The organism is Marinobacter persicus, assembly GCF_900114155.1.
Taxonomy (GTDB): Bacteria; Pseudomonadota; Gammaproteobacteria; order Pseudomonadales; family Oleiphilaceae; genus Marinobacter; species Marinobacter persicus.
In genome coordinates, this window is record NZ_FOSC01000011.1 from 115,343 (window position 1) to 166,380 (window position 51,038).

Genomic DNA, 51,038 nt, shown 5'->3' on the forward strand with positions numbered 1-51,038 from the left:
ACCGGTACGACCTGGAGCTGGACGATCTGATCTGGGCGGATATTGTCAGCGCGCTGGTGCGCCACGGGATTGGCACTGCACTGGCCTACATTGATCACGACGACGAAGTGGTCTGCCATCCAGACACCAACAAGGAAGTGGAAGGCAAGGGGCTGATTGTGCTGGTACGTTCGGCCGACACACCGGATGTGTCGGTGGTGGAAGAGGCGCTGGAGCGCTACCGGGAATTTCTGGCCCAGTGGCGTGTTATGCATGAGCAGAATGAGGCATCGCGGCAGGCGCCGACGGATGGGGTTAAGCCTTAAAAAGGCTGGGGAGAGCGCTTATTACTACTCGCCCAGCAACGCAGTGAGGCTGTCTGCGGACAGAATTTGCATAACCCACTCGTCCAGCTGGTCATCCGTCGCATTTTTCAGGCGCTGGTCGGCCCAATCAGGCAGTTCGCCGAACTTCAGGTTGATTTGCTTGCGAAGCATGGCCTCAACGCCTTCGTGGCGACCGCGTTGTTGCTCTTGCTTCGCCCAACTTTCCAGATTTTCTGCCAACATGTCTTTTTCCTCCAACAAGCTATTCAAACGGCCCAGATCAACGTCAGCACCAAGTCGCTGCAAATGCCGCTTAAGCCAGCGGGTGACGATTTTGTCTATCCGATGCTTATGGGGATCAGCCTGGATAATAGCAACGATTCGATCGACAGCTTTCTGAAAGCCTTCATGCTTTTTTGAGGCCTTTTCAATACCGAACACCCCACTCAATGGGCTCTGGACCAATCCCAGTTGCTCGTCAGTATAGCGTGCTTCATCCACCAAATAATAACGGAGATGCGGCTGATACGACCGCAAGAATTCCGGTGGCTCCGGCGCGATCATCTCGTAGATATCCTGCCTGGCACGCCACGGCTTTGCGCCATTGTACAGAACAACCGGAAAGATCGGTGGCAGACCCTGCCCGGGATGAGCCTGCTTTGTTTTCAGCAGGTGATCATAAAAGCAGGCCACGTAATGCATCAGCCGGATGGGCATGGTGTGGTCTACGGTGGACTGAAACTCCAGCAGAATATACAAGAAGATCCGCTGGGTGGCACCATTACAGGTCACTTCCACTGACCAGACGACATCCTCGAATTTTTCTTCAAACAACGGCGTGATGTAGTTGCCGCTGTGATTCTTGAGGGTGCTGAAGTCCATCAACCCGGAAATTTCCGGCGGGGTAAAGCCCTCAAGCAGTTGCTGAACAAACTCCGGGTGGCTGAACAGCTCTTTGTAGCCGGTGTCGTGGTGATTGGTGCTGGGCATGGCTGCGCTCCTTGCTTGATGACGACACGTCCTGTGCCCTTTTTCTTACTCTCTCAGCTTTGGCCTGCCAATGCCAGCTGCAAGCGCCCTAACCCTGGGAGCAGCTCGATTAAGACAGCCGTGCTGACGCCCTTTCGCAGTTGATTGCGGAGCTCTTGCCAGCATTCACCCATCGCCGCCTTCTCTGCCGCGCTTGTAATATTGACCACCGCAGATTCGGGCAACTGAATCGACTTCCCAGTCAGCCAGCTGACGCCCAACAAATGCAAAAATGCCGTAACTGAGAGCGGCTCTTCCGGTGTTTTTGGTTCGGGCTGGTAGATACCCGCCAGGTAATAACCCTGTTCCGCCTTGCTGACGAGGTTCAGAAATACCGGCACTTGCTCCGCCAGCTTTGAAGCTTGCTGCATCAGGCACTCTGCATCACCGGCCTTCAGCTCAAACTCCACCTCGTGCAGGGGCATAGCTTTTCCGCCACCGAGGATCTGGCCGGCATCAACGGCCACTTCAATTTCGTTATCGCCATCCTTGAGGATAATTTCCTGCCGCTGGAAGTTGGTTTCAAACGCCAGTTGAAGATCGCTCAAGTCCACCTGGTTGTGCAGCGGGGTTTGTTCCAGCAGCGACAAATCCAGTTCCGGACCGGTCAGATCCCACTCCCATTCCTGGCGGTTATGGGCACCGTTCACAAACTCGCCACGGGTTTTCAGCGTCTGGATATAACGGTCACCCGCCTGGCGCACCCGTAACGCGGCTTTGGCCTGATTCAGCAAGGCGTTGGGCGTGTCGTAATAACGGTTTACCAGGGTTTTCCGGGCACCCTTTTGCGCTTCTGGCAGCGCCAGCAGCCAGTCCTGTGCCTGACGTTGAGCCGGTTCCGAGAGAGTGAGTTTGATTTCAAGCTCTGTCGCCATGGGAGACCTCCTGAGCAGAAAGGAGTGAACTATAAACGACAAAAGCCGGTGACCTGAGTCACCGGCTTTTGTTACTACAATACTACGTGATTAGCCGATTGGCTGATCAGAAGTAGTATACGGCGCCAACGGCTGCGACAGTTTGCTCGTCTGAGTAATCTGTGGCGTTTGCGGCACCCTTATACTCGTACACATCATCACCACCACCGAAGTAGCCTTCGGCGTAGATGTACATGTTGTCAGACAGGTTATGAAGCGCCTGCAGAGTAACGGTATCCCGATCAAGATCGCCTTCGCCTTGACGGGTGAATTCTTTATCGTACTGAGCCAGCTCGTAGGATATAGCAAACTGGTTCTTGCCCAGAGTGTAACCAGCGAACAGGCCGAACTGATCTACAACATCTTTACGGGTCTGGTACTGACCGGTAAGGCGCAGATCGCCCAGAGTATAGCTGGCACGCAGGCCGTAGGTGTTCTCATTGTTAAAGCTGGGCTTATCATCGTCCTTGGAATATTGAGTGTCTCCGTCATTGGAATCCATGGCAACAGCCAGCTCAAGCGCGTCTACACTGTAGGTAGCGGCCAGCTGGTAAGGGTAGGATTTTTCACTTTGGACGGTGTCACCGGTGTCATTTTCCCATTCTTCACCGTCACCATTAAATTGAACCGCAGCGTGCAGCTGGAAGCCACCAAAGCCGGGAGTCGAGTACTGAATCAGATCACCTTCGCCAGTGTCGTATGAACCGGCAATGTTCGGAGAACCCAGCTCATAGTAGTTGTAAATTTCATCAATGACACGCTCGTAAGTTGAATCGTCTGAACCAACCCAAATCGTACCGAAGCGATCGCTCCTTACACCAATATAGGCTTCATCAAACTGGTCCAGGCCATTGTTGTTACTTTTGTCATCGGCGTCAAACTCCAGCTCAGCTTTGAAGAAGCCGCTCAGGCCCGGAGCAATCTCGTGGTCGTGCTTTACGCCGAGGGTGGAACCATTGTCCGCATGCTCAACGTCAGAGGGACCGCCATCGATGTCGGAATGAGTAATTACATACTGAATGTTACCGTAAACAGTCGGCAGGTTGCTTTCCTGGGCAAAAGCAGCGCCAGAGAAGGATGCAGCTGCGATAGCAGAAGCAAGAATTGTCTTTTTCATGTTGCGTCTTCCTATTTGTGTTAACTCAGATTTTCGACGGGCTCAGATCCCGATTTTTCATGGCAGCTCCAGCATTGCTGGCCCTGCCGGATTGCTCGATCGGCATGGCTTGCCGTAACAAGGCCGACATTTCTTGTTGTTCTTGTCCGACTGGGCATTGCCGAGTCTTTTCTCTCAACCACCTACAACGCCTTCTTAAAGCGCTGTATGATTGTCCCGTTTTAATACATTACCTGTGCATTTGCAAATATTTAATGGCGATTTTTTAGCCTTCCTTGCACGGTCACAGGTCTGATTTATGCCAGCCAAACCTTGCAGTTTTATGACAGTGCCGACACTTCCTGGCACCTAAACCAACAAGTTCGGGGCCAACGCAAAAAAAGTCGCTTTTATTCAAACACCTGCGCCGTTAGGCACAGCTGGATATCCATAAAAGCCACTGACCAGCGCTGAATATACGCACTCTTATAAGGCAGCGAAGCCACCTGTGTCACTTTTTCGCGCATCAACTGCGCTTCCCGCCCGTGTCCAGCATGAAGGTGACCGGCCCATCATTGAGTAACGAGACTTTCATGTCGGCACCGAACTCACCCTCGCCCATACGGCCTGCGCCCAGCGTGGCTCTCGCTTCTGCAACAAAATCCAGATACAGCTGTTTTGCCTTGTCAGGCGCAGCGGCCAGGGAAAACCCCGGACGAGTGCCGGAACTGGTATCTGCAGCGAGGGTGAACTGGGGAACAACCAGCAATGAGCCGCCGGCGTCCTGAACATTAACGTTCATTCGGCCCTGCTCATCAGGGAATACGCGATAGGTGAGAATCTTTTGGCACAGTTCCTTTGCCTCTTTGACGGTATCGTTTTTTTCGACACCCAACAGCAACAGCAGCCCAGGGCCAATAGCGGAAATCTGCTGGCCATCTACCGCCACACTGGCGTGAATTACGCGCTGGATCAGTCCTTTCATCTGGCTCCGGAGGGATTAATACCGGGTTGCACATAATTAACCGCGGGAGAGTGTATAACCAGTGGTTGTAGGGCGCAACCAGTTATAGGGACATTTACTTCCCCCTCTCCCCCGGCCCCTCTCCCGCAAGTGGAGAGGGGAGGCAGCAGCTTTTAACCTTTCTTCGCGCGCTTGCGCTCGTTTTCGGTCAGCAGCTTCTTGCGCAGGCGGATGGATTTCGGCGTTACTTCCACCAGCTCGTCGTCGTCGATGAACTCAAGCGCCTGCTCCAGGGTGTGCTTGATCGGCGGAACCAGACCAATCACCTCGTCCTTGCCGGACGCACGCATGTTATCCAGCTTCTTGGCCTTGGTGGGGTTGATCACGATGTCGCTGTCGCGGCTGTGAATGCCACACAGCTGGCCTTCGTAAATCTCGTCACCCGGCGCCAGGAACAGCTTGCCACGGCTCTGCAGGGTTTCCAGCGAGTAGGTCATCGCGGTGCCCTTGGCCATGGAAATCAGCACGCCGTTCTGGCGGCTGCCCATGGCACCTTCTTTGACCGGACCGTAATGGCTGAAGGTGGACGTCAGGATACCAGTGCCTGAGGTCATGGTCAGGAAGGTGTTACGGAAACCAATCAGACCACGGGCCGGAATGGTGTAGTCCAGGCGAATACGGCCTTTGCCATCCGGGATCATGTTGGTCATGTCGCCCTTGCGCAGACCCAGTTGCTCCATAACGGGGCCCTGGTGCTGCTCTTCGATGTCGACGATCACATTTTCGTACGGCTCCTGCTTCACGCCGTCGATTTCGCGAATCACCACTTCCGGGCGACCAACCGCCAGCTCGAAGTTTTCACGGCGCATATTTTCGATCAGAACGGACAGATGCAGCTCACCACGGCCGGAGACCTTGAACTTGTCAGCGGACTCGCCCTGCTCCACACGCAGTGCCACGTTGTGCAGCAGTTCCTTCTCCAGACGCTCCTTGATGTTGCGGCTGGTCACGTACTTGCCTTCCTTGCCGGCAAACGGGGAATCGTTTACCTGGAAGGTCATGGATACGGTAGGCTCGTCGACAGTCAGTGCCGGCAGGGCTTCCACATTATTGGGATCGCACAGGGTATCGGAGATGAATAGCTCGTCCAGGCCGCTGATACAGACAATGTCGCCGGCCTGGGCTTCGTCCACTTCCACCCGCTGAAGGCCGGAATGGCCCATGATTTTCAGAATACGGCCGTTGCGCTTTTTGCCTTCGGTATCAATAGCAGTGATCGGCGTATTGGTCTTCACCTTGCCGCGCATGATCCGGCCGATGCCGATTACACCCAGGAAGCTGTTGTAGTCCAGCTGGGAGATCTGCATCTGGAACGGGCCGTCCGGGTCTACGTCCGGGGCCGGCACGTGGTCGACAATTGCCTGGAAGACGGCATCCATGTTGTCGTCCATTTCTTCGTGTTCCATGCCGGCGATACCGTTCAGGGCGCTGGCGTAGACAATCGGGAAATCCAACTGCTCATCGGTGGCGCCAAGGTTATCGAACAGGTCAAACACCTGATCCACCACCCAGTCCGGGCGGGCACCCGGGCGGTCAATCTTGTTCACAACCACGATCGGGCGCAGGCCGGCGTCGAAGGCTTTCTGGGTGACAAAACGAGTCTGCGGCATGGGGCCATCAATGGAATCGACCACCAGCAGCACACTGTCAACCATGCTCATCACCCGCTCCACTTCGCCGCCGAAATCTGCGTGGCCCGGGGTGTCAACAATATTGATGTCGTAGTCTTTCCATTTCAGGGCCGTATTTTTGGCCAGGATGGTGATGCCACGTTCTTTTTCCTGGTCGTTGGAGTCCATCACCCGCTCGTTTTCGAGCTCTTTGCGATCAAGGGTACCGGACTGGCGCAACAACTGGTCAACCAGGGTCGTTTTACCATGGTCTACGTGCGCGATAATGGCTACGTTTCTGAGCTTGCTGATATCATTCGACATATAAGAGAGTTCACTTCATTAAAAATAGAGCTTTGTACAAATGCGGGTACACAACTCAAAATGTGCTGTCGGCCTGAAGGCCTTGGCATGAAAATAAGGGGTGCGAGATTGTACACGGTTTAATCTGTCAGTTATATGACTTTCTCGTGTCGGGGACGCAAGCCGCACAATCCAGGGCCTCCCGCACTGTTATCAGGCAGCCAGCCGGAAAATGCACCAAGTTAGTGCGCCATTCTGGTGCAAAAGGATAGCGAAATACACATTAATACGAACCGCTCACGCACCAAACCCTTGCAGTTGCGCCCTTCTGGCGCAGTTAACCAAAACTGGCAAGGGGCTTGCAGCATCATTTACAGCTGTATTTGAAAGGTAAGGGCAAACCGCTTCTGGTAAGCTGCCTTTACCTGCAAAAGATCGAGCCACCAGCGCAACGATCCGGCACAACGAACACGCAAATAAAACGGAGCATGCACAATGTCCAAGACTATTGATCTGATCAACGAACACGAAGTGAAATGGGTTGATATGCGCTTTACCGACAGTCGCGGTAAAGAGCAGCACGTGACTCTGCCCGCCAGCGAAGTAGACGAGGATTTCTTCGCCGACGGCAAGATGTTCGACGGTTCTTCCATTGCCGGCTGGAAAGGCATTAACGAATCCGACATGATCCTGATGCCGATCGACGAGACTTCCGTGCTGGACCCGTTCACCGAAGAAACCACCGTCAACATCACTTGCGACATTGTCGAGCCGACCACCATGCAGGGTTACGAGCGTGACCCGCGCTCCGTGGCTAAGCGTGCCGAGGAATACCTGAAGTCTACCGGCATCGCCAACGGCGCTCTGTTCGGCCCGGAACCGGAATTCTTCGTGTTCGATTCCGTGAAATGGAACGTCGACATGCAGGGTGCGATGTACCACATCCACTCCGAGGAAGCCGCCTGGGTTTCCGGTGAAGACTTCGACCGCAACAACATCGGCCACCGTCCGGGTGTTAAAGGCGGTTACTTCCCGGTTCCGCCGGTAGACAGCCTGCATGACCTGCGTGGCGCCATGTGCGCCGCCATGGAATCCATGGGTCTGGAAATCGAAGTACACCACCACGAAGTGGGTACCGCCGGCCAGTGTGAAATCGGCGTAGGCGCCAACACCCTGACCCGCAAGGCTGACGAAGTTCAGATCCTGAAATACTGTGTGCACAACGTGGCTCACGCCTACGGCAAGACCGCCACTTTCATGCCCAAGCCTGTGGTTGGCGATAACGGTTCCGGCATGCACGTACACATGTCCCTGAACAAAGACGGCAACAACCTGTTCGCTGGCGACGGCTATGCTGGCCTGAGCGAAATGGCCCTGTACTACATTGGCGGCATCATCAAGCACGCCAAGGCGATCAACGCCTTCACCAACGCCTCCACCAACAGCTACAAGCGACTGGTTCCGGGCTTTGAAGCACCGGTTATGCTGGCCTACTCCGCCCGTAACCGCTCCGCTTCCATCCGCATCCCGTACGTGAACAGCCCGAAGGCCCGCCGCGTGGAAGTTCGTTTCCCGGATGCCTCCGCCAACCCGTACCTGGCATTCGCGGCACTGATGATGGCCGGCCTTGACGGTATCCAGAACAAGATCCACCCGGGCGATGCCATGGACAAGGATCTGTATGACCTGCCGAAGGAAGAAGCGCTGAACATCCCGCAAGTGGCCACCACCCTGCAGGAAGCACTGGAAGCTCTGAAAGAAGACCACGAGTTCCTGACCCGCGGCGGCGTGTTCACCGAAGACATGATTGCCGGTTACATCGAGCTGAAACAGGGCGAAGTAGAGAAACTGAACATGACCACTCACCCGGTCGAGTTCGATCTGTACTACTCCTGCTGATCGACCCGAAGCCAGGCACCGCCAGCCGGTGCCGCTTCCCTCAAGCCCCGCCAGGTGCGGGGCTTTTTTTGGTTAACCAGCTGTAACCTGCCCGTTTTCCCCACACGTTGCATTGGCAGCGAGGCCCGTCGATAATCCGGTTTTAAAGGACTGAAAACAGGTTATCGGAATGAAAGCACCCCTTGTACATGCAACGGCACTTGCAGCCGGCGTTCTACTACTTGCCACCACCGTCCAGGCGGAGGTTTACAGACATGTGGACGAACATGGCAACGTAACCTTCTCGGACGAGCCGATGGATGGCGGCGAAACCGTGGATGTGAAACCGGTAACCACCATTACCCTGCCCAAACCCGAAGCCGTTCAGGAGCCCGACACCCTGCGCAAACAGGTGGAGGAAATAGGCGCGGCCTACGAAAGCGTAGCCCTCACCTATCCGGAAAATAACCAGGCATTTCATAGCGGCAACGGCAACGTGACCTTTGAAATCAGCAGCTCACCGGGCTTGCAGGACGGTCACCAATACGAGGTAACCCTGGACGGCCAGCCGGTGGGGCAAACCACCACCAGCCAACTGACGGTTGAAAACATTTTCCGTGGCACCCACGAGGCCGGTGTACACATTGTTGATGAGAACGGCGTTCAGGTGAAAACCGGTGCTCCCGTGACGTTTACTGTGCACCGGCCGACGGTGAATAACTAAACCGCACCACTTTAGTGCATTCGCACCAGCATAAGGCCATACTCTGGGCAGCGAAGGGGCAAATGCCCGGCTGCCTGTAGCGCCCCAATATCCCCTGCACCAACCTACAGCGCCGTCCTGCCCCGCCAGGCGGCGTTTGCCCGTCTGTGATTCACGGCTCTTCCACTTTTCGCCAAAACTGGTTCGCTTCTTGCAGAACCAGAACAGCGCAGGAACGACCCATGCATTCAAAACGGACGCCACCTATGTCGCCCCAAAAACCAGCACTCACAGACCACGGCTACAAAAGCATTCTGGATGGCCTGACCACCGCCGTGCTGGTGTTGGGCGAAGACCTGAGCATTCGTTACCTGAACCCGGCGGCCGAAAGCCTGTTCAAAACCAGCCTGGCTCGCAGCCAGGGACTGCCACTGAACGATGTGCTGATCGACTCAGAAGGCGCCCTGCAAATCCTGCATGACGCCGCGCGGGACGGCCGCACCTATACCCGGCGCGAGGCTGAATTCTTCGTGCTGTTCGGTTCACGCCTGGTGGTGGACTACTCGGTCACACCGCTTTCCAGCGCCCCCACAGAGCTTCTGATGGAAATCCAGCCCCGGGAACGGCTGATGCGCATCACCCGGGAGGAAGACATTATCTCCCAGCAAGAAGCCAGCCGCATTCTGGTGCGTGGCATGGCCCACGAGATCAAGAACCCGCTGGGCGGCATTCGCGGCGCCGCGCAGCTGCTGGATCGGGAACTGACCGACGACAACCAGCGCGAATATACAAGAGTTATTATCAACGAGGCCGACCGCCTGCGCAGCCTCGTGGACCGCATGCTGGGCCCACGCAAGGCCCTGAACAAGGCGCCAACGAACATCCACGAAGTGCTGGAGCGTGTGCGCACCCTGATCGAAGCTGAAAGCAAAGGCCGCATCCAGCTCAAGCGCGATTACGACCCCAGCATTCCCGAATTTTCCGGCGACAAGGAGCAACTGATTCAGGCCTTCCTGAACATTGCACGCAACGCCATGGAAGCCGCCTTCGAGCAGAACACCAACCAGCCGGCCACGCTCTGCTTCCGAACCCGAACCCTGCGCCAGTTCACCGTGGGCCATCGCCGCCACCGGCTGGTGTGCCGGGTGGACATTATCGACAACGGCCCGGGCATTCCCCCAGACCTGCTGCAGAACATCTTCTACCCGATGATCAGCGGTCGGGCTTCCGGCACCGGCCTGGGCCTTTCCATTACCCAAAGCATCATCGGCCAGCATCATGGCCTGGTGGAATGCGAGAGTGAGCCGGGAAGAACTGATTTCATCATCTTCCTGCCCCTGGAGGACTACCAATGAGCCAACCGGCAAACGTCTGGATTATTGACGACGACCAAAGCATTCGCTGGGTGCTCGAACGCGCCCTGAACCAGGCCGGCATGCACACCCGCGTATTCGAAAGCGGCGAAACCATCATGGCACGCCTGGAACGGGAACGGCCGGATGCCATCATCAGCGACATCCGCATGCCCGGCGTGGATGGCATCACCCTGCTTTCCCAGGTGGTGGAGAAGTACACCGATGTGCCGGTGATCATCATGACCGCCCATTCCGATCTGGACAGCGCAGTCACCAGCTACCAGACCGGTGCCTTCGAATACCTGCCCAAGCCCTTCGATGTGGACGAAGCCGTGGCCCTGGCCAAGCGCGCCGTGGCCCACGCCCATGAAAAACGCGCCACCAGCGAACCGGCAGCCGAAAACGCCCAGCGCAACGCCGAAATCATCGGCGAGGCACCGGCCATGCAGGAAGTGTTTCGCGCCATTGGCCGGCTGTCCCACTCCAACATCACCGTTTTGATTAACGGCGAGAGCGGCACCGGCAAGGAACTGGTGGCCCAGGCGTTGCACAACCACAGCCCCCGGGCCCGCAACCCGTTCATTGCCCTGAACATGGCGGCGATTCCCAAAGATTTGATTGAATCAGAACTGTTTGGCCACGAGAAAGGCGCCTTCACTGGCGCCGCCGCTGCCCGCCAGGGCCGGTTTGAACAGGCCAACGGCGGCACCCTGTTCCTGGACGAAATCGGCGACATGCCCGGCGACACCCAGACCCGCCTGCTGCGGGTACTGGCCGACGGGGAGTTTTATCGTGTCGGCGGCACCACCCCGATCCGCGTGGACGTGCGCATCATTGCTGCCACGCACCAGAACCTGGAAAAGCTGGTGGACGACGGCAAGTTCCGTGAAGACCTGTTCCACCGCCTGAACGTGATTCGTATACACCTGCCAAAACTGGCCGAACGCCGGGAAGACATCCCGCGCCTGATGCAGCACTTCCTGAAACGCGCCGCCAAGGAACTGGCCGTAGAGCCCAAAACCCTGCGTCCGGAAGCCGAAGAATACCTGACCACCCTGCCCTGGCCCGGTAACGTCCGCCAGCTGGAAAATACCTGCCGGTGGTTAACGGTGATGGCCAGCGGCCGAGAAATCCTGGTGGACGACCTGCCCCCGGAACTGATGCACCAGGCCGAAACCGAGACCAGCGCCATCGGCCGCACCTGGCAGGAAGGATTGAGAAGCTGGGCGGAGCAGGAGCTGAAGCGGGGCAAGAAAGGCATCCTGGACACCGCCGTGCCCGAATTCGAGCGCATCATGATCGAAACTGCACTGAAACACACCGGCGGCCGCCGGCGCGATGCTTCCATACTGCTGGGCTGGGGGCGGAATACGCTGACGCGGAAGATTAATGAGTTGGGGTTGGACCATCCTGAGGGGGAGGAGGACTAATCCGTGCTCTCCCTCCAGTAGATAATCCTGTCGTGCCCCCGGTAAACACCGAAAGTGGCTGTGGCGGTCGGGTCGTCGAGGGTACCGTCGCCGTCCAGATCGTCTTTCTTCCAGTCTGGGACTCCGCCCCAGACAAGGGTGTCTACTCCCTCTGAGCCGTTTGCTTTCAGCACCAGCGGTCCACCCAGACCATTATCGAAGGTACCATTTGCGGGTATCAGGTTGTGATGATTGTCGGTATTACTGGTGATGTTGGCAGTACTCCAGCCTGTACAGCCGGGAATGTCCTCGCTCAGAATAAAACGGTCGCCGTTCCAGTACTCCATCTGCAGAGGCATCGTCAGCTCTTCAATATTTTCCGGGCCATAAACGTTCTGGGGAGAGAGGCGGCCGTAGCGGACCTCGAACGCGGCAATCGGATCGATCGGCTCCCCGGCAGGATCGATGCCGGTGACGGGCACATCATCCAGATCGCTCATAGGCTGGAGCAGGAAGGTCAGATCCGGCAGGAATGGCTCAATTCTGCTGGAAGCGGACAACTTCGGATAAATAAATTTATCGTCGTCATCGAAACGATAACGGACGACACCGTCGGTTATGCTATCCCGGTCACCGATACTCAGCAACAGGGCATCCGGCTCGCTTCGGAAGGGCACCGGAGTGGCTGCAGCATCATTCAGAGTTTCAACGTTATCAGCATCCGGGACCGACACTTCGAATCGATCTGCCGGCAACCGTGCTATGACATCCTCGTGGGTGTAATTCACCGTGCGCTGGGGCGGAGTCTGTCCATTCAGGGCTTCAATGTGAAGTTCCGGGAGGTTAGACGCGTCCCACTGGAACTTCTCACCGGTGTATACAAAACCATTGCATTCCGGACTCAGCTCACCGTCATTTGCCACCGTCAGAACCAGTTGATCCGGGACCATGCGGGCGGTCATAGCCATATCGGAAGCTGGCACGTCCCGCCCCAGATAACCCCCGGCAACCGCTTCAGTGTTAATGGAAAACACACCCACCTCTGTAAGTGTCAGAGACTGCTCACCATCCCCATAGTCCAGCGTTGTTTCTAGCAAGTCATCATCTGCACCGCCATCGGGGAACAATAGCTGATGGGATACCGGCACATTGCCAACCGCAAAAGAAGGCGCAGACGGTTTATCGGCGCAACTCATATCGGACACGCCCGGTGCATCACGATAGGCCCTGGGAGTCACACTGAACGGCAGGCCGGCTGGCAATGTATTGCTGCAGCTCAGGTCAGCAGCGGTACACTGCTGCTCCGGAATCAGGCACAGCCCCAGGGGTACGGACACGTATTCCCCTGTCCCCTCGATCAGTAACGTGCCACTATCCGGCTGATTATCATCCACATAGCGGGCCAGCAGGCTCTTTCTACCGGCATCGTTGTAGCGGATGGGAATGTCCCGGGCCACGCCGTCACCGTCAAAGGAAATCGCAATCCCGGTCTGTGCAACGCCATCCGTGGCAACCTGGTTGCCATTGACCCAGGTGGGGAACGATGCCTCTCTGTCTGCCGGTCCGGGATTGAGGTAGCTGGTGCCGAACTCAATGGTTCTGGTTTCTCCGGCAAACAAGGCGGTGCACTGACCGGTGTTTTCGTCCGTTTCCAGCGCCGACATGGAGAAGGTCTTGTTTTCTTCTCCGGCAACCAGATCCGGCATATCAAATACAAAGGCCACGTCCCGGAAGGTCATGTCACAGCTGCCCGACCCATCAGGTGCGATACACACCGTGCCGTTATCCGGAGCCGGCAACGCGTTGCTGACACCCAGGGTGACCGTTTCTTTGACGGAACGCCGGAATTGCAGATTGGCGGCCCCGGTCACCGTCACATTCTGCGCAGGCAACCAGCCCACAGGCCGTAAGGTCAGATCCACCGGATCCGGATACAGGCTCTCGCAACCCGGATCCGCACAAGCCAGCACCTGCAGATCCGAGGCTTGGCAGGTCAGCCCAATGCCAGGGTGGACAATGCGGATATGATCCAGCACCACGGAGGGTTCATCAGGGATACAGGCACCACCAAAATCGACGTTTCCAGCGGCCGAATCATCATAGGTGAACTCGCTTTTACCTCCTCCAATATCAATACTGCCCTCAGCCGCCAGCACACCAACGATCACCGAGTTATTCTTAAAATCGATATTGCCAGTGACATAAACCACTGCATTGATCTCTGCATTATTTTTGAATGTTAGATCTCCATCGACGATCAAAAGCAAATCCCTTGCGTTACCTTCTTTATTCATTGTGAAGTTTTGACCATCGATGGTCAGATCTCCATCAACGAGCACGCGGGCCTGCCCATCTACAGAGTAATCAATGTTGTTGCTGTCAAATGTTTCTCCCTCAAATACATTTGCGCCAGCAGGAATAGTGTTGTCGCCGGGCCAAGGCTGAGGGTTACGGGGATCGAAAACACTCAGGTCCAGTTGCTCAGTTGCCTGCACATTTTCATTGATACCATCGTTTGCATCGAAGACAGCGGAACATTGAGGGGCTACTCGGTAGATAATACGGACTTGGCCATCACCACCATAGCCGCCGCTTCCGCCGCCAAAGAGACCGGAACCGGCACCACCACCACCGCCGCCAGGTTGCCCCCCTGGTTCACCGCTACCGCCAAAAATAAAAATCGTCCCCCCCCCAGCACCACCATCGCCTCCTTCGAAAGGTGCTGATCCAGCATTACTGCCATTAGCTGACTGGCCATCAGCTGCACTGCCAGCCGATGAGCCACCCCCACCACCAGTTAACCAAGAATCAGTACCATCACCATCACCACCTGTATAAAAACCCAAGTCGCTTCCGCTAGCTCCCTGCCTAGTTCCACTGTTTCGTGCACTATTACCACCTCCTGCAGAAAGAGCACTTGGTGAACCAAACCAGCTTGCTTCACCGGGAACTTGACTTTCCGATTCGGCTCCATTGCCTACGTAGTAGCTCAGCGAGTCCCCAGGAGCCACATTCAATACGCCAACACTATAGGCTCCGCCGCCACCGCCTCCTCGGCCAACCGAGCCGCCGGCGCCACCCCCCCCCCAAACCTCAACCTCAATGCTGTTGACATTCTCCGGCACCGTAAATGTACCCTCACCCGGCTCAGTAAAAATCTGAACCGTTTGCGCTTCCAAAGTTACAGGCATGACAGTTAGTACTAGACAAAGAACCTGACAAAACCTCAAACACACACTCTGCCCGCTCATCGCACCCTCACTTCAATATCCCGTTCTGCTTCATCCGGTCCAGTACCACAACTGCCAGTGCTGAAAATGGTATAGATCGTATCCCCCCCCGGTCCGCTGATCTGCCCATCAACAGACTCACAACCCAGGCTAGCGCTGCAGCCCGCCAATCCGCCAGCGCTGAAGTTTAACGGGCTAGCTGAAAGCACCGCAGGGCAACCGCTGTCCAGAGCCTTGCGGACGGCGGCCTGGGCACCACTTTCGGCTGCAAAAAATGCCCGCTGCGACTGGACTTGCAAGCTCAGGGCCTGACCTGTTCCCTGCTGCAACTGGGACATACCCAGCACCAACAGAGAAAGTACAGTGATAACAAACAGCGCTATTGGCAGGCCTGCGCCGTACTGCGGGGTAATGGATCGGTCAGGGTACATTGCGGATCTGCACCTCCTGACTCAGGTTGGTGGTTTCGCGAGTGCCGGTATCTTCCAGCACCATACGGAAGGAAACAACAGCCCCGCGCTGCAGCGACTGGGGCTCCACGTCGAACTGCAGTGTGTTTTCTCGTAAATTAGCCGCCAGTACCTCGCGGTCAGGCATGGACACCGGCAGGTTGCTTGCTGGAGTGGCGTTGATACCGTAATCCTTGTATCTGTAAAGGAAACGTCCCTGCTGACAGAAGGTCCGGGGGTTGTCCACAATATAGAAGCGCTTCTCGGGCGACTGAGCGGAAAAACGGTGGATTGCGCCGTTATCGAACGTGACAGCAACCGGGGCTGTGCCCGACGGCATTGTGGCAAGGGGCGAAATCGGGCCAGGGTTGGTAAGGTCGTACACATTGCTCCCATAACCGTAGACAACCACGCGACCACTCGCTGAGCGCTCATCAGGCAAAGGCAATGCTACAAAGGAATTCGGGGTATTGCCCACCGGCAGCCCCTGATAGGTCGAAGCTGCAATAATCGGCATCCACTCGATACAACTCTGATCAGTGTTGGTGCGAATGGACGTAGGAAGTGCCGCCCGCAATGAACGGCTGATCTGCTCACTGATGACCACGCTGGACAGGGCCCGCTGTTGCCGTGAGCCGACGTCAATCGCACCCTGGGTGGAGAGTGCCACAAACTGTACGGAGATGGTGGCCACAATGCTCAGCAGCACAATCACCATCACCAGTTCCACCAGTGTAAAGCCCGTCGCCCTACGCATCAGAAATTAGCCTTGTAGGCTGTAAAACTGAACGTCTGATCCCCCGGAGCGGTAATGGTCAGATCAATCCGCTTGGCCTGCCCCGCCAGCAGATCCACACCGTCGGCATCACAATTGACCTCTACTTCCACCGTGAAGCTGTTGTAACCATCCAACGTCCCCCGGGCATCCGCCGGGGGTGAGTCTTCAAGGCCGTCATAATCATCGACATCGTTGAACAGTGCCCGGTTACCGGCTCCCTCCTCGGTGGCAATATTGCAGTCACCGTTGTAACGGGGAACGCCCCCTTGGGGCGCATCGTGATCGTATTTACGAGTGATGATCTCATCCATATACAACTGAGCCAGCTCCACCGCACGGGTATGGTTCAGGGGATCGGCACTTCGGCCGACGATCAGAGAAAAAGCACCCACCACACCGGCTATGGCAACACTTATGATGACGATGGTCATGACGAGCTCGACCAGCGTGGCACCTTGTTCTTGCTTTGGGGACCAAGAGAGTTTAGCCATTACAGCTTCCTGAAGCGGGCCGTTGGTAAACAGCGCCCAAAGAGCTGATACAGAATTTGAAGCTGCTGGTGTCGCCCGTCACACCAATAGTTCGGGATAATTTATCGTCAATACCGCCTAAGTTATCAAAATAAATCCGCCCATTAGCTTCAGGATCTGGAGTTACGCTAACATCAAAATCATCTCGTTTTAGTGAGAAACTTTGAATAACACAGGCGTCATCTTTTTCTTCACATGACTCGCCGGGCTCTCTTTTCTCATACTGAGCCCAGAACGTATCACCCTGGATTGCCACAAATGGCTTGTACTTACCCGCCAACGCTGCCTGTTGGGCAAGCAGCGTGGCGGATTGGAGTTGCTGGGTGGCCAGCAGGGGGGAGAAGGCGGAGCTTCTGGCAAACAGCCCGATGCCGAGTGCGGAGAGCACGCCGATCAGGATGATGACCATGATCAGCTCAATAATTGTGAAGCCTCCGCAACGTCGGATCACGTCTCCCCCTTGCGACTACCCTAACTTTCAAGCGCTTATAACCTTAAGAACAGGTTACAGCAGAAATCTCAGGTGGCACATTGTCACCCTCACCGTTCGTAGTGGCTTCAGTATAAGTAAAGCTACAATTGTCGCTCGCAACTTCAAGCTCATTGTCATCTGAAGTATAAGTCAGCGTAAAATCATCACTGGATAGTTGAGCAGCTTCAACAATACCAACTGCGTCAGCAGTGCCTCCATCAGCATCACCACTATCGGCAGCTGGATAACCATTCGTCATAGTGATATCAACGCCTTCAAGTGTCACTGTCGCTCCTTGGCCATTTGCCAACCAAGCAGAGTGAGCTATACTAGATGCCGACTTAACAGCACCACGTGCACCTTGCAGCGCAGCCTCTTCAGCATCACCACTCAAATCCGCAAACCGCGGCAAGGCAAACGCTGCCAGGATGCCCAGAATCACAATCACCATGACCAGTTCGATCAGGGTGAAGCCTTTTTCTTTTTTCGTTTGAATTGCATTCATCATGCTATATCCCTCTTGATTAACGCTTAATTGTTTAGATTATATTAATTAATGGTTGTTTCAACGGAGCCGTCAGCCGTGTCGTAGACGATGGTGCTACCTTGGTTGTCTGACTGATATTCATAAGTACACTCCGAACCGTCGGCGGACGCCCAGTATTCAACGGTATCGTCGCTGTTAGAAGCTTGTGAAACGCTGGGAGCGTTGGACTGCAACAAGCCTTCCCAAATTTGTACACAGCGGTTTTCATTGGGATCGCTCGTGATACCGTTTGTGGAAGTCGCCCAACCATTATCATTGACAGCTATGCCCTCACCATTCGCGAAGTCAAAATCGCCAAAACCATCGACATAGCTTTCTGCCGTAGTGGAACCATTCGTCACCCACTGAGCTTTCGCCAAAGCCACCCCAGCACTCAGAGCACCGGCAGTACCTTTAATACTCGCCTCATGCGCCTGCTCCGAAAGCTGCGCAAACCGTGGCAAGGCAAACGCCGCCAGAATGGCCAGGATGGCGATCACCACCACCAGTTCAATCAGGGTGAAACCCCGGTTTTTTCTTTGTACGTTCATTACAGCTCCTTCAGTTCGCTCATCTGTGAATTGTGTCACAACTTTCGGGTTAATCCCTACCTTCATTGCGGTTAATTTGACCAGATTTTACACGGGTCAATTTCAGGCCCACGGCTCTGGGTGTTTTGCCGTTGGCCCGGGTGGTGTATTCGGGCTCTACCTGCCAGGCCAGCGAGCCGTTGCCGGCGCTATTCTCCGGTGATTCGCCGGTTATTCGCACCCGGGCCTCGGCAGAACGTGGGGTGTACACCACCCAGTGTTTTTCGGTGTGGAAGCACCAGCTTCCTTTTTCTGTGTCCGTTCCCTGGCAGTCACCTCCCCAGTTCAGTGGTTGTGTGTCCAATAGTTCGGCGGGGTTCAGGCCCCGCAGTTGTTCCAGGTCTTCGTTTGCCAGCATGGCTTCGGCGCCCTTCACCACCAGCGCGCTGCGAAACTGGTTGAGCATCAGGCGCACACCCTGCTCTTCGGCTTGCACCGTTACCCGTCCCACCGCATTGAACAGGTAGGTCAGGGCAAAACCCAGCAGGCACACCGCCAGCGCCAGTTGAAAGCGGTTTCGGTTTTCCGCACCAATGTGGCCGATGGGATTGGCCGCCATGGGGTCACCCCCGGCCCATGGCGGCGGCGCCCAGGTCCCAGATGGGCAGGAACACGCCCAGTGCAAGGATCAGCACCAGAATACCCATGGCGACGATCAGTATCGGTTCAATGGATTCGGCCAGGCGTTTGAGGCCATAATCCACGTCTTCATCGTAGAAATCGGCGACATTGTTGAGCATGTCGTCCACCGAGCCGGTTTCTTCGCCCACGGCGATCATCTGCAGGATCAGCGGGGTGAACATGCCGCTGTTGCGGGCGGTGCGCAGCAGGCTTTCACCGCGCTCGATGCCCTGGCGCATTTCCTTGATGTGGTCACCGATCCAGGCGTTGTCGGTGGCATCCGCCGTTACACTCAATGCGCTGGTTACCGGCATGCCGGCGCTGAGCATGGTGGCAAAGTTGCGGGCGAAACGGCTCAGGGTGATCAGTTCCAGCAACGGGCCGATGATGGGGATTTTCAGCTTGTAACGGTCCCACTGCAGCCGGCCTTTGTCGGTCTCCTTCCACTGGCGGATGAGCACCGCACTGGCGGCAATGGCAAACAGCATTATGTGCCAGTAACCCAGGAGGAAGTTGGACGTTCCCACCAGAACCTGGGTAAGAAACGGCAGATCGGCACCGAGTTTGTCGAATACCGAGGCAAAGCGGGGAATCACCAGGAAGTTCACCACCATCAGGGCGGCGAACAGGGCGACAATCACAAAAATGGGGTAACGCAGGGCCTGTTTTACCCGGCGCTTGGTGTCCCGCTCCAGCTCCAGGATTTCCGACAGGCGTTTGAAGGCATCGTCCAGCATACCGGTGTTCTCGCCCACGTGGATCATGGCGATGAACAAATCGGAGAACACCTTCGGGTGCGCCTGCATGGCCGTGGCCATGGTGGTACCGCCTTCCAGCCGGCTGGTAATATCTTCCAGCACCTCAGCCAGCACAGGAGAGCGGGTGGTTTCCGCCAGCCCTCGCATGGTTCGGATCAGCGGTATGCCGGCCTTGGCCAGGGCGTGCATTTGCCGGCAGAAGACGATCAGCTCATCCAGGCTGACGTTTTTGCGAAACAGCGGCAGGCCATTCAGTTTGTCGGTGACCGATTGCTGCTTGCGCTCTTCCTTGATGGTGAGCGGCGTGATACCACGGCGCATGAGTTCACCGGCCGCCGCTTCCTGGTTGGCGGCTTTCAGTGACCCCTGCTGTACAGCACCCCGGCTGTCTTTGCCACGGTATCGGAATTCCATCAGCTATCCACTCCAATGGCGTCTGATGTTTGCTCTTCTTCGAGCGACAAGCCGGTTTCTGCGGTGGCGGCCACACGGGCCACTTCCTGCAAAGAGGTCACCCCCTGCAAGGCGTAATCCATGGCGCACTGGCCCAGCGGGCGGAACAGGTCGCTCTTGCGGGCGGAGCGGGTGAAGTCGGAGACATCCTTGCGGCGCAGGGCATCGAGCATGTCTTCGTTCATTTCCAGCATTTCGTAAACACCCACCCGGCCCTTATAGCCGGTGTTGCTGCACTGGTAGCAGCCCCGGCCGTGGACAAAACCGGCCTCGATATCCAGTGGGTCCAGGTCGAACGAACGCAGCCAGATCAGCTCCTGATCGGTCGGTTCGTAGGTTTCCTTGCAGTTATCGCACACCCGGCGCACCAGGCGTTGGGCCACCACGCCCAGCAACGAGCTGGCCACCAGGAAAGGTTCGGCACCCATGTCGATCAGGCGCATGGCACTGCTGATGGAATCGTTGGTGTGCAGGGTGGAGAGCACCAGGTGACCGGTCATGGCCGCGCGCAGGCCGATTTCCACGGTTTCGTGGTCCCGCATCTCGCCCACCAGGATGATGTCCGGGTCCTGGCGCAACGCCGAACGCAACACCCCGGCGAACTCCAGGCCTATTTTCGGGTTTACCTGCACCTGGGTAATACGCGGCAGGCGATACTCCACCGGGTCTTCGGCGGTGATGATTTTCACTTCCGGCTTGTTCAGCTCGGTCAGCGCGCCGTAAAGGGTGGTGGTTTTACCGCTACCGGTGGGGCCGGTGACCAGGATCATGCCGTGGGGCCGTTTGATCAGTTTGCGGAAACGCTCCAGCAATTGCCTGGGCATGCCGGTACCTTCCAGGTCCAGCGTGCCCTGGCTCTGGTCGAGCAGGCGCATCACCACCGACTCGCCGTGTTGCACCGGCATGGTGGACACCCGCACATCAATACTGCGGCCTTTCACCCGGATGTTGAAACGGCCGTCTTGCGGCAGGCGTTTTTCCGAGATGTTCAGCCCGGCCATCAGTTTCAGGCGAAGCACCAGCGCGGAGTTCACGCGCTTTTCTTTCATCACCTGTTCCTGCAGCACACCGTCGATGCGCTGGCGAATGCGAACGACGGTCTCGTCAGGCTCTATATGGATATCGGAACTGCGGGCCTGCACGGCATCTTCAAACAGGGTCTGCAGAAGTTTGACCACCGGCGCGTCGGCGCTTTCGGATTCGGCGGAAAGACTGGCCAGGTCGAAGGCATCGTCGTCCAGTTCATCCTCGAGTTCTTCGGCCAGCGAGGCGATTTCATCGGTGCGGCGGTATACCAGATCCAGCGTGCCAAGCAGCTCGCTTTCACGGACTACCGCCTGCTTGACCGGCTGTTTGAGTACGCGCACCAGCTCGTCATAAGCCACCAGATCCAGTGGGTCGGCCATGCCCACGAGCAGTTCTTCGCCTTGCTGGGCCAGCACAATGGCGCGAAAACGCCGGGCCATGGCTTCCGGCAGTTTTTTTACCAACTCGCTGTTGAACTGGTAGTGGCGCAGCTGGACAAAGGGAACATTGAGCTGGCGCGACAGGATATTGAGCAGGGTGTCTTCTTCAACATAGCCCAGCTCCACCAGGGTGCGGCCGAGTTTGCGGCCGGTACTTTTCTGCTCCCGGAGCGCGGTTTTCAGCTGGCTTTCGGTGATGACATCGTTCTGGACCAGCAGGTCACCGATCCGGATTTTCTTCTTCGGTTCCGTGCTCATTGTCCTGCCTGTAATGCTTGCAAGCGTTGTTGGGCGAATTCGGCCAGGTTGTCCGCCAGCTCCGGCATGGTGGCCGCCTGGGTATAGGCCCGTATGGCACTGTTGGTTCGCCCGCCCTCTTCCAGAGCCATGGCCAGCCCCAGCCACCAGGTGGGCTGGTCGTTATCAAAGGCGATCAGTTCGGACCAGTGGCCGGCGGATTCTTCCGCCTGTCCGGCCTGCTGCAACAGGGTGGCCAGGGTGACCCGGTATTCAGGGCTGGCATCCACCGGCGGCACCCGGCTTTCCAGTGTGGCAATGGCCGTTTGCAGGCTGCCCTGCTCCAGCTGGGCCCGGGCACGCAAGAGTCGCAGGCTGGCGTGTTCCCGGGTAAGGCGCTCCGGCAACCACTCCAACGCCCGCCCGGGCATTTGCTGGATCAGCATTTCCCGGGCGAAGGCTTCACGGCTGCGCGGGGCGGGCTGGTTTTGGGCCAATTCCGTTAACTGCTGCTCCGCCTCGGTGGCACGCCCGATGGCCAGCAAGCGTTCCAGTTCACGGGCCGTTTGCCGGTCAATGGCTTCCGGGGTTTGCCGGGTCTGTTTGACCGACGCCCGGTCGCCAGGCGGTTCTGGCTCATCGGCGGTTTCGGGTTCTGCCTCGGGTTCCGGCTCTGGTTCAGTGGTTGGCTCTGGCTCGGCTTCAACCAATTCAGCAATGGGCTGAACAGGCTCGTGGACTGGCTCCGGCTGACGGACCACGGGTTCAACCTCGGGCAGGGTGTCCGGTTTGGGTTCTGGCCCTGAACGCTGTGGCGAAGATTCCTGTGCCACAGGCTCCGCCCGGTCTGTCGTATTGCTGGCGCCCTGCAGCCACCACCAGGCAGCTCCGGCACCAACCATCATCAAGACCAGCAACAGTAAGACCCAGGGCAGCCAGGCCCTGGACTGGGGCGGCACCGAGGCCTGCCCGGTATAGGCGCGGCTGATTTGCGGGCGATTCTGCCGCTGTTCTGCGGCTTTCAGGGCGTCGTTCAACAGACTCATAGTCGTGCCCCCAGAAAACCGACAGAATTGGCACTTTCGGTATCGCGCACCGCCTGCATGGCGTGCTTGCGGGCCACCTGCCCGGCGCCGGCTCCCCAGGCCGCCAGCAATGATTTGTGCGCCAGAATGTTGACCAGGCGCGGAATACCGCCGGATGCTTTCCAGATCACCCTGACCGCCGAAGGCGCAAACAGGTCCGCTCCGTTATAGCCGGCCTGGGTCAGACGGTGACGGATATACTGGCCAACCGATTCTTTATTGAGCGGCGCCAGACGGGTCTGGAAGGTAATACGCTGTCGTAACTGGCGCAGGCTGGCTTTGCCCAAAGAAGCATCCAGCTCAGGCTGGCCAAACAGCACCACCTGCAGCAATCGGGTGCTTTCGGTTTCCAGATTGGTGAGCAGGCGCAGCGCCTCGATGGTCTGCTCCGGCATGGCCTGGGCTTCGTCAATCACCAGCACGGCAGGTTTGCGTTCCATGGCCAGTTCAATCAGGCGCTGGTTTAGAGCCTTGAGGGTCTGGTGGGTATTTTTGCAGTCGGCCACGTTCACCCCCAGCTCTTCGGCCACCGCTTCGTACAGGGTTTGCGGTGGCAGATGAGGGTTGGGGATATAGGCGGTACAGGCCTCTTTATCAAGCTCGTTCAGTAGCAGCCGGCACAGCAGGGTCTTACCCGTGCCCACCTCGCCGGTGACCTTGATAAAACCCTCACGCTGGCGCAGGGCCACCAGCAGCAACTCCAGGGATTCCGAGTGGCTGGGCGCCCGCAGGAAGTAACGGGTATTGGGCGTGAGCGCAAAGGGCGCTTCCTGTAGTCCGAAATGGCTTTCGTACATCAGCGCGGTGCCGTCTCCGGTTGCGGTTTAACGGATTCAGAGCTGTTCAGCAATTCTCGCAACACCCCCATACGCTGGCGACTGGCACGCACATCGTCCTGCATCTGGGCCCGATCGGCCACCATTGGGCGTAACAGAATCACCAACTCGCTCTTGCGGCTTTCAAAGTTGCGCTGCTTGAACAGCTCGCCCACCAGGGGGATGTCACTGAAAAACGGTACGGCAGAGTTGCTGTCTTCGCTGCGGTTCTGGATCAGACCGCCGATGACCACTATCTGGCCGCTCTCGGCCCGGATTACGCTGTCGGTCTCACGCACGGTGCTGCGGGCCAGCGGCAGGGTGACGTCCCGCTCACCAATGGTGATCAGCTTCTCCTGGTCCGCCACCTCACTGACCGCCGGATGCACGTGCAGGGTGATATGCCCCTCTTCCGAAATCTGCGGTGTGACATCCAGGGAAATACCCGAGAAGAACGGCGTGAGCTCCACAGACGTAGAGGTGCTGCCGGAATTGTTCGTGGTGTTATCGTCCTCGTCAAAATCAATATCGGTGACGAAGAACTCGTCCGTGCCAACCTTGATCACCGCCTTCTGGTTGTTGGTGGTGGAGATGCGCGGGCTGGAAAGGATCTGTACGTTGCCCTGTTCACCCAGCAATTCGATCACAGCGGCGAAATTGCCTTCGGTGATGGTCGCGGAGAACAGGCCGCCAATGTCACCGGCACGGATGGCCTGACCCGCCAACTCCGATGCCAGCACTGGATCACCGCTGGAATTGGTTTGAAGATCTGCCCAGTTAATGCCCTGTTGATAACCTTCATTCAGGCCCACTTCCAGGATTTTTGCTTCCAGTACCACCTGGCGCTGCATGATCAGCTCGGTCCGGCGCAGATAGTCTTCCACCATATCCAGCTCGGAACTACTGGCCCTTACCATCACCAGGCCAGCCCCGGCATTCACAACCACCTGCCCGCCACTCTGGCCAACAATCATGTCCAGGGCGCTGCTGATGTCCTGCCAGAAGTCGGATTCGGTCTCGGTGGAGATGGCGGTCCCCACCAGATTGCGGGTTTCTCCGGAGGAACCGCCGGTGTCACCGGCTCCAGAACCGCTGCTACTGCCGGCACTGCTGACCTGACCGGAGCTGACGCGGGTGTCAGAACTGCCCCTGCGCTTGAAGTGCAGGTAATCAATTGGGAACAGGCGGGTCTGCACTTCATTCGACGCCACCCGATACAGGCGACCATTCTTGCGGATGTTCAGGCCGTACAGATCAGCGGCGATGTCCATTACCTCGGGTACCGTGACATCGTTCAGGCGCAGATCAATGGCAGTGTCCACATCCGGGCGGACTACCACGTTGTACCGGGTGCCCTCAACGAGCGCCTCGAAAAAACTGGCGGCGGCAAGGCCATCGGCCCGAACATCAAAACGTTCGTCCTGGGCCTGACCACGGCTGAGCGGCGGCAACAACTGGGAACTGATGTCCGACTGACTGGACTGCCGCCCTGAACGCTCCCGCGCCTGCCTTTCCGCCTGCTTCTCCGCCTCGGCCATCTGCTGATCAATCTGTTCGGCCACCTCATCAGATGTAGCTGCCGTGGATTGCATCATCGGATTATTGGCACAGGCGGTCAGGGCCAGCCCGAGTACTACTGTTACCAGAGATCTGATTGGAGTCATCATGGTCCGTCTATTGGTCATTGGCTTCTCCGCACCTGCGGAAGGGCTTGCGGGTACAGCACTCTGGCCCGCCCCTGATCCAGAATTTCGACTTTGTCACGATAAATACGCCGCACCCGGATGCCGTCGTAGCTGTCACCTTCTTTCAGGGCCACTCCTTCAATGACGGCAACCCGCCTGCCCGCTGACAGCAGGATGGAGCCCAACTCCAGGTTTCGCTCCGGCGCGCTCTGTGCCGACGGTGCCCGGGCATCCGGTGGGCGGGTCGGGTCTTGCAGGCTCCAGGCGCTGTTGCAGCCAAACGCCAGCACCATTCCCAGTACCAGTTGTAAGCTGTGTTTTACCTGCACATCACACTCCCAGCCAGGCGGCTTCCAGACTCAGGGTTCTTACCCTTACGCGGGCTTCGCCCTCGGGCCATGAGCCGGCATCGTATTCGAGTTGCAGCCAGCCCAGGCGTTCATCCAGGGCTTCCAGCTTTTCCAGATAGGCCATCACGTCCAGATACCCGCCGGCGATGGTCAGTTCCACATCGTGGGCGTACAGCAGTGGTTCGGGCTGGCTGTTCTCTGCCTGTTCGGAGCCCTGGGTTGCCGGCTCATCGAATACAGGGGTTGGTGTGCGCAATACCAGGGATTGCAGGGCCAGTTCCTGCTGCTCGGCCAGTATGCGTCTTAGCAGACCGACCATGTCTTTGGGTGCAATCAGTTGTTCGGCGGTTTCACTGATTTGCCGGTTCAGCCTGTCCAGCCGGTCGCGACGCACCTGCAACCTATCCCGCAATTCGGCAGAAGGGTCATTTTCCAGCTGGCTGTCGAGGGTTTGCTGCTCCGCCAGCAGGCTGTCGCGGGTGCTGCCCAGGGTCTGGAGGCGTTCATCCAGTTGTTGTCTTTCCGCCAGCGCCGGCGCCACCAGCAACTCCCAGGCGATGACGAACACCAGCACACAGGCCGTCAGGGCAATCAGGCCCCGTTCGCGCACCGGTCGGTCGTCAAACCAGGCGGCGCCACCATCGTACCACTGCCGGAGTTTATTCATCACTTTCCTCCGCGCCCGGTTCTGTTGCCACCCGGAATTGAACCCAATCGCCGCGCTCTTCGTCCTCGTCGTCCGGCCGGTTCAGCTCGAAATCCTGGAAGGTCTGGCCGGCAAAAATCGGCTCGCTGCCCAGTTGCTCCAGATACAGCGGTACCCTTTCCGGACTGCGGGTGCGGCCGGTCAGGCGCAGGCGCTCGGGTGAGGATTGCAGGGTCAGGCCGGTCAGCCAGAGTTCGCCGGGCACCTGCCGGGCCAGGGCCGCCATACGGCTGGAAAAACCGGAGTGGTTGTTGGTTGCCAGATTTTCCACCTGTTGCAGCAACCGCTGCCGGCGAGAAAGTGTGTCAGTCACCCGTTGCAACGCCTTTTCCAGCTCCGGATCGGGCTTGCGGGCGTCAATCTGCCGGGCCATGGCTTCGTTGGCGTCACGCAGCTGGCTATTCTGGCGTTCAACCTGGGCTACCTGCTGCTCCAGCTTCTGATTCTGCCAGTAGCCCAGACCACGGAAGACTGCGGTGGCCAGCACCACGAGCGCCAGCAGGATCAGGAGGGTTGAAGCCTTCAGCCTCTGTTTCCGGGGGCGCAGTTCGGCGGTGTAGAGGTTGACCTGCTGCTTCATGACGGAGATCTCCCGGCCGCGGGCTCGAGCCCGGCACTCCAGGCCGGCAGGCAACGGGAATCCAGTTCGTTGTGCAATCCGAATCCAGACCAGTCCGGCGCTTCAATGCCCGCGGCCAGGTAGGAGCCCAGCATGGACGTCAGTGGCAGCACCGAATCCTTGGTGACCAGGCGGATAACCGAGGGCGGCGCCTGCCCCAGTTGGCTCTCGAAATAGTCCATGGAGCGTTGCATCTCCAGGGCCAGGGACTGTACGGCCTCTTCCTGGCGGGAGGCATCCTGCATGTCGTCGTAGGACAGCTCCAGGCGGCGGGACAGATACAGGGTGTCACCCCGGCACACGACCATTTGCCCATATGTGTTGCGCAAGTGGACAACGGCAACACCAACGTTGGCGGCATCCAGCGCGGCCGCGAAGTTGCGCAGAGCCAGTTCCGCGATATCGATTTTCTGCAATGCCAGACCGGCATCGTGAACGAGACTGACCAGTTCCAGTACCAGGGACTTGCGCGCGGCCACCAGGTTCACCAGCGCCCCCCGGCCCCGGGTGGCGTCTTCGGGAAAGGGGAAACTGTCGGAAACGGCTTCGGTGGGGCTGAAATCCAGGAAATCTTTGAGCTTCCACTTCAGGGCATCCGCCAGCTCGGAATCCTCCACGCCCTCCGGTCGTTCCACCTGAAAGACCTGGTACTGGTCGATGGGCAAAACCAGGATTGTCGGCGCCCCCTCCCAGCCGTACTCGGACACCAGCTCTTCCAGGGTCTGCTGGCGCTTGGCGGGCAGGCATTCGGCAAAACCGGTTTGCTGGCTGGGCCGACCGGGGGACACCGCCCAGGCAATGCCGTCAGGGCGCACTTCCAGGCACAGGCGGGAGACGGAGGGGCCGCGCCGGAATAAACGTTGTAGCGGTCTGGTACCAGAAAACAGGGCCATGACTTCCTTGGTCTTGTTACAAAGGCTTTGGGAACAAAAAACCGGTTTACAGTGTTTGAAATTCCGCCAATTTTTACATGCGCTTACATGATAGTTTAAAAACTCAACTCAACTCCACGGTTTGTGAGGAATTTCACAGCATTTTGCACTGCTGTTACAAAAAAGCCCGCGCAAGGCACGGGCTTCTTGAGATGAGCAAAACCGTCTTAGAACGGAATATCATCATCAAAATCGTCCACCGGCTCCGGCATGCCACCGGAGGGCTGCTGATTCTGCTGGCCACCGTAGCCACCACCCTGCGGTTGCTGTTGAGCGGGTTGCTGCGGGGGCTGGTTGTAGTTCTGGTTTTGCGGGCGGCCCTGGGGCGGAGCCTGGTTCATGCCACCTTCACTGCCGCCACGGCTGTCAAGCATCTGCATCTGGCCGTTGATGTCCACCACCACTTCGGTGGTATAGCGGTCCTGGCCGTCCTGCCCCTGCCATTTTCGGGTTTGCAGCTTGCCCTCGATGTAGACCTTCGAGCCTTTGCGCAGATACTGGCCGGCCACTTCGGCAATCTTGCCGAACATGACAATGCGATGCCATTCGGTTTTCGGCACCATCTGCCCGGTCTGACGATCCTTGTAGCTTTCATCGGTGGCCAGGTTCAGGTTCACCACTGCGTTGCCATTGGGGGTGTAGCGGGTCTCCGGGTCCTGCCCCAGATTGCCGATGAGAATAACCTTGTTTACGCCTCGTGCCATGGTTTGCTCCTGAAATTTTTGTCTGAATACTTGTCATCCATGCAAGCATTCCGAGTTTAAGTGCTATCGCCTTGCCGCACAAATTCCAGGTGCGCAAGCTGACTTTCATTAAAATGTTTTCGATCAATTTTCAGATAGGCGACGGCGCCATCTTCCACCACGACAACGTCCTGCACGCCCGCCAGATTCCGGAAACGCTGATCGATGTCATCAAAATCCTGCTCCGCAGCTGGCTTTAACGCCACGGTCAGGCTGGTGGTGTAATTCGGAGTGGGCATGGTCAGGGCCACCAGCAGCCAGGCCAGAAGACTTGCCGCCATCAGCCAGAGCACCCCTTCAGTTCCGGCCGACTGCAACAGCCACCCGCCTAGCGCCCCGCCCAGAAATGCCCCGGAGAATTGGGAGGTGGAGTACACCCCCATGGCCGTGCCCTTGCTGGCCGCCGGCGCCTCCTTGCTGATCAGGGACGGCAGACTGGCTTCCAGCAGGTTAAACGCCATGAAGAACAGGAACAGCACACCCCAGGCCGCCCACAGGCTGGCCTGCACAGCGGTCAGCATCATGGTGGCCAGCGCCAGCAGGCCAATGGCGCCGCACAGAACCGGTTTCATCTTGCGTTTTTTCTCGCCAATGATGATAAACGGCACCATGGCGAAGAACGACGTCACCATCACGGTCAGATAGAACCACCAGTGGGAGCCGGCCGCCAGCCCCAGGCTGTTCTGCAACATGGTTGGAAACACCAGAAACAGTGCGGTCAGCACAAAATGCAGGGCAAAAATCCCGAAATCCAGGCGCAGCAAGCGGCCATCTTTCAGGACCTGCCCCAGCATTTCCCGGGCCGGATGGGTGTCCGCACTGGTCTTGTGAGCGTGGGGCGTGGGCACCAACCTGGCAACAATCACCAGCGCCACCACCGACAGCGCGGCGGTGAGATAGAAAATACCCGAAAGGCCCCAAATCGCGCCCAGCATGGGGCCGAGCACCAGTGACACGGAAAACGACAGCCCGATGGAAATGCCCACGGTAGCCATGGCCTTGGTGCGGTGTTCTTCCCGGGTCAGGTCACTGAGCAGGGCCATCAACACACTGGCGATGGCACCGGCCCCTTGAAGAATCCGCCCGGCGATCACTACGTATATAGAGTCGGTTGCGGCGGCCAGCAGACTACCGGCGGCAAACAACACCAGGCCGATATAGATCATCCGCTTGCGGCCGACCCGGTCCGAAAGCAGCCCGAAAGGCACCTGCAACAGCGCCTGGCTGAAGCCGTAAGCACCAATGGCCAGACCGATCAACAGAGGCGTGGCATGCTGCAGGTCATTGCCCAGCAAGACAAAAACCGGCATCACCATGAACAGGCCCAGCATACGCATGGCGTATACCGAAGCCAGAGCCACTACCGAGCGTTTTTCGAGCGCGTTCATTTTTTCCCGTGCCGCAAGATTCAAGTGAAACAGCCGCAGGCTGCAGGCGGCGCATTGTACCAGAAGCCCCGGGCGTTCGGGACTGTCCGGGCCGAACACGATATAATCGACCTTTTACCCAGAAACGAGGTGTTATGGATCATATCCAGATCAAGGGTGCCCGCACCCACAACCTGAAAAACTTCGACCTGGATATGCCGAGGGACAAGCTGATTGTGATTACCGGCCTGTCCGGCTCCGGCAAATCGTCACTCGCGTTCGATACTCTGTACGCGGAGGGGCAGCGGCGTTACGTGGAATCCCTTTCCACCTACGCCCGGCAGTTTCTGTCGATGATGGAAAAGCCGGACGTGGATCATATTGAAGGCCTGTCACCAGCGATTTCCATCGAGCAGAAATCAACCTCCCATAACCCACGCTCGACCGTGGGCACCATTACCGAAATCTACGATTATCTGCGCCTGTTGTTTGCCCGGGCCGGCGAACCCCGCTGTCCGGATCATGATCAGCCACTGGAAGCGCAAACCGTCAGCCAGATGGTGGACCAGGTGCTGGCCATGCCCGAGGGCAGCAAGCTGATGATACTGGCACCGGTCATCCGTGACCGCAAAGGCGAACACCTGCAGGTCATCGACACCATGCGCAGCCAGGGTTTTATCCGTTTGCGGGTGGACGGCACGGTCTACGACATTGACGATATCCCGGCGCTGGACAAGAAGAAAAAACACCAGATTGATGTAGTGGTAGATCGCTTCAAGGTAAAAGAAGGGCTGGAACAACGTCTGGCCGAGAGTTTCGAAACCGCCCTGGAAATGACCGACGGCATTGCCCTGGTCGCTCCCATGAGCGGCGACGGCGAAGAGCAGACCTTTTCCGCCCGTTACGCCTGTACCCAGTGTGGCTATTCCCTGAGCGAACTCGAGCCCAGGCTGTTTTCCTTCAACAACCCGGCCGGCGCATGCCCCACTTGCGATGGTCTGGGCGTCCGCCAGTTCTTCGATCCGGAAAAGATCATCCAGAATCCGGAGGCCACCCTGGCCTCCGGCGCTATCAAAGGCTGGGATCGCCGTGCTGTTTATTACTTCCAGCTGCTCAGCAGCGTGGCCGAACACTACGGGCAGGACCTGGAAACGCCCTGGGAAGACCTGCCTGCAGACTTCCAGAACGTACTGCTACATGGGTCCGGGGATGAAGACATTCCCTTCCGGTACGTAAATTCCCGCGGCCACATCATGGAAAAGGAGCATCCGTTCGAAGGAATCCTGCCCAATCTGGAGCGCCGTTACCGGGAAACCGAATCCCAGAGCATGCGTGAAGAGCTGGCCCGCAACCTGAGCACCCAGCCCTGCAAATCCTGCGGCGGCTCACGTCTGCGCACTGCGGCACGCCATGTTTTTATTGAAGACAAGAACCTCCCGGATGTTGCCCACATGCCGGTTGGCGACGCCCACGACTATTTCAGCGGGCTGACTCTGCCCGGCCGCAAGGGTGAGATCGCCGAAAAGATCCTGAAAGAGGTTCGTCAGCGTCTGCAGTTTCTGGTCAACGTTGGCCTGCAATATCTCACTCTGGAACGCAGTGCCGATACGCTTTCCGGCGGTGAAGCACAGCGAATTCGCCTGGCCAGCCAGATCGGCGCCGGCCTGGTGGGCGTCATGTACATCCTGGACGAGCCATCCATCGGCCTGCACCAGCGCGACAACGACCGCCTGCTGGCTACCCTCACCGACCTGCGGGATCTGGGCAACACCGTGATCGTGGTGGAGCACGACGAAGACGCCATACGTGCGGCAGATTACGTCATCGATATCGGCCCCGGCGCCGGAATCCACGGTGGCGAGATTGTCGCTCGCGGCACACCGGCGGAGATCATCGCCAATAACGATTCCCTGACAGGTCAGTACCTGAGCGGCGCCAAGGAGATCGCAATCCCCGCCACCCGGAACAAAGGCACTGGCAAGCAGCTGGTACTAACCGGCGCCACCGGCAACAACCTGCAGGACGTCACCCTGACACTCCCCCTGGGTATCATGACCTGCATAACCGGTGTGTCCGGCTCTGGCAAATCCACACTGATCAACAGCACTCTGTACCCCGTAGCGGCGGCGAAACTGAACAAGGCCACCAGCCTCAGCCACGCCCCTTACACTTCTCTCAAGGGGCTGGACCACCTGGACAAGGTTATCGACATTGACCAGAGCCCGATCGGCCGTACGCCGCGCTCAAATCCGGCCACCTACACGGGCCTGTTCACACCCATTCGCGAGCTGTTTGCAGGCACGCAGGAAGCCCGTTCCCGGGGTTACAAGCCCGGGCGCTTCTCATTCAACGTGAAAGGCGGACGCTGCGAGGCTTGCCAGGGTGACGGCGTTATCAAAGTCGAAATGCATTTCCTGCCAGACATCTACGTGCCCTGTGACGTCTGCAAGGGCAAACGCTACAACCGGGAAACCCTGGAAGTCCGCTACAAAGGGAAGAATATCCATGAAGTGCTGGAGATGACCGTCGAAGAAGGCCGGGAGTTCTTCGATGCCGTGCCCTTCCTGGCCCGCAAGCTGCAAACCCTGATGGATGTCGGTCTTTCCTATATCCGCCTGGGCCAGAGCGCCGTCACGCTCTCCGGCGGTGAAGCCCAGCGGGTGAAACTGGCGAAGGAGCTTTCCAAACGGGACACCGGTAAAACGCTCTATATTCTGGACGAGCCCACTACCGGCCTGCATTTCTACGATATCCAGCAACTGCTTAATGTACTGCAACGGCTGCGGGACCACGGCAACACCGTCGTGGTCATCGAACACAACCTGGATGTCATCAAAACGGCTGACTGGATTATCGACCTGGGGCCGGAGGGCGGCTCTGGTGGTGGTGAGATTATTGCCGAGGGGACGCCGGAAGGGGTGGCTCAAATTAGTGCATCACACACCGGGCATTACTTGAAATCTATACTGAAATGATTTTTAGCCGCGGAATCCATATATGGTCTCCGTGGCTAAAACACAAAAAAAGCCGGGCACCTTTCGGGGCCCGGCTTTTTCATGAACGCTTCGGAAGATTTTACTCTTCGTCGTCGTCCAGCTCTTCAGCTTCGATATCCACCGGACGGCCGACCAGCTCGACAAATGCCATCGGGGCATTGTCACCGGCACGGAAGCCGCACTTGAGGATACGCAGGTATCCACCCGGACGGTCGCTGTAACGGGGGCCCAGCTCATCAAAAAGCTTGGCTACCGCAGCATCGTTGCGCAGGCGTGAGAACGCCAGACGACGATTTGCTACCGAATCATTCTTGGAGAGCGTGATCAAAGGCTCGGCTACACGACGAAGCTCTTTGGCTTTCGGCAGCGTTGTCTTGATCAGCTCGTGTTCAACCAGTGACGCAGTCATGTTACGGAACATGGCCTTGCGATGCGCACTGGTCCTGCTGAACTTACGACCACTCTTACGATGACGCATTGCTCTGATTCCTTACCTTAAACTAATCGGCGATTAACCGCCCAGAACCCGGTCATCACCACGAAGGCTTGCCGGCGGCCAGTTATCAAGACGCATACCCAGAGACAGACCACGGGACGCCAGAACGTCCTTGATCTCGGTAAGCGACTTCTTGCCAAGATTAGGCGTCTTCAGCAGCTCCACCTCGGTGCGCTGGATCAGATCGCCGATATAGTAAATGTTTTCAGCCTTCAAGCAGTTAGCTGAACGCACAGTCAGTTCCAGATCATCAACCGGACGCAGCAGGATCGGATCGACTTCTTCCTCTTCCTCTACACGCTCGGGCTCTTTTTCATGATCCAGGTCCACGAACACAGCCAGCTGCTGCTGGAGAATGGTTGCCGCCCGGCGAATCGCTTCTTCCGGGTCAATGGTGCCATTGCTTTCCAGATCAATAACCAGCTTGTCCAGGTCTGTACGTTGCTCAACCCGGGCACTTTCCACCGCGTAGGCTACGCGGCGTACCGGGCTGAACGTGGCATCAAGCTGCAAGCGTCCGATGGCACGAGTCTCGTCTTCATCCAGACCGCGCTGGTCTGCCGGCTCATAGCCGCGACCGCGCTCTACCCGCAGGCGCATGTTCACGTCACCGTTCTCACTGAGGTGACAGATTACATGGTCCGGATTGGCGATTTCGACATCGTGGTCCAGCTTGATATCGCCGGCGGTCACAACGCCCGGGCCTTTCTTGCTGAGCGTGAGCTCGGCATCGTCCCGACCGTTCATTTTCACGGCGACGCCCTTGAGATTCAGAAGAATCTCGATGACGTCCTCCTGGACACCCTCAATGGCGCTGTACTCGTGCAGGACACCGTCAATCTGCGCTTCAGTAATGGCGCAGCCTGGCATCGAGGACAAGAGAATCCGGCGCAGGGCGCTGCCCAGGGTGTGACCGAAGCCGCGCTCGAGCGGCTCCAGAACGACCTTGGCGCGATTGGCGCTGGATTCTTTCACGTCAATGGTACGAGGTGTCAATAACTCATGTACTGAACGCTGCATAGACGCCCCTATCTGCTATCGTTGCTAACTGGGCTTTACTTGGAGTAAAGCTCGACGATGAGGTTCTCGTTGATGTCGGCAGGCAGTTCAGTACGCTCAGGAACTGACTTGTAAACGCCGGACATCTTGTTGGCGTCAACCTCTACCCAGCTTACCGGTGCGCGGCTAGCAGCGAGATCCAGAGCGCCTTTAACGCGCAGCTGGTTCTTGGCCTTTTCACGCACGCTCACAACGTCACCCGGCTTAACCTGATAAGAGGCGATGTTCACCGACTTATCATTAACCAGGATCGCCTTGTGAGAGACGAGCTGACGAGCTTCCGCACGGGTAGAACCAAAGCCCATGCGATATACAACGTTATCCAGACGACCTTCCAGAAGCTGCAGCAGGTTTTCACCGGTTGCACCCTTCAGACGGGCCGCTTCTTTGTAGTAGTTGCGGAACTGCTTCTCGAGCACGCCGTAGATACGACGGACTTTCTGTTTTTCACGAAGCTGTACGCCGTACTCGGACAGACGACCGCGACGCGCGCCGTGCATACCCGGCGGAGTCTCGATTTTGCACTTGGAATCGAGCGCGCGTACGCCGCTCTTCAGAAAAAGATCTGTCCCTTCACGACGAGACAGCTTGCACTTCGGGCCTATATAACGAGCCATATTTCACTGTCTCCTGTGTTAGACGCGGCGCTTCTTGGGCGGACGACAGCCGTTGTGGGGAATCGGCGTCACATCTGTGATGTTGGTGATCTTGTAGCCGCACGCGTTCAGCGCACGAACCGCAGATTCACGTCCGGGCCCAGGACCCTTAACCTCTACGTCCAGGTTTTTAAGGCCGTATTCAGCAGCCGCATTACCGGCTCTTTCAGCTGCTACCTGCGCAGCAAAAGGTGTACTCTTACGTGAGCCGCGGAAGCCGGAACCACCAGAAGTGGCCCAGGACAGGACGTTGCCCTGACGGTCCGAAATGGTCACGATAGTGTTGTTGAAGGACGCATGTACGTGTGCGACGCCATCAACAACCGTCTTTTTCACCTTTTTACGGGTACGTGTACCTGGCTTTGCCATGTTTGCCTACCTGTTACTTGCGAATCGGTTTGCGAGGACCTTTCCGGGTGCGGGCGTTGGTCTTGGTGCGCTGGCCACGGACCGGAAGGCCATGACGATGACGCAGACCACGGTGGCATCCGAGATCCTTCAAACGCTTGATGTTCATCTGTACTTCACGACGCAGATCGCCTTCGACAATGAACTTGCCCACTTCGGTACGAAGTGATTCAAGTTGCTCGTCGCTCAGGTCCTTGACCTTGACGTCCGGCTTGACGCCGGTTGCATCGCAAAGCTTCTGGGCTGTTGTCTTGCCAACACCAAAGATGTAGGTCAGCGAGATAACAGCATGTTTGTTGTCGGGTATATTGACACCGGCTATACGTGCCATCCAAATTACTCCGCGTTCAAAGCTTTGCTGTGTGAATTTTCCGCCACAAAAAGGGCGCGAAATAATAGCGCCTGACCCGCTTCCGAGTCAAGCGCTATTAAAACGAACCACTTTTGGCAGTGTCAGGTTGATTCGATGAATCAGCCCTGGCGCTGCTTGTGACGGGGTTCCGTGCAGATGACTCGAACCGAGCCATTGCGACGAATTACTTTGCAGTTACGGCAAATTTTCTTTACCGAAGCGCGTACTTTCATTGTCGACTCCAGTTACTCAGGGAGCGGCCTTGGCCGCCCCGTTCTTAGCCCTTGAGATTGGATTTCTTCATCAGCGATTCATACTGATGCGACATCAGGTGGGATTGAACCTGCGCCATGAAATCCATCACCACGACTACAACAATCAGCAGTGAGGTGCCGCCCAGATAAAAGGGCACATCGCCTGCCACCATCAGGAACTGCGGGAACAGGGATACTGCTGCGATATACATAGCCCCGAACAACGTCAGACGGGTCAGCACACCATCGATGTACTTGGCGGTCTGTTCGCCCGGGCGAATACCGGGAATGAACGCACCGGAGCGCTTGAGGTTATCCGCAACTTCCTTGGGATTATACATCAGCGCTGTGTAGAAGTAGCAGAAGAAGATCACTGCTGCTGCAAACAGGATGATGTACAACGGCTGGCTCGGCGCCAGTGCCTGGGACAGGCTGCTCAGCCATTCCATACCTTCGCCCTGACCAAACCACTGGCCCAGCGAAGCCGGGAACAGCAGGATGGAGGACGCGAAGATCGGCGGAATAACACCCGCCATGTTGACCTTCAACGGCAAATGGCTGGACTGCTGGGCAAACACCCGGCGGCCTTGCTGGCGCTTGGCGTAGTTAATGGTCAAGCGGCGCTGACCGCGCTCCATGAACACAACGAAGCCAATAACTGCAATCGCCAGGATACCGATACCGAGCACAACCAGCAGACTCATCTCACCACTGCGAGCCTGCTCCAGGGTCTGGCCAATAGCGCCGGGCAAGCCGGCAACAATGCCTGCGAAGATCAGGAGAGAGATACCGTTACCAATACCCCTCTCGGTGATCTGCTCACCCAGCCACATCATGAAGACGGCACCTGAAACGAAAGACACTACAGCCACGAAATGGAAGCTGAAGCTATCGTTAAAGGTGACGCCCTGTGAGGCCAGCCCCATGGAAATACCGAAGCCCTGAACCAGGGCCAGGATAACCGTACCATACCGGGTGTACTGACTGATCTTGCGACGACCAGCCTCGCCTTCCTTTTTCAGCTGCTCAAGATGCGGACTGACCGCCGTCATGAGCTGCATGATAATGGAAGCCGAAATGTACGGCATGATACCGAGTGCGAAGATACTCATGCGCTCAAGCGCACCACCGGAAAACATGTTGAACATGCTCAGGATTGTGCCCTGATTCTGCTCAAACAGTGCCGCCAAACGGTCCGGGTTGATGCCTGGAACCGGGATGTGGGCACCGATCCGGTACACCAGCAATGCCAGGAAGACAAACCAGAGCCGCGAACGCAGCTCTGCAAATCCCTTTCCGGCGCCCGCAGGCATTGATGCTGTCTTGGCCATTTAGTCCTCGACTCGCCTTAGTCTTCGACTTTGCCACCCGCGGCAGTGATTGCCTCGCGTGCGCCCTTGGTGACACGAAGGCCCTGAACGGTTACCGCGCGGTCGATTTCACCGGACAGGATAACCTTGGCTTCGCGGATCTCATCGCGAACAACGTCAGCGCGCTTCAGCGCATCGAGGTCCACCACGTCGCCTTCCACTTTCGCCAGTTCGTTCAGGCGGATTTCCGCTACAAAACGCTGCTGACGGGAAGTGAAGCCGTATTTCGGCAGACGACGAGCGATGGGCATTTGGCCGCCCTCGAAGCCGCGAGCTACCGTACCGCCGGAGCGGGACTTCAGACCCTTGTGACCACGGCCACCGGTTTTACCCAGGCCGCTACCGATACCACGACCGACGCGCTTGGCGGACGGACGTGAACCGGGTTCCGGAGCAAGTTCGTTCAGACGCATCTCAGTTCTCCTCAACCCGAACCAGGTAATTCACCCGGTTGATCATGCCGCGAACGGAAGGAGTATCTTCCAGCTCAACGGTATGACCGATTTTACGAAGACCCAAACCCTTCACACACAGCTTGTGCTTGGGCTGACAGCCGATCGGGCTGCGGGTCAGAGTTACTTTGATCGTATTGTTCGCCATGACTTCAACCCAGAATATCTTCGACGGATTTACCGCGCTTGGCTGCAACATCTTCAGGCGCTTTCATGGCCTGCAGACCCTTGATAGTGGAACGTACCACGTTCACCGGGTTGGTAGACCCGTAACACTTGGACAGTACGTTCTCGACACCGGCCACTTCCAGAACGGCACGCATGGCGCCGCCGGCGATGATACCGGTACCTTCGGAAGCCGGCTGCATGTAGACCTTGGAGCCGCCATGCTGGGCTTTAACCGGGTACTGAAGCGTGGTGCCGTCGAGAGCAACGTCTACCATGTTCTTGCGCGCAGCTTCCATGGCCTTCTGGATGGCGACCGGAACTTCCCGGGCCTTGCCACGACCGAAACCAACACGACCCTTACCATCACCCACTACTGTCAGTGCGGTGAAGGCGAAAATTCGGCCACCTTTAACAACCTTGGCGACACGATTGACCTGAACCAGCTTTTCCTGGAGCTCAGGCGCCTTCTGTTCGTTAACGCTCATCTTCTCCACCTCTTAGAATTGCAAGCCAGCTTCACGGGCTGCGTCGGCCAGAGCCTGGACACGGCCGTGATAACGGTAACCGGAGCGGTCGAAAGCGACCTTCTCGATGCCTGCTGCCTTGGCACGTTCAGCGATCAGCTGACCAACCTTTTTGGCAGCATCCACGTTACCGGTTGCACCCTGGCGCAAGTCCTTATCCAACGTGGAGGCAGAAGCCAGCACTTTGCTGCCATCTGCTGTCGTAACCTGGGCGTACATGTGACGCGGCGTGCGATGAACGCACAGACGGTCGGTACCCAGCTCACGGATCTTCATGCGCACTTTGCGTGCGCGACGCAGTCTTTCGTTATTTGCGCTCATAGTCCCGCCTTATTTCTTCTTGGCTTCTTTGCGTCTGACCTGCTCATCCGCATAACGAACGCCCTTGCCTTTGTAAGGCTCCGGCGGACGGAACGCGCGAATCTCAGCAGCGACCTGGCCAACCTGTTGCTTGTCGATACCGCGAACGACTACTTCTGTGTTAGAAGGAGTTTCAGCGGTAACACCCTCGGGCAGCTCATACTCAACCGGGTGGGAAAAACCCAGTGTCAGATTGAGCTTCTTACCTTGCGCCTGCGCACGATAACCTACGCCCGTCAGCTGGAGTTTACGCTCCCAGCCAGTGGACACGCCGGTGACCATGTTGTTAACCAGCGCGCGGGTAGTACCTGCAAGAGCGCGGGACTTTTTGGCGCCATCACGGGCAGCAAAGCGCAGAACGTTCTCTTCCTGCGTTACTTCAACTGCTTGATGGATGGTGAATTGAAGCGCTCCCTTGGAACCCTTCACATCGATTTCCTGTCCGTTCAGCTTAACCTCAACACCGGAAGGCAGCACGACAGGATTATTGGCAACCCTGGACATGTGTATCTCCTAGAATACGGTGCAGATGACTTCGCCACCCACGCCTGCAGCACGTGCAGCGCGGTCTGTCATAACGCCCTTGGACGTTGAGACAATCGCGACCCCAAGACCACCAGCTACCTTCGGCAGCTCACCGGCACCACGGTACTGGCGCAGGCTCGGGCGACTGGCCCGCTGGATCTCTTCAATAACCGGCTTGCCGCCGAAGTATTTCAGAGTGATGGTCAGTTCCGGTTTCGCGTCGGCTGAAACGGAAAAATCCTCAACATAACCTTCGTCCTTCAGGACTTGGGCTACAGAGGCCTTCATCTTGGACGCTGGCATCGTAACGTCTGCTTTCGATGCCATCTGTGCATTACGGATACGGGTAAACATATCCGCAAGCGTGTCTTGCATACTCATTCGTATGAGGCTCCTGATCTTTTTAGTTGTGCAGCGGCGTGCCGCACCGCTTACCAACAGGCACCCGGCCGAAGCCAGGCGACCTATCTTACCAGCTTGACTTGGTCAGGCCAGGCACGTCACCGCGCATGCCGTATTCACGGAGTTTAATCCGTGACAGCTCGAACTTGCGCAGAACACCGTGCGGGCGACCAGTTACCTGGCAACGATTCCGAAGGCGGGAGGGGCTCGCGTTGCGAGGAAGCTGCTGCAGCTTCATCTGCGCGTCCCAACGCTCTTCATCGCTGGTATTCGGGTTCTTGATGATAGCTTTGAGCTCGGCACGCTTGGCGGCATATTTGGCCACCGTTTTCTCGCGCTTGAGCTCGCGCTGTTTCATTGAAACCTTCGCCATGTCACTCGTTCCTTATTTCTTGAACGGAAAGCCAAAGGCTTTCAAGAGTTCACGACCTTCGTCGTCGGAATCAGCAGTGGTAGTGATGGTCACATCCAGACCGCGAACCTTGTCTACCTTGTCGTAGTCAATTTCCGGGAAGATGATCTGCTCACGCACACCCATGCTGTAGTTCCCGCGACCGTCGAAGGATTTCGGGTTCAGACCACGGAAGTCACGAATGCGGGGAACCGCAATGTGAACCAGGCGATCGAAGAAATCCCACATGCGCTCGCCGCGCAGGGTCACTTTACAACCGATTGGCCAACCTTCACGGATCTTGAAACCCGCGACAGATTTGCGAGCCTTGGTGATTACCGGCTTCTGGCCCGCCAGGCGCTCCAGATCGGCTACTGCATTTTCAATCAGCTTTTTATCACCAACAGCTTCACCAACACCCATGTTCAGGGTGATTTTTTCGATACGCGGCACCTGCATCACGTTCTTGTAAGAGAACTCTTTCTGCAGGGCAGGTATCACTTCCTTAGTGTACTGCTCTTTACTGTTAAGCATCGTAACCACCACCACTTACTGGTTATCGACGGCTTCAGACGTGGACTTGAAAATCCGCACCTTGGCGCCGTCTTCCTTTACCTGGAAGCCGACACGATCGGCCTTGCCGGTCTGCGGATTAAAAATGGCCACGTTGGAAACCTGGATAGGTGCTTCTTTTTCGACGATACCACCCGGGGTACCGAGCATCGGGTTCGGCTTCGTGTGCTTCTTCATCATATTGATGCCAGAAACAACCACACGGCCGTCGTCCTGAACTTTCAGAACTTTACCACGTTTGCCCTTGTCTTTCCCGGTGGTGACGATTACTTCGTCATCGCGTTTGATCTTTTTCATAACCGGCCTCTGGTCCTTTAAAGTACTTCGGGTGCCAGTGAGATAATTTTCATGAACTTCTCATTACGCAGTTCACGGGTAACCGGTCCGAAGATACGGGTACCAATCGGTGCGTCCTGAGGGTTCAGAAGTACAGCTGCGTTGCCGTCGAAACGGATCAGCGAGCCGTCCGGGCGACGTACGCCCTTACGGGTACGCACGACAACGGCCTTCAGGACCTGGCCTTTCTTAACTTTGCCGCGGGGAATCGCTTCCTTAACGGTCACTTTGATGATGTCGCCAACGCCTGCATAGCGCCGGTGAGACCCGCCCAGGACCTTGATGCACTGAACCTGCCGTGCACCACTGTTATCCGCGACTTCAAGCATTGTTTGAGTCTGAATCATGGTTGTTCTCCGGGCGAATTACACCTTGGATGCAGTTTCGGTGACTTCCACCAGGGCCCAGCTTTTGGTCTTGGAGACCGGACGGGTTTCCTGGATGGTAACGGTGTCGCCGATATTGCACTGGTTGCTTTCATCGTGCGCATGAATCTTGGAAGAGCGCTTCATGTACTTGCCGTACAGCGGGTGTTTCACCTGACGCTCGACCAGGACCACGATGGACTTGTCCATCTTGTTGCTCACGACCTTGCCGCTCAGAGTTCTGGCAGTTTGGGTAGCTTCGGTCATGTTACTGTCCTGCCTTTTCGTTCAATACTGTTTTCACGCGAGCGATGTCGCGCTTCACCTTGCCGAGAAGGTGAGACTGATTCAGCTGACCTGTCGCCTTGCGCATGCGCAGGTTGAACTGCTCCTTCAGGAGGTCGATCAGCTCTTGGTTCAGCTCCTCGACTGACTTTTCACGCAGCTCTGTTGCTTTCATCACATCACCGTCCTCTTAACAAAGGTGGTCTGTACCGGCAGCTTGGCAGCAGCGAGAGTGAACGCTTCGCGTGCGATATCTTCAGCGACGCCTTCCATCTCGTACAACATGCGGCCCGGCTGAATTTCAGCCACCCAATACTCGACAGAACCTTTACCTTTACCCATCCGAACTTCGAGCGGTTTACTGCTGATCGGCTTGTCCGGGAATACCCGGATCCAGATCTTGCCGCCCCGCTTGATCCGACGGTTCATTGTACGACGAGCCGCCTCAATCTGGCGCGCAGTTATACGCCCACGGGTGGTCGCCTTCAATCCGTATTCACCGAAGCTCACCTTGTTGGCACGGTGAGCAAGACCGGTGTTACGGCCTTTCATTACCTTGCGGAATTTGGTGCGTTTTGGTTGCAGCATAAGAGTGCCCCTTTACTTAGAACCTTTCTTCCCAGAGGCTTTCTTGTCAGCACGGACCTGCTCCATACCACCAAGAATCTCACCTTTGAAGATCCATACCTTCACGCCGATAATGCCGTAGGTGGTCTGCGCTTCGTAGGTTGCGTAATCAATGTCTGCACGCAGTGTGTGCAGCGGAACACGACCTTCGCGATACCACTCGGACCGGGCAATTTCAGCGCCCCCGAGACGACCGCCTACCTGGATCTTGATACCCTTGGCGCCCTGACGCATGGCGTTCTGAACCGCGCGCTTCATGGCACGACGGAACATCACACGGCGCTCGAGCTGACCGGCTACGTTTTGCGCAACCAGTTTGGCGTCCAGATCCGGCTTGCGGACTTCTTCGATGTTGATGTGCACAGGCACACCCATCATCGCGCTTACTTCGCGACGCAGGCGATCAACATCTTCACCCTTCTTCCCGATAACAATACCCGGGCGGGCGGTATGGATCGTGATCCGGGCGTTCTGAGCCGGGCGCTCGATCACGATCTTGCTGACAGACGCCTTTTCCAGACGCTTGTCGAGGAATGCGCGAACTTCGATGTCATTCAGAAGCTTGTTCGCGTAGTCCTTCTTGTCGGCATACCACACTGAGTTGTGCTCTTTGATCACACCCAGGCGAATGCCGGTTGGATTTACTTTATGACCCATCTGAGCATCTCCTACTTGTCGGCGACCTTGACGGTGATATGACAGGTGCGCTTGAAAATACGGTCAGCGCGCCCCTTGGCTCGAGCTTTGATTCGCTTGAGCGTTGGGCCCTCATCCACCATGACGGTGGAAACCCGCAGATCATCTACGTCCAGACCTTCGTTGTGCTCAGCGTTGGCAATGGCAGACTCAAGAGCTTTCTTGATGATTACCGATGCCTTCTTAGGGCTGAATGTCAGAATGTTCAGGGCGTCCTCAACAGCCTTGCCGCGTACCTGGTCAGCGACAAGACGTGCTTTTTGAGCTGAGAGGCGAGCGCCCTTGTACTTGGCTGCTACTTCCATTTCTATTACCTCGAGATCAGCGTTTAGCTTTCTTGTCGGCTGCATGACCACGATAAGTACGCGTTGCCGCGAACTCACCCAGCTTATGTCCAACCATATCTTCGGTGACATAAACCGGCACGTGCTGCTTGCCGTTGTGGACTGCAATGGTCAGGCCTACCATCTCCGGAAAGACTGTCGACCGGCGGGACCAGGTTTTAATGGGCCGCTTGTCGCTTTTTTCCAGAGCTGCCTCGACCTTCTTCAACAGATGCAGGTCTATAAAAGGACCTTTCTTCAAAGAACGTGGCACAGCAAATTACCTCTATGTAGTCGTTTACTTGGCCGAACGACGACGTACTATCATCTTGTCAGTACGCTTGTTCTTACGAGTTTTATGCCCTTTGGTCGGAACACCCCACGGAGTAACCGGGTGACGCCCGCCAGAGGTACGCCCTTCACCACCACCATGTGGGTGGTCAACTGGGTTCATAGCAACACCACGTACTGTTGGCCGTTTGCCGCGCCAACGTGATGCACCCGCTTTACCAAGCTGCTTGAGACTGTGTTCGCTGTTGGAGACTTCGCCCAACGTTGCGCGACAATCAACAAGCACCTTTCGCATTTCACCTGAGCGCAGGCGGATGGTTGCATAAGAACCTTCCCGAGCAACCAGCTGTACGGATGCGCCCGCGGAGCGAGCCAGCTGGGCACCTTTGCCAGGCTTGAGTTCGACGCAGTGGATCACGGAACCGACCGGAATGTTCCGGAGCGGCAAAGTGGAACCCACCTTGATCGGCGCGTCGATACCGGAGCGCACCGGGTCACCGATCTGCATACCCTTGGGAGCGATAATGTAACGACGCTCGCCATCGGCATACTTCAGCAGTGCGATGTGCGCAGAGCGGTTCGGATCGTATTCCATGCGCTCGATTACCGCAGGAATACCATCTTTGGTCCGCTTAAAATCAATTACACGGTAGTGTTTCTTGTGACCACCACCGGTATGACGGGTTGTGATACGGCCTACATTGTTACGACCACCCGTCTTGTTCTTTCTTTCTACCAACGGCTCGTAGGGGCGCCCAGTGTGCAGATCCGGGTTGTAAAGCTTTACAACGTGACGGCGTCCGGCAGATGTTGGTTTGGTTTTGACGATCGGCATATTACGACCCCTTTACCTTATTCCACATCCAGAAAATCGATGTCCTGACCTTCTGCCAGCTTTACATAAGCCTTACGAACGTCATTACGCTTGCCGAATCCGCGGATAGTGCGCTTTTGCTTACCCTTGCGGTTCAGAACCTGAACACCTTCTACGGTGACGTTGAACAGCTGCTCAACGGCTTTTTTGATCTCCGGCTTGGTAGCATCGGCTGCAACACGAAACGCAACCTGGCCACGCTCTGCTGCCAGAGACGCTTTCTCAGATACGAGCGGTCCAAGCAGGACCTGATAAATACGTTCCTGATTCATCCCAGCATCTCCTCGATCTTCTTCAGAGCGGGAACCGTTACCACGACTTTCTCGAAGGCAACCAGGCTTACCGGATCCAGACCGGCAATATCACGCACATCAACGTGCGGGATGTTGCGGGAGGCCAGATGCAGGTTCTGCTCAACACTTTCAGACAGAATCAGGGCATTGGACACGCCCAGGTCGTTCAGCTTGGCAGTGAAAGCCTTGGTCTTCGGGCTGTCTACGTTGATGTCGTCGACAACAACCAGACGCTCCTGGCGTACCAGCTCGGAGAAAATGGACCGCATGGCTGCACGGTACATTTTGCGGTTAACTTTCTGCTCGAAGTCACGGGGCTTGGCGGCAAAGGTAACACCACCGGCACGCCAGATCGGAGAGCGGATGGTACCCGCACGGGCACGACCGGTACCCTTCTGACGCCATGGCTTCTTGCCACCGCCGGAAACTTCGGAACGAGTCTTCTGTGCTTTGGTACCCTGACGGCCCGCTGCCATGTAGGCAGTCACCACCTGGTGCACCAGAGCTTCGTTAAAATCTTTGGCAAACGCAGCGTCGGAAACAGAGATTCCCTTGCCGCTACCAGTAATTGTCAATTCCATCGCACCGCTCCTCAGGCTTTAACTGCAGGCTTGATGACAACATCGCCGCCAGTTGCGCCAGGTACGGCACCACTCACCAGCAGCAGGTTGCGCTCGGCATCGACACGGACAATCTTCAGGTTCTGCACGGTGACCTGTGCGTTACCCATTTGACCGGCCATTTTCTTGCCCTTGAATACCTTACCCGGAGTCTGGTTCTGACCAATGGAACCCGGTGCACGGTGAGACAGGGAGTTACCGTGAGTAGCGTCCTGCATGGAGAAGTTCCAGCGCTTAACGCCGCCCTGGAAGCCCTTACCCTTGGACTGACCAATGGCATCAACCACCTGACCGTCTTCAAACACGGAAACGTTCAGCTCGCCACCAGCAGCCAGCTCTTCGCCTTCGCCTTCTGCCAAACGGAATTCCCAGATACCACGACCAGCCTCTACACCAGCTTTCGCATAGTGTCCGGCTTCTGCCTTGGTTACGCGGGAGGAGCGACGAGAACCTACGGTTACCTGCACTGCGCGGTAGCCGTCGTTTTCGAGAGTCTTCAACTGGGTAATGCGGTTGGGTTCAACCTCGATTACCGTGACAGGCAGCGCCTGCCCTTCGTCCGTAAAAATACGGGTCATACCGGCCTTACGACCGACAACACCAATTGCCATGTTTCACCTCTTAAGTGTACGGGGCTCGCACCCTCTATGGCCTGTGACAGTTACACAGACTAATACCGGGCGGTATTAGCCGAGGCTAATCTGAACGTCTACACCTGCTGCCAGGTCTAGCTTCATCAAAGCATCTACTGTCTTTTCCGTCGGCTCAACGATGTCGAGCAAACGCTTATGCGTACGAATTTCATACTGATCACGCGCGTCTTTATTAACGTGCGGGGAGATCAGAATGGTGTACTTTTCCTTCCGCGTCGGCAGAGGAATCGGGCCACGCACCTGAGCGCCGGTCCGCTTGGCGGTATCGACGATCTCCTGCGTGGACTGGTCGATCAGGCGATAATCAAACGCCTTCAACCGAATTCGAATTTTTTGGCTTTGCATGATGCACCAAACTCCACTCGTAGCAGCTACTGTATTAGCCGACCTTCAAAAAAAGGAGCCGCATTGTATGCATAATACCCAACCGTGTCAACAGCGATGCTGAAGACCCGGTCGGGTGACTTTGCGACTGATACAGAAAAAGGGGCTGAACGCTCAGCCCCTTTTTCCTGATCAAGCGAGTAATTACTCGATGATCTTGGAGACCACGCCGGCACCAACGGTACGGCCGCCTTCGCGAATCGCGAAGCGCAGGCCATCTTCCATGGCGATCGGGGCGATCAGGGTAACAGACATCTTCACGTTGTCACCCGGCATTACCATTTCCACGCCTTCCGGCAGTTCACAGGAACCGGTCACGTCAGTGGTACGGAAGTAGAACTGCGGACGGTAGCCTTTGAAGAACGGAGTGTGACGACCGCCTTCGTCTTTGGCCAGCACGTACACTTCGCACTCGAACTTGGTGTGCGGAGTGATGGAACCCGGCACAGCCAGTACCTGACCACGCTCAACGTCGTCACGCTTGGTGCCGCGCAGCAGCGCGCCGATGTTCTCACCCGCACGACCTTCGTCGAGCAGCTTGCGGAACATCTCAACACCGGTAACAACGGTCTTGACGGTGTCTTTGATACCAACGATTTCAACTTCGTCGCCAGTCTTGACGATACCGCGCTCAACACGGCCGGTTACAACGGTACCACGACCAGAGATGGAGAATACGTCCTCGATCGGCATCAGGAACGGCTGGTCAATCGCACGCTCCGGCTCCGGGATGTACTCGTCCAGAGCTTCTACCAGCTTCTTGACGGCAGTAGTACCCATTTCGTTGTCGTCCTTGCCTTCCAGCGCCATCAGCGCGGAACCGGTCACGATCGGAGTGTCGTCGCCCGGGAACTCGTACTGGCTCAGCAGGTCACGAACTTCCATCTCAACCAGCTCAAGCAGCTCTTCGTCATCGACCATGTCCGCTTTGTTCAGGAACACAACGATGTACGGTACGCCAACCTGACGGGACAGCAGGATGTGCTCACGAGTCTGCGGCATGGGGCCGTCAGCTGCGGAACAAACCAGGATCGCACCGTCCATCTGGGCGGCACCGGTGATCATGTTCTTCACATAGTCAGCGTGGCCCGGGCAGTCAACGTGCGCGTAGTGGCGAGTCGGAGAATCGTACTCTACGTGGGAAGTCGCAATGGTAATACCACGCGCTTTCTCTTCCGGTGCGTTATCGATCTGGTCGAATGCACTGGCGGAACCTGTGCCCCAAACTTCGTGACAAACACGGGTCAGAGCAGCGGTCAGAGTGGTTTTACCATGGTCAACGTGACCGATGGTGCCCACGTTCAAGTGCGGTTTACTACGCTCAAATTTTTCTTTAGACATTCGACCAATCCCCCCAGGCAATCAGGATCGTAACGTTGACCGGACAATAGTGGAGCTCATGGGCGGATTTGAACCGCCGACCTCACCCTTACCAAGGGTGTGCTCTACCAACTGAGCTACATGAGCATAAAACCAAATTGGAGCGGGCAGCGGGAATCGAACCCGCGTCATCAGCTTGGAAGGCTGAGGTAATAGCCACTATACGATGCCCGCAAGCAATAATGGTGGAGGGGGCAGGATTCGAACCTGCGAAGCTTTCGCGTCAGATTTACAGTCTGATCCCTTTGGCCACTCGGGAACCCCTCCCGCGCTTACCCGCCTTGGCGGGCTTGCTAAAACCTTTTGTGGAGCTGGCGGAGGGAGTTGAACCCCCGACCTACTGATTACAAGTCAGTTGCTCTACCAACTGAGCTACGCCAGCTCAATTCGCCTCATCAGCGAGGCCGGTATACTACGGATTTTTGTCAGGGCTTGCAACACCCTTGCAGGCAACTCGCTCGACAAATTCGAACTTTTTGCCAAATTCCGCTTCAACCGCTTGAAGCCCGGGGCTTTTCGCCGTCGGCTCAACCTCAAAAACGAGCGCGTATCCTATACGATTTCGGGGGAACTTGGCCAGTACTACATTGAGATTTTCCCGTTTTTTTTGCTCGACGACGGTGCTTGCCGCCTGCTCGGACTCAAACAACCCCAGAGATATGGCATTCCGGTTCGGGCCTTCTGTCACCATCCACGCCTCCTCTCCGCGTTCCCGCAGCGCTGCAAGCTGCGCCAGTGCCTGTTTTTCGGGCTGCGACGGGATCAGCACCCAGTTCAGAGGCTCGACGGCCCGCTCGATGGATTCAACCCTGTAGGGCAGCCCCCTTTGCTCCCCTTCACTAACGGCAAGCTCCCTGCTTTTGAACCAGCCCACCTGCAAACAGGCCCGGGAGCCAGCAATGGCAACCGAAGGTTTGAGGCTGGCCACTCTTGGCAGTTGCCCTTGGGGTAACGAAGGGTCTGGAGCCGGCGCCGGACCGGAGAGATACCACAACACGGCATTGGCAATCACCAGGAGCATGGCCAACCACTTCATGATTTATGCATTTCCCTGTCAGCCCAGAACAAACCGTCGAGCACCAGACCCGGCCTGTGCACGGCGTTCAAACCCAGCCGATTCCAACGCCAGGCATCACCTCCGGTGACGACAACGCTGTCTATGCCATAACCAGTACAGTCCTGCCGGATTCGACTGGACAAAGCAGAGATAAGCCAGTCACAGCCGTGATTAACGGCATCGGAAGTATTGGTGCCAGGACGCGTATCAACATGCTCTTTGGGTTCGAATATAACCCGGGCGGTATTACCCGAGAGGCTCCGAAGCATCATGGCCAACCCCGGCAAAATGAAGCCACCCAGGTGTTGCCCGCCGGAGTCAATATAATCAACCGTAACCGCACTGCCCGCGTCCACCACAGCAACGCCCCCGGCAAATTCACGCCAGGCCGCGACCATTGCGTGCCAACGATCCGCTCCCATTCGGGTGACATCGGCGTAGGAATTGCGCAAGCCGCCGGCAGTTGCCCGGGGCCAGTGAAAATAAACAGGAGCGGAGGTGTAGGCCTGCAGCAGCCTATCAAGCTCATTGGTGGCCTGATCGGACCCCACCGAGGAAACCGCGACCCGCTGCGGGGCGTCGTCTACACCCAGCTGCGCCAGCGTTGAAGGCATTGAAGCCAGATCAAAACCTTCTTTGACGGAAGCACCGTCCGAGCCTGTCAGGCGCCATTTGGCTCTGGTATTACCTGCATCTACCAAAAGGATCAAGGCGTTATCCTCAAACTGATATCTCCCGCACCCACCGATATCGTGGCATCACCCTGTTGGAGGCGGTAATTACCTTTTTCGTCGATCCCAGCACCAATACCCTGGAGTTCGCCGTCCTTTGCTTTAAGCGGCATGTCGAGAAAGATATCCCGGGCCTGCCAGCTGTCTTTAAAGCTGCCGAAGCCGTCTTGCTCGAAGATCCTGACGGCCCGCTCTATTTCGTTCAACATGGCCGCAGCTATATCAGACCGGCGCCAACGTATTTCGGGCCACGCGTTTGCCAGGCTGACCCAGGGCTGGTCCACGTCCTCGGCATCACTCATGTGAACATTCAGACCAATGCCGGCGATGACCTGCACGCACCCCTCCTGAAGTTCACCCTGGATTTCGACAAGGATACCCCCTAGCTTTCGATTAAAAGCATAGAGATCATTTGGCCACTTCAAGCCTAAGGGATTAGCGCCAAGCGCTTCCAGTGCCCGGGCAACTGCCACACCCAGAACCAGGCTGAGCCCCTCAAGCGCACCGAAACCTCCGGAGAGCGCAAGCCCGACACTGAGATAGATGTTCTCGCCCTTCGGACTGGCCCAGGTCCGGCCGAGGCGACCACGGCCCTGGGTCTGACAATCGGCCATCACCACCGGCAGGGGTTGGCTGACCAGCCCCAGACGACGGGCAACCTCACGGTTGGTTGAATCGACCTCTTCAAGGACGTGAAGATCAACTTTGGAGAGTACCTCCTCGGACAGCTGCCGGAGAACCGCATCCCGGTCAAGATAATCCACCGTGGACAGCAGTTGATACCCACGCCCTTTAATGGTGCGAATTGCCACACCGTCGGCCTGGGCCTTACGGATCTGCTTCCACACCGCAGTACGTGAAATGCCGAGCGCACGGGCAAGATATTCACCGGAATGGACCTGCTGGTCTTCGAGCAGCTTTAATAAAGCGGGAGCTTTCATGTAACTGGCGTCCAAACAAACAAAGGGGGATTAAACAACACAAGGCGTGAAAAAACAAAACGGCATTTTTTCCGGGCAATAAAAAACCCCAGCACCGGAGGATGCTGGGGTTAGGGATAAGAGCCTGACGATGACCTACTCTCGCATGGGCGAACCAC

Annotated in this window: 62 protein-coding genes and 4 tRNA genes (1 of these 66 cut by a window edge); 6 read left to right on the forward strand and 60 right to left on the reverse strand. The window is 57.0% G+C overall.

Annotated elements, in window-relative coordinates:
* Positions 1-305 carry the end of a potassium channel family protein gene (locus BMZ63_RS12830; RefSeq protein ID WP_091706072.1) on the forward strand. It extends 871 nt beyond the left edge of the window, so the window shows 305 of its 1,176 coding nt (coding positions 872-1,176); the start codon falls outside the window, past its left edge; it ends in the stop codon at positions 303-305.
* 24 nt (positions 306-329) lie between these two features.
* On the opposite strand, the gene BMZ63_RS12835 is transcribed toward BMZ63_RS12830, so the two are convergent.
* From BMZ63_RS12835 to typA, 5 genes are all read right to left on the reverse strand, one after another.
* The gene (locus BMZ63_RS12835) at positions 330-1,295 is read right to left on the reverse strand and encodes an Rpn family recombination-promoting nuclease/putative transposase (protein ID WP_091706074.1); all 966 of its coding nucleotides are present in this window, start codon (positions 1,293-1,295) and stop codon (positions 330-332) included.
* Positions 1,296-1,348: 53 nt separating this feature from the next.
* On the reverse strand, positions 1,349-2,209 hold the full coding sequence (locus BMZ63_RS12840) for a CYTH domain-containing protein (RefSeq protein ID WP_091706075.1): 861 nt from the start codon (positions 2,207-2,209) through the stop codon (positions 1,349-1,351).
* A gap of 106 nt (positions 2,210-2,315) precedes the next feature.
* Positions 2,316-3,365, reverse strand: a complete 1,050-nt coding sequence (locus BMZ63_RS12845) for a porin (RefSeq protein WP_091706077.1) — start codon at positions 3,363-3,365, stop codon at positions 2,316-2,318.
* A 505-nt stretch (positions 3,366-3,870) separates the two neighbouring features.
* On the reverse strand, positions 3,871-4,329 hold the full coding sequence (gene dtd / locus BMZ63_RS12850; RefSeq protein WP_091706079.1) for a D-aminoacyl-tRNA deacylase: 459 nt from the start codon (positions 4,327-4,329) through the stop codon (positions 3,871-3,873).
* A gap of 152 nt (positions 4,330-4,481) precedes the next feature.
* Positions 4,482-6,302 (reverse strand): translational GTPase TypA, encoded by a 1,821-nt coding sequence (typA, locus tag BMZ63_RS12855; RefSeq protein ID WP_091706081.1) that lies wholly within the window; start codon positions 6,300-6,302, stop codon positions 4,482-4,484.
* A 474-nt stretch (positions 6,303-6,776) separates the two neighbouring features.
* On the opposite strand from typA, the gene glnA reads away from it, so the two are divergent.
* The 4 genes from glnA (at position 6,777) to ntrC (ending at position 11,647) form a co-directional block, all read left to right on the forward strand.
* A complete protein-coding gene (glnA, locus tag BMZ63_RS12860; protein ID WP_091706083.1) occupies positions 6,777-8,180 on the forward strand; it encodes a glutamate--ammonia ligase in 1,404 nt (467 codons plus the stop codon).
* 169 nt (positions 8,181-8,349) lie between these two features.
* Positions 8,350-8,883 (forward strand): DUF4124 domain-containing protein, encoded by a 534-nt coding sequence (locus BMZ63_RS12865; RefSeq protein ID WP_091706084.1) that lies wholly within the window; start codon positions 8,350-8,352, stop codon positions 8,881-8,883.
* A 221-nt stretch (positions 8,884-9,104) separates the two neighbouring features.
* Complete coding sequence (gene glnL / locus BMZ63_RS12870) at positions 9,105-10,217, forward strand: nitrogen regulation protein NR(II) (RefSeq protein WP_373296708.1); 1,113 nt, start codon at positions 9,105-9,107, stop codon at positions 10,215-10,217.
* A complete protein-coding gene (gene ntrC, locus BMZ63_RS12875; protein ID WP_091706087.1) occupies positions 10,214-11,647 on the forward strand; it encodes a nitrogen regulation protein NR(I) in 1,434 nt (477 codons plus the stop codon). Before glnL ends, ntrC begins: the two co-directional genes overlap by 4 nt.
* On the opposite strand, the gene BMZ63_RS12880 is transcribed toward ntrC, so the two are convergent.
* The 19 genes from BMZ63_RS12880 to BMZ63_RS12970 all read right to left on the reverse strand — a co-directional run bounded on the left by BMZ63_RS12880 (position 11,644) and on the right by BMZ63_RS12970 (position 30,059).
* Positions 11,644-14,877, reverse strand: coding sequence for a DUF6701 domain-containing protein (locus BMZ63_RS12880; protein ID WP_091706089.1), 3,234 nt, complete (start codon positions 14,875-14,877; stop codon positions 11,644-11,646). The genes ntrC and BMZ63_RS12880 overlap by 4 nt on opposite strands.
* Positions 14,874-15,287 carry a hypothetical protein gene (locus BMZ63_RS12885; RefSeq protein ID WP_091706090.1) on the reverse strand — a complete coding sequence of 138 codons (414 nt, stop codon included), beginning with the start codon at positions 15,285-15,287 and terminating at the stop codon, positions 14,874-14,876. The genes BMZ63_RS12880 and BMZ63_RS12885 overlap by 4 nt, the downstream gene beginning before the upstream one ends.
* Positions 15,277-16,062, reverse strand: coding sequence for a PulJ/GspJ family protein (locus BMZ63_RS12890; RefSeq protein ID WP_091706092.1), 786 nt, complete (start codon positions 16,060-16,062; stop codon positions 15,277-15,279). The genes BMZ63_RS12885 and BMZ63_RS12890 overlap by 11 nt, the downstream gene beginning before the upstream one ends.
* Entirely contained in the window at positions 16,062-16,574 is a 513-nt protein-coding gene (locus BMZ63_RS12895; RefSeq protein ID WP_091706093.1) for a type IV pilus modification PilV family protein, read from the reverse strand. The genes BMZ63_RS12890 and BMZ63_RS12895 overlap by 1 nt, the downstream gene beginning before the upstream one ends.
* Positions 16,567-17,064, reverse strand: coding sequence for a pilus assembly FimT family protein (locus tag BMZ63_RS12900; RefSeq protein ID WP_227663592.1), 498 nt, complete (start codon positions 17,062-17,064; stop codon positions 16,567-16,569). The genes BMZ63_RS12895 and BMZ63_RS12900 overlap by 8 nt, the downstream gene beginning before the upstream one ends.
* Before the next feature lie 43 nt (positions 17,065-17,107).
* Entirely contained in the window at positions 17,108-17,590 is a 483-nt protein-coding gene (locus tag BMZ63_RS15230) for a type II secretion system protein (protein WP_091706177.1), read from the reverse strand.
* Positions 17,591-17,634: 44 nt separating this feature from the next.
* On the reverse strand, positions 17,635-18,162 hold the full coding sequence (locus BMZ63_RS12910; RefSeq protein ID WP_091706094.1) for a prepilin-type N-terminal cleavage/methylation domain-containing protein: 528 nt from the start codon (positions 18,160-18,162) through the stop codon (positions 17,635-17,637).
* Positions 18,163-18,211: 49 nt separating this feature from the next.
* Positions 18,212-18,760: a hypothetical protein gene (locus BMZ63_RS12915; protein WP_091706096.1), complete on the reverse strand. Its 549-nt coding sequence runs from the start codon at positions 18,758-18,760 to the stop codon at positions 18,212-18,214.
* Between the two features lie 4 nt (positions 18,761-18,764).
* Positions 18,765-19,994, reverse strand: coding sequence for a type II secretion system F family protein (locus BMZ63_RS12920; RefSeq protein ID WP_091706097.1), 1,230 nt, complete (start codon positions 19,992-19,994; stop codon positions 18,765-18,767).
* The gene (locus BMZ63_RS12925; protein ID WP_091706099.1) at positions 19,994-21,757 is read right to left on the reverse strand and encodes a GspE/PulE family protein; all 1,764 of its coding nucleotides are present in this window, start codon (positions 21,755-21,757) and stop codon (positions 19,994-19,996) included. Before BMZ63_RS12925 ends, BMZ63_RS12920 begins: the two co-directional genes overlap by 1 nt.
* Positions 21,754-22,782 carry a tetratricopeptide repeat protein gene (locus tag BMZ63_RS14985; protein ID WP_091706101.1) on the reverse strand — a complete coding sequence of 343 codons (1,029 nt, stop codon included), beginning with the start codon at positions 22,780-22,782 and terminating at the stop codon, positions 21,754-21,756. Before BMZ63_RS14985 ends, BMZ63_RS12925 begins: the two co-directional genes overlap by 4 nt.
* Positions 22,779-23,618, reverse strand: coding sequence for an ExeA family protein (locus BMZ63_RS12935; RefSeq protein ID WP_091706103.1), 840 nt, complete (start codon positions 23,616-23,618; stop codon positions 22,779-22,781). The genes BMZ63_RS14985 and BMZ63_RS12935 overlap by 4 nt, the downstream gene beginning before the upstream one ends.
* Positions 23,618-25,321: a pilus (MSHA type) biogenesis protein MshL gene (gene mshL / locus BMZ63_RS12940; RefSeq protein ID WP_091706105.1), complete on the reverse strand. Its 1,704-nt coding sequence runs from the start codon at positions 25,319-25,321 to the stop codon at positions 23,618-23,620. Before mshL ends, BMZ63_RS12935 begins: the two co-directional genes overlap by 1 nt.
* A complete protein-coding gene (locus tag BMZ63_RS12945; protein ID WP_227663593.1) occupies positions 25,318-25,650 on the reverse strand; it encodes a hypothetical protein in 333 nt (110 codons plus the stop codon). Before BMZ63_RS12945 ends, mshL begins: the two co-directional genes overlap by 4 nt.
* Position 25,651: 1 nt before the next feature.
* Complete coding sequence (gspM, locus tag BMZ63_RS12950; RefSeq protein WP_091706106.1) at positions 25,652-26,338, reverse strand: type II secretion system protein GspM; 687 nt, start codon at positions 26,336-26,338, stop codon at positions 25,652-25,654.
* Entirely contained in the window at positions 26,331-26,957 is a 627-nt protein-coding gene (locus BMZ63_RS12955; RefSeq protein ID WP_091706108.1) for a PilN domain-containing protein, read from the reverse strand. The genes gspM and BMZ63_RS12955 overlap by 8 nt, the downstream gene beginning before the upstream one ends.
* Positions 26,954-27,889, reverse strand: a complete 936-nt coding sequence (locus tag BMZ63_RS12960; RefSeq protein ID WP_227663594.1) for a type IV pilus biogenesis protein PilM — start codon at positions 27,887-27,889, stop codon at positions 26,954-26,956. Before BMZ63_RS12960 ends, BMZ63_RS12955 begins: the two co-directional genes overlap by 4 nt.
* 206 nt (positions 27,890-28,095) lie before the next feature.
* Entirely contained in the window at positions 28,096-28,632 is a 537-nt protein-coding gene (gene ssb / locus BMZ63_RS12965) for a single-stranded DNA-binding protein (protein WP_091706110.1), read from the reverse strand.
* Between the two features lie 56 nt (positions 28,633-28,688).
* Positions 28,689-30,059, reverse strand: coding sequence for an MFS transporter (locus tag BMZ63_RS12970; protein ID WP_091706182.1), 1,371 nt, complete (start codon positions 30,057-30,059; stop codon positions 28,689-28,691).
* A gap of 134 nt (positions 30,060-30,193) precedes the next feature.
* On the opposite strand from BMZ63_RS12970, the gene uvrA reads away from it, so the two are divergent.
* Entirely contained in the window at positions 30,194-33,013 is a 2,820-nt protein-coding gene (gene uvrA, locus BMZ63_RS12975) for an excinuclease ABC subunit UvrA (RefSeq protein ID WP_091706112.1), read from the forward strand.
* 100 nt (positions 33,014-33,113) lie between these two features.
* Here the strand turns inward: uvrA and rplQ are convergent, their stop codons facing one another.
* From rplQ to BMZ63_RS13155, 36 genes are all read right to left on the reverse strand, one after another.
* Positions 33,114-33,512 carry a 50S ribosomal protein L17 gene (gene rplQ, locus BMZ63_RS12980; RefSeq protein ID WP_091706114.1) on the reverse strand — a complete coding sequence of 133 codons (399 nt, stop codon included), beginning with the start codon at positions 33,510-33,512 and terminating at the stop codon, positions 33,114-33,116.
* 33 nt (positions 33,513-33,545) lie between these two features.
* A complete protein-coding gene (locus BMZ63_RS12985) occupies positions 33,546-34,550 on the reverse strand; it encodes a DNA-directed RNA polymerase subunit alpha (RefSeq protein ID WP_091706116.1) in 1,005 nt (334 codons plus the stop codon).
* A gap of 35 nt (positions 34,551-34,585) precedes the next feature.
* Entirely contained in the window at positions 34,586-35,206 is a 621-nt protein-coding gene (gene rpsD, locus BMZ63_RS12990) for a 30S ribosomal protein S4 (protein ID WP_091706118.1), read from the reverse strand.
* Between the two features lie 18 nt (positions 35,207-35,224).
* Positions 35,225-35,614, reverse strand: coding sequence for a 30S ribosomal protein S11 (rpsK, locus tag BMZ63_RS12995; protein ID WP_091706120.1), 390 nt, complete (start codon positions 35,612-35,614; stop codon positions 35,225-35,227).
* Positions 35,615-35,627: 13 nt separating this feature from the next.
* Positions 35,628-35,984: a 30S ribosomal protein S13 gene (gene rpsM / locus BMZ63_RS13000; RefSeq protein ID WP_091706121.1), complete on the reverse strand. Its 357-nt coding sequence runs from the start codon at positions 35,982-35,984 to the stop codon at positions 35,628-35,630.
* Positions 35,985-36,124: 140 nt separating this feature from the next.
* Positions 36,125-36,238 (reverse strand): 50S ribosomal protein L36, encoded by a 114-nt coding sequence (rpmJ, locus tag BMZ63_RS13005; protein WP_004580765.1) that lies wholly within the window; start codon positions 36,236-36,238, stop codon positions 36,125-36,127.
* Between the two features lie 44 nt (positions 36,239-36,282).
* A complete protein-coding gene (gene secY / locus BMZ63_RS13010) occupies positions 36,283-37,590 on the reverse strand; it encodes a preprotein translocase subunit SecY (RefSeq protein WP_091706123.1) in 1,308 nt (435 codons plus the stop codon).
* Between the two features lie 17 nt (positions 37,591-37,607).
* On the reverse strand, positions 37,608-38,042 hold the full coding sequence (gene rplO, locus BMZ63_RS13015; protein ID WP_091706125.1) for a 50S ribosomal protein L15: 435 nt from the start codon (positions 38,040-38,042) through the stop codon (positions 37,608-37,610).
* Position 38,043: 1 nt separating this feature from the next.
* Positions 38,044-38,229 (reverse strand): 50S ribosomal protein L30, encoded by a 186-nt coding sequence (gene rpmD, locus BMZ63_RS13020; RefSeq protein WP_091706126.1) that lies wholly within the window; start codon positions 38,227-38,229, stop codon positions 38,044-38,046.
* Between the two features lie 4 nt (positions 38,230-38,233).
* Positions 38,234-38,734, reverse strand: a complete 501-nt coding sequence (rpsE, locus tag BMZ63_RS13025; protein WP_091706128.1) for a 30S ribosomal protein S5 — start codon at positions 38,732-38,734, stop codon at positions 38,234-38,236.
* Positions 38,735-38,746: 12 nt separating this feature from the next.
* Positions 38,747-39,094 (reverse strand): 50S ribosomal protein L18, encoded by a 348-nt coding sequence (rplR, locus tag BMZ63_RS13030; RefSeq protein WP_091706129.1) that lies wholly within the window; start codon positions 39,092-39,094, stop codon positions 38,747-38,749.
* Positions 39,095-39,103: 9 nt separating this feature from the next.
* Positions 39,104-39,637: a 50S ribosomal protein L6 gene (gene rplF / locus BMZ63_RS13035; protein ID WP_091706131.1), complete on the reverse strand. Its 534-nt coding sequence runs from the start codon at positions 39,635-39,637 to the stop codon at positions 39,104-39,106.
* A 9-nt stretch (positions 39,638-39,646) separates the two neighbouring features.
* The gene (rpsH, locus tag BMZ63_RS13040) at positions 39,647-40,039 is read right to left on the reverse strand and encodes a 30S ribosomal protein S8 (RefSeq protein WP_091706133.1); all 393 of its coding nucleotides are present in this window, start codon (positions 40,037-40,039) and stop codon (positions 39,647-39,649) included.
* Positions 40,040-40,127: 88 nt separating this feature from the next.
* Complete coding sequence (gene rpsN / locus BMZ63_RS13045; RefSeq protein ID WP_091706135.1) at positions 40,128-40,433, reverse strand: 30S ribosomal protein S14; 306 nt, start codon at positions 40,431-40,433, stop codon at positions 40,128-40,130.
* A 12-nt stretch (positions 40,434-40,445) separates the two neighbouring features.
* The gene (gene rplE / locus BMZ63_RS13050; RefSeq protein WP_091706137.1) at positions 40,446-40,985 is read right to left on the reverse strand and encodes a 50S ribosomal protein L5; all 540 of its coding nucleotides are present in this window, start codon (positions 40,983-40,985) and stop codon (positions 40,446-40,448) included.
* Between the two features lie 15 nt (positions 40,986-41,000).
* Positions 41,001-41,321, reverse strand: a complete 321-nt coding sequence (gene rplX / locus BMZ63_RS13055; RefSeq protein WP_091706138.1) for a 50S ribosomal protein L24 — start codon at positions 41,319-41,321, stop codon at positions 41,001-41,003.
* 17 nt (positions 41,322-41,338) lie between these two features.
* On the reverse strand, positions 41,339-41,707 hold the full coding sequence (rplN, locus tag BMZ63_RS13060) for a 50S ribosomal protein L14 (RefSeq protein WP_091706140.1): 369 nt from the start codon (positions 41,705-41,707) through the stop codon (positions 41,339-41,341).
* 18 nt (positions 41,708-41,725) lie between these two features.
* Positions 41,726-41,992, reverse strand: coding sequence for a 30S ribosomal protein S17 (gene rpsQ / locus BMZ63_RS13065; protein WP_091706141.1), 267 nt, complete (start codon positions 41,990-41,992; stop codon positions 41,726-41,728).
* 1 nt (position 41,993) lies between these two features.
* The gene (gene rpmC / locus BMZ63_RS13070) at positions 41,994-42,185 is read right to left on the reverse strand and encodes a 50S ribosomal protein L29 (protein WP_091706143.1); all 192 of its coding nucleotides are present in this window, start codon (positions 42,183-42,185) and stop codon (positions 41,994-41,996) included.
* A complete protein-coding gene (gene rplP, locus BMZ63_RS13075; protein WP_091706144.1) occupies positions 42,185-42,598 on the reverse strand; it encodes a 50S ribosomal protein L16 in 414 nt (137 codons plus the stop codon). Before rplP ends, rpmC begins: the two co-directional genes overlap by 1 nt.
* Before the next feature lie 12 nt (positions 42,599-42,610).
* On the reverse strand, positions 42,611-43,294 hold the full coding sequence (rpsC, locus tag BMZ63_RS13080; protein WP_091706146.1) for a 30S ribosomal protein S3: 684 nt from the start codon (positions 43,292-43,294) through the stop codon (positions 42,611-42,613).
* An 11-nt stretch (positions 43,295-43,305) separates the two neighbouring features.
* Positions 43,306-43,638, reverse strand: coding sequence for a 50S ribosomal protein L22 (rplV, locus tag BMZ63_RS13085; protein WP_091706147.1), 333 nt, complete (start codon positions 43,636-43,638; stop codon positions 43,306-43,308).
* Between the two features lie 16 nt (positions 43,639-43,654).
* Positions 43,655-43,930, reverse strand: a complete 276-nt coding sequence (gene rpsS, locus BMZ63_RS13090; RefSeq protein ID WP_091706149.1) for a 30S ribosomal protein S19 — start codon at positions 43,928-43,930, stop codon at positions 43,655-43,657.
* A gap of 24 nt (positions 43,931-43,954) precedes the next feature.
* Positions 43,955-44,782, reverse strand: coding sequence for a 50S ribosomal protein L2 (gene rplB, locus BMZ63_RS13095; protein WP_091706150.1), 828 nt, complete (start codon positions 44,780-44,782; stop codon positions 43,955-43,957).
* A 17-nt stretch (positions 44,783-44,799) separates the two neighbouring features.
* Positions 44,800-45,093, reverse strand: coding sequence for a 50S ribosomal protein L23 (gene rplW, locus BMZ63_RS13100; RefSeq protein WP_091706152.1), 294 nt, complete (start codon positions 45,091-45,093; stop codon positions 44,800-44,802).
* Positions 45,090-45,695 carry a 50S ribosomal protein L4 gene (rplD, locus tag BMZ63_RS13105; RefSeq protein ID WP_091706154.1) on the reverse strand — a complete coding sequence of 202 codons (606 nt, stop codon included), beginning with the start codon at positions 45,693-45,695 and terminating at the stop codon, positions 45,090-45,092. The genes rplW and rplD overlap by 4 nt, the downstream gene beginning before the upstream one ends.
* Before the next feature lie 11 nt (positions 45,696-45,706).
* On the reverse strand, positions 45,707-46,345 hold the full coding sequence (gene rplC, locus BMZ63_RS13110; protein WP_091706155.1) for a 50S ribosomal protein L3: 639 nt from the start codon (positions 46,343-46,345) through the stop codon (positions 45,707-45,709).
* A gap of 75 nt (positions 46,346-46,420) precedes the next feature.
* Positions 46,421-46,732: a 30S ribosomal protein S10 gene (rpsJ, locus tag BMZ63_RS13115; RefSeq protein WP_077529290.1), complete on the reverse strand. Its 312-nt coding sequence runs from the start codon at positions 46,730-46,732 to the stop codon at positions 46,421-46,423.
* Between the two features lie 183 nt (positions 46,733-46,915).
* A complete protein-coding gene (tuf, locus tag BMZ63_RS13120) occupies positions 46,916-48,112 on the reverse strand; it encodes an elongation factor Tu (RefSeq protein ID WP_091706157.1) in 1,197 nt (398 codons plus the stop codon).
* Positions 48,113-48,162: 50 nt separating this feature from the next.
* Positions 48,163-48,238: transfer RNA gene (locus BMZ63_RS13125), tRNA-Thr, on the reverse strand.
* Between the two features lie 12 nt (positions 48,239-48,250).
* Positions 48,251-48,325, reverse strand: a tRNA-Gly gene (locus BMZ63_RS13130).
* Positions 48,326-48,334: 9 nt separating this feature from the next.
* Positions 48,335-48,418 (reverse strand) — tRNA-Tyr (locus tag BMZ63_RS13135).
* 39 nt (positions 48,419-48,457) lie between these two features.
* Positions 48,458-48,533: transfer RNA gene (locus BMZ63_RS13140), tRNA-Thr, on the reverse strand.
* A 30-nt stretch (positions 48,534-48,563) separates the two neighbouring features.
* Positions 48,564-49,187: a hypothetical protein gene (locus BMZ63_RS13145; RefSeq protein WP_091706159.1), complete on the reverse strand. Its 624-nt coding sequence runs from the start codon at positions 49,185-49,187 to the stop codon at positions 48,564-48,566.
* Positions 49,184-49,918 (reverse strand): type III pantothenate kinase, encoded by a 735-nt coding sequence (locus tag BMZ63_RS13150; protein WP_091706160.1) that lies wholly within the window; start codon positions 49,916-49,918, stop codon positions 49,184-49,186. The genes BMZ63_RS13145 and BMZ63_RS13150 overlap by 4 nt, the downstream gene beginning before the upstream one ends.
* A complete protein-coding gene (locus BMZ63_RS13155; RefSeq protein ID WP_091706162.1) occupies positions 49,915-50,880 on the reverse strand; it encodes a biotin--[acetyl-CoA-carboxylase] ligase in 966 nt (321 codons plus the stop codon). Before BMZ63_RS13155 ends, BMZ63_RS13150 begins: the two co-directional genes overlap by 4 nt.
* Positions 50,881-51,038 lie beyond the last annotated feature (158 nt).

Coding starts and splice junctions, on each gene's coding strand:
- BMZ63_RS12835 (WP_091706074.1), bottom strand. CDS start 1,295: ATGCCCAGCACCAATCACCACGACACCGGCTACAAAGAGCTGTTCAGC.
- BMZ63_RS12840 (WP_091706075.1), bottom strand. CDS start 2,209: ATGGCGACAGAGCTTGAAATCAAACTCACTCTCTCGGAACCGGCTCAA.
- BMZ63_RS12845 (WP_091706077.1), bottom strand. CDS start 3,365: ATGAAAAAGACAATTCTTGCTTCTGCTATCGCAGCTGCATCCTTCTCT.
- dtd (WP_091706079.1), bottom strand. CDS start 4,329: ATGAAAGGACTGATCCAGCGCGTAATTCACGCCAGTGTGGCGGTAGAT.
- typA (WP_091706081.1), bottom strand. CDS start 6,302: ATGTCGAATGATATCAGCAAGCTCAGAAACGTAGCCATTATCGCGCAC.
- glnA (WP_091706083.1), top strand. CDS start 6,777: ATGTCCAAGACTATTGATCTGATCAACGAACACGAAGTGAAATGGGTT.
- BMZ63_RS12865 (WP_091706084.1), top strand. CDS start 8,350: ATGAAAGCACCCCTTGTACATGCAACGGCACTTGCAGCCGGCGTTCTA.
- glnL (WP_373296708.1), top strand. CDS start 9,105: ATGCATTCAAAACGGACGCCACCTATGTCGCCCCAAAAACCAGCACTC.
- ntrC (WP_091706087.1), top strand. CDS start 10,214: ATGAGCCAACCGGCAAACGTCTGGATTATTGACGACGACCAAAGCATT.
- BMZ63_RS12880 (WP_091706089.1), bottom strand. CDS start 14,877: ATGAGCGGGCAGAGTGTGTGTTTGAGGTTTTGTCAGGTTCTTTGTCTA.
- BMZ63_RS12885 (WP_091706090.1), bottom strand. CDS start 15,287: ATGTACCCTGACCGATCCATTACCCCGCAGTACGGCGCAGGCCTGCCA.
- BMZ63_RS12890 (WP_091706092.1), bottom strand. CDS start 16,062: ATGCGTAGGGCGACGGGCTTTACACTGGTGGAACTGGTGATGGTGATT.
- BMZ63_RS12895 (WP_091706093.1), bottom strand. CDS start 16,574: ATGGCTAAACTCTCTTGGTCCCCAAAGCAAGAACAAGGTGCCACGCTG.
- BMZ63_RS15230 (WP_091706177.1), bottom strand. CDS start 17,590: ATGAATGCAATTCAAACGAAAAAAGAAAAAGGCTTCACCCTGATCGAA.
- BMZ63_RS12910 (WP_091706094.1), bottom strand. CDS start 18,162: ATGAACGTACAAAGAAAAAACCGGGGTTTCACCCTGATTGAACTGGTG.
- BMZ63_RS12915 (WP_091706096.1), bottom strand. CDS start 18,760: ATGGCGGCCAATCCCATCGGCCACATTGGTGCGGAAAACCGAAACCGC.
- BMZ63_RS12920 (WP_091706097.1), bottom strand. CDS start 19,994: ATGGAATTCCGATACCGTGGCAAAGACAGCCGGGGTGCTGTACAGCAG.
- BMZ63_RS12925 (WP_091706099.1), bottom strand. CDS start 21,757: ATGAGCACGGAACCGAAGAAGAAAATCCGGATCGGTGACCTGCTGGTC.
- BMZ63_RS14985 (WP_091706101.1), bottom strand. CDS start 22,782: ATGAGTCTGTTGAACGACGCCCTGAAAGCCGCAGAACAGCGGCAGAAT.
- BMZ63_RS12935 (WP_091706103.1), bottom strand. CDS start 23,618: ATGTACGAAAGCCATTTCGGACTACAGGAAGCGCCCTTTGCGCTCACG.
- mshL (WP_091706105.1), bottom strand. CDS start 25,321: ATGACCAATAGACGGACCATGATGACTCCAATCAGATCTCTGGTAACA.
- gspM (WP_091706106.1), bottom strand. CDS start 26,338: ATGAATAAACTCCGGCAGTGGTACGATGGTGGCGCCGCCTGGTTTGAC.
- BMZ63_RS12955 (WP_091706108.1), bottom strand. CDS start 26,957: ATGAAGCAGCAGGTCAACCTCTACACCGCCGAACTGCGCCCCCGGAAA.
- BMZ63_RS12960 (WP_227663594.1), bottom strand. CDS start 27,889: ATGGCCCTGTTTTCTGGTACCAGACCGCTACAACGTTTATTCCGGCGC.
- ssb (WP_091706110.1), bottom strand. CDS start 28,632: ATGGCACGAGGCGTAAACAAGGTTATTCTCATCGGCAATCTGGGGCAG.
- BMZ63_RS12970 (WP_091706182.1), bottom strand. CDS start 30,059: ATGAACGCGCTCGAAAAACGCTCGGTAGTGGCTCTGGCTTCGGTATAC.
- uvrA (WP_091706112.1), top strand. CDS start 30,194: ATGGATCATATCCAGATCAAGGGTGCCCGCACCCACAACCTGAAAAAC.
- rplQ (WP_091706114.1), bottom strand. CDS start 33,512: ATGCGTCATCGTAAGAGTGGTCGTAAGTTCAGCAGGACCAGTGCGCAT.
- BMZ63_RS12985 (WP_091706116.1), bottom strand. CDS start 34,550: ATGCAGCGTTCAGTACATGAGTTATTGACACCTCGTACCATTGACGTG.
- rpsD (WP_091706118.1), bottom strand. CDS start 35,206: ATGGCTCGTTATATAGGCCCGAAGTGCAAGCTGTCTCGTCGTGAAGGG.
- rpsK (WP_091706120.1), bottom strand. CDS start 35,614: ATGGCAAAGCCAGGTACACGTACCCGTAAAAAGGTGAAAAAGACGGTT.
- rpsM (WP_091706121.1), bottom strand. CDS start 35,984: ATGGCACGTATAGCCGGTGTCAATATACCCGACAACAAACATGCTGTT.
- rpmJ (WP_004580765.1), bottom strand. CDS start 36,238: ATGAAAGTACGCGCTTCGGTAAAGAAAATTTGCCGTAACTGCAAAGTA.
- secY (WP_091706123.1), bottom strand. CDS start 37,590: ATGGCCAAGACAGCATCAATGCCTGCGGGCGCCGGAAAGGGATTTGCA.
- rplO (WP_091706125.1), bottom strand. CDS start 38,042: ATGCGTCTGAACGAACTTGCTCCGGAACCCGGTTCACGTCCGTCCGCC.
- rpmD (WP_091706126.1), bottom strand. CDS start 38,229: ATGGCGAACAATACGATCAAAGTAACTCTGACCCGCAGCCCGATCGGC.
- rpsE (WP_091706128.1), bottom strand. CDS start 38,734: ATGAGCGTTAACGAACAGAAGGCGCCTGAGCTCCAGGAAAAGCTGGTT.
- rplR (WP_091706129.1), bottom strand. CDS start 39,094: ATGAGCGCAAATAACGAAAGACTGCGTCGCGCACGCAAAGTGCGCATG.
- rplF (WP_091706131.1), bottom strand. CDS start 39,637: ATGTCCAGGGTTGCCAATAATCCTGTCGTGCTGCCTTCCGGTGTTGAG.
- rpsH (WP_091706133.1), bottom strand. CDS start 40,039: ATGAGTATGCAAGACACGCTTGCGGATATGTTTACCCGTATCCGTAAT.
- rpsN (WP_091706135.1), bottom strand. CDS start 40,433: ATGGCGAAGGTTTCAATGAAACAGCGCGAGCTCAAGCGCGAGAAAACG.
- rplE (WP_091706137.1), bottom strand. CDS start 40,985: ATGCTTAACAGTAAAGAGCAGTACACTAAGGAAGTGATACCTGCCCTG.
- rplX (WP_091706138.1), bottom strand. CDS start 41,321: ATGAAAAAGATCAAACGCGATGACGAAGTAATCGTCACCACCGGGAAA.
- rplN (WP_091706140.1), bottom strand. CDS start 41,707: ATGATTCAGACTCAAACAATGCTTGAAGTCGCGGATAACAGTGGTGCA.
- rpsQ (WP_091706141.1), bottom strand. CDS start 41,992: ATGACCGAAGCTACCCAAACTGCCAGAACTCTGAGCGGCAAGGTCGTG.
- rpmC (WP_091706143.1), bottom strand. CDS start 42,185: ATGAAAGCAACAGAGCTGCGTGAAAAGTCAGTCGAGGAGCTGAACCAA.
- rplP (WP_091706144.1), bottom strand. CDS start 42,598: ATGCTGCAACCAAAACGCACCAAATTCCGCAAGGTAATGAAAGGCCGT.
- rpsC (WP_091706146.1), bottom strand. CDS start 43,294: ATGGGTCATAAAGTAAATCCAACCGGCATTCGCCTGGGTGTGATCAAA.
- rplV (WP_091706147.1), bottom strand. CDS start 43,638: ATGGAAGTAGCAGCCAAGTACAAGGGCGCTCGCCTCTCAGCTCAAAAA.
- rplB (WP_091706150.1), bottom strand. CDS start 44,782: ATGCCGATCGTCAAAACCAAACCAACATCTGCCGGACGCCGTCACGTT.
- rplW (WP_091706152.1), bottom strand. CDS start 45,093: ATGAATCAGGAACGTATTTATCAGGTCCTGCTTGGACCGCTCGTATCT.
- rplD (WP_091706154.1), bottom strand. CDS start 45,695: ATGGAATTGACAATTACTGGTAGCGGCAAGGGAATCTCTGTTTCCGAC.
- rplC (WP_091706155.1), bottom strand. CDS start 46,345: ATGGCAATTGGTGTTGTCGGTCGTAAGGCCGGTATGACCCGTATTTTT.
- rpsJ (WP_077529290.1), bottom strand. CDS start 46,732: ATGCAAAGCCAAAAAATTCGAATTCGGTTGAAGGCGTTTGATTATCGC.
- tuf (WP_091706157.1), bottom strand. CDS start 48,112: ATGTCTAAAGAAAAATTTGAGCGTAGTAAACCGCACTTGAACGTGGGC.
- BMZ63_RS13145 (WP_091706159.1), bottom strand. CDS start 49,187: ATGAAGTGGTTGGCCATGCTCCTGGTGATTGCCAATGCCGTGTTGTGG.
- BMZ63_RS13155 (WP_091706162.1), bottom strand. CDS start 50,880: ATGAAAGCTCCCGCTTTATTAAAGCTGCTCGAAGACCAGCAGGTCCAT.